Annotated in this window: 50 protein-coding genes and 1 tRNA gene (1 of these 51 only partly in view); 22 read left to right on the top strand and 29 right to left on the bottom strand. The window is 59.9% G+C overall.

The annotated features are described in order from the left end of the window. Positions 1–468: the 3' portion of a glutathione transferase gene (gene yfcF, locus BR71_RS11670; protein ID WP_043637320.1), read on the top strand. It extends 156 nt beyond the left edge of the window; only the last 468 of its 624 coding nucleotides appear in the window; the start codon falls outside the window, past its left edge; the stop codon is at positions 466–468. 173 nt (positions 469–641) lie between these two features. Here the strand turns inward: yfcF and BR71_RS11665 are convergent, their stop codons facing one another. The 3 genes from BR71_RS11665 to BR71_RS11655 form a co-directional block, all read right to left on the bottom strand. Further along, positions 642–1,829 carry a patatin-like phospholipase family protein gene (locus tag BR71_RS11665; RefSeq protein WP_043590079.1) on the bottom strand — a complete coding sequence of 396 codons (1,188 nt, stop codon included), beginning with the start codon at positions 1,827–1,829 and terminating at the stop codon, positions 642–644. After that, entirely contained in the window at positions 1,826–2,608 is a 783-nt protein-coding gene (locus BR71_RS11660) for a 3-hydroxybutyrate dehydrogenase (protein WP_043590077.1), read from the bottom strand. Before BR71_RS11660 ends, BR71_RS11665 begins: the two co-directional genes overlap by 4 nt. Before the next feature lie 330 nt (positions 2,609–2,938). Then, complete coding sequence (locus BR71_RS11655; protein WP_043637316.1) at positions 2,939–3,679, bottom strand: acetoacetate decarboxylase; 741 nt, start codon at positions 3,677–3,679, stop codon at positions 2,939–2,941. A gap of 543 nt (positions 3,680–4,222) precedes the next feature. Here BR71_RS11655 and BR71_RS11650 point away from each other — a divergent pair. Next, entirely contained in the window at positions 4,223–5,002 is a 780-nt protein-coding gene (locus tag BR71_RS11650; RefSeq protein ID WP_019101698.1) for an HAD-IIA family hydrolase, read from the top strand. A gap of 78 nt (positions 5,003–5,080) precedes the next feature. Here the strand turns inward: BR71_RS11650 and BR71_RS11645 are convergent, their stop codons facing one another. Continuing rightward, positions 5,081–6,340, bottom strand: coding sequence for a DEAD/DEAH box helicase (locus BR71_RS11645; RefSeq protein WP_200123106.1), 1,260 nt, complete (start codon positions 6,338–6,340; stop codon positions 5,081–5,083). A gap of 161 nt (positions 6,341–6,501) precedes the next feature. Here BR71_RS11645 and hflX point away from each other — a divergent pair, with 161 nt between their 5' ends. The 6 genes from hflX (at position 6,502) to BR71_RS11615 (ending at position 13,409) form a co-directional block, all read left to right on the top strand. Then, positions 6,502–7,890, top strand: coding sequence for a GTPase HflX (gene hflX / locus BR71_RS11640; RefSeq protein WP_043637312.1), 1,389 nt, complete (start codon positions 6,502–6,504; stop codon positions 7,888–7,890). Between the two features lie 367 nt (positions 7,891–8,257). After that, positions 8,258–9,925, top strand: coding sequence for an ABC-F family ATP-binding cassette domain-containing protein (locus BR71_RS11635; RefSeq protein WP_043637309.1), 1,668 nt, complete (start codon positions 8,258–8,260; stop codon positions 9,923–9,925). 383 nt (positions 9,926–10,308) lie between these two features. Next, complete coding sequence (locus BR71_RS11630) at positions 10,309–11,115, top strand: type 1 glutamine amidotransferase domain-containing protein (protein ID WP_156038963.1); 807 nt, start codon at positions 10,309–10,311, stop codon at positions 11,113–11,115. Next, complete coding sequence (locus BR71_RS11625; RefSeq protein ID WP_043637306.1) at positions 11,102–11,515, top strand: MerR family transcriptional regulator; 414 nt, start codon at positions 11,102–11,104, stop codon at positions 11,513–11,515. Before BR71_RS11630 ends, BR71_RS11625 begins: the two co-directional genes overlap by 14 nt. A gap of 61 nt (positions 11,516–11,576) precedes the next feature. Further along, complete coding sequence (locus tag BR71_RS11620; RefSeq protein ID WP_043637302.1) at positions 11,577–12,503, top strand: NAD-dependent epimerase/dehydratase family protein; 927 nt, start codon at positions 11,577–11,579, stop codon at positions 12,501–12,503. 63 nt (positions 12,504–12,566) lie between these two features. Next, complete coding sequence (locus tag BR71_RS11615) at positions 12,567–13,409, top strand: PhzF family phenazine biosynthesis protein (RefSeq protein WP_043637298.1); 843 nt, start codon at positions 12,567–12,569, stop codon at positions 13,407–13,409. 589 nt (positions 13,410–13,998) lie between these two features. On the opposite strand, the gene BR71_RS11610 is transcribed toward BR71_RS11615, so the two are convergent. Beyond that, positions 13,999–14,784: a DeoR/GlpR family DNA-binding transcription regulator gene (locus BR71_RS11610; RefSeq protein ID WP_208854866.1), complete on the bottom strand. Its 786-nt coding sequence runs from the start codon at positions 14,782–14,784 to the stop codon at positions 13,999–14,001. 49 nt (positions 14,785–14,833) lie between these two features. Between BR71_RS11610 and BR71_RS11605 the strand changes: the two genes are divergently transcribed. Further along, positions 14,834–15,433, top strand: coding sequence for an NUDIX hydrolase (locus BR71_RS11605; protein WP_043637292.1), 600 nt, complete (start codon positions 14,834–14,836; stop codon positions 15,431–15,433). A gap of 403 nt (positions 15,434–15,836) precedes the next feature. On the opposite strand, the gene BR71_RS11600 is transcribed toward BR71_RS11605, so the two are convergent. After that, a complete protein-coding gene (locus tag BR71_RS11600) occupies positions 15,837–18,080 on the bottom strand; it encodes a KAP family P-loop NTPase fold protein (RefSeq protein WP_052370519.1) in 2,244 nt (747 codons plus the stop codon). Between the two features lie 465 nt (positions 18,081–18,545). On the opposite strand from BR71_RS11600, the gene BR71_RS23565 reads away from it, so the two are divergent. Next, positions 18,546–20,645 carry an ATP-binding protein gene (locus BR71_RS23565; RefSeq protein ID WP_081862632.1) on the top strand — a complete coding sequence of 700 codons (2,100 nt, stop codon included), beginning with the start codon at positions 18,546–18,548 and terminating at the stop codon, positions 20,643–20,645. A gap of 85 nt (positions 20,646–20,730) precedes the next feature. Here BR71_RS23565 and BR71_RS23560 read toward each other — a convergent pair whose 3' ends face one another. From BR71_RS23560 to msrB, 7 genes are all read right to left on the bottom strand, one after another. Further along, a complete protein-coding gene (locus BR71_RS23560; protein WP_043637290.1) occupies positions 20,731–21,705 on the bottom strand; it encodes a DNA cytosine methyltransferase in 975 nt (324 codons plus the stop codon). Between the two features lie 627 nt (positions 21,706–22,332). After that, positions 22,333–22,614, bottom strand: a complete 282-nt coding sequence (locus BR71_RS23555; protein WP_081862631.1) for a CopG family ribbon-helix-helix protein — start codon at positions 22,612–22,614, stop codon at positions 22,333–22,335. 156 nt (positions 22,615–22,770) lie between these two features. Continuing rightward, a complete protein-coding gene (locus BR71_RS11590; protein ID WP_081862630.1) occupies positions 22,771–24,618 on the bottom strand; it encodes a helix-turn-helix domain-containing protein in 1,848 nt (615 codons plus the stop codon). Positions 24,619–24,663: 45 nt separating this feature from the next. Next, complete coding sequence (locus tag BR71_RS11585; protein WP_043637286.1) at positions 24,664–25,638, bottom strand: TniB family NTP-binding protein; 975 nt, start codon at positions 25,636–25,638, stop codon at positions 24,664–24,666. Next, complete coding sequence (locus BR71_RS11580) at positions 25,631–27,442, bottom strand: Mu transposase C-terminal domain-containing protein (protein ID WP_162179212.1); 1,812 nt, start codon at positions 27,440–27,442, stop codon at positions 25,631–25,633. The genes BR71_RS11585 and BR71_RS11580 overlap by 8 nt, the downstream gene beginning before the upstream one ends. Positions 27,443–27,444: 2 nt before the next feature. Next, positions 27,445–28,116 (bottom strand): TnsA endonuclease N-terminal domain-containing protein, encoded by a 672-nt coding sequence (locus BR71_RS11575; protein WP_043637279.1) that lies wholly within the window; start codon positions 28,114–28,116, stop codon positions 27,445–27,447. A 734-nt stretch (positions 28,117–28,850) separates the two neighbouring features. Beyond that, positions 28,851–29,243: a peptide-methionine (R)-S-oxide reductase MsrB gene (gene msrB, locus BR71_RS11570; protein ID WP_019101694.1), complete on the bottom strand. Its 393-nt coding sequence runs from the start codon at positions 29,241–29,243 to the stop codon at positions 28,851–28,853. A gap of 537 nt (positions 29,244–29,780) precedes the next feature. Between msrB and BR71_RS11565 the strand changes: the two genes are divergently transcribed. Next, positions 29,781–31,796 (top strand): RICIN domain-containing protein, encoded by a 2,016-nt coding sequence (locus BR71_RS11565; RefSeq protein ID WP_081862627.1) that lies wholly within the window; start codon positions 29,781–29,783, stop codon positions 31,794–31,796. 419 nt (positions 31,797–32,215) lie between these two features. Further along, a complete protein-coding gene (locus BR71_RS11555; protein WP_052370516.1) occupies positions 32,216–32,836 on the top strand; it encodes an SCO family protein in 621 nt (206 codons plus the stop codon). A gap of 45 nt (positions 32,837–32,881) precedes the next feature. Here the strand turns inward: BR71_RS11555 and BR71_RS11550 are convergent, their stop codons facing one another. The 3 genes from BR71_RS11550 to BR71_RS11540 all read right to left on the bottom strand — a co-directional run bounded on the left by BR71_RS11550 (position 32,882) and on the right by BR71_RS11540 (position 35,261). Then, on the bottom strand, positions 32,882–33,523 hold the full coding sequence (locus tag BR71_RS11550; RefSeq protein ID WP_043637277.1) for a histidine phosphatase family protein: 642 nt from the start codon (positions 33,521–33,523) through the stop codon (positions 32,882–32,884). 46 nt (positions 33,524–33,569) lie between these two features. Continuing rightward, positions 33,570–34,937: a deoxyguanosinetriphosphate triphosphohydrolase gene (locus tag BR71_RS11545; RefSeq protein ID WP_244269618.1), complete on the bottom strand. Its 1,368-nt coding sequence runs from the start codon at positions 34,935–34,937 to the stop codon at positions 33,570–33,572. A 96-nt stretch (positions 34,938–35,033) separates the two neighbouring features. Further along, on the bottom strand, positions 35,034–35,261 hold the full coding sequence (locus tag BR71_RS11540; protein WP_019101688.1) for a glycine zipper 2TM domain-containing protein: 228 nt from the start codon (positions 35,259–35,261) through the stop codon (positions 35,034–35,036). A gap of 172 nt (positions 35,262–35,433) precedes the next feature. On the opposite strand from BR71_RS11540, the gene BR71_RS11535 reads away from it, so the two are divergent. The 3 genes from BR71_RS11535 (at position 35,434) to BR71_RS11525 (ending at position 38,108) form a co-directional block, all read left to right on the top strand. Beyond that, the gene (locus BR71_RS11535; RefSeq protein ID WP_081555670.1) at positions 35,434–36,699 is read left to right on the top strand and encodes an MFS transporter; all 1,266 of its coding nucleotides are present in this window, start codon (positions 35,434–35,436) and stop codon (positions 36,697–36,699) included. A gap of 11 nt (positions 36,700–36,710) precedes the next feature. Next, positions 36,711–37,337, top strand: coding sequence for a helix-turn-helix transcriptional regulator (locus BR71_RS11530; RefSeq protein WP_043637451.1), 627 nt, complete (start codon positions 36,711–36,713; stop codon positions 37,335–37,337). Between the two features lie 195 nt (positions 37,338–37,532). Next, the gene (locus BR71_RS11525; RefSeq protein WP_019101685.1) at positions 37,533–38,108 is read left to right on the top strand and encodes a lysophospholipid acyltransferase family protein; all 576 of its coding nucleotides are present in this window, start codon (positions 37,533–37,535) and stop codon (positions 38,106–38,108) included. 52 nt (positions 38,109–38,160) lie between these two features. Here BR71_RS11525 and BR71_RS11520 read toward each other — a convergent pair whose 3' ends face one another. The 4 genes from BR71_RS11520 to BR71_RS11505 all read right to left on the bottom strand — a co-directional run bounded on the left by BR71_RS11520 (position 38,161) and on the right by BR71_RS11505 (position 40,659). Then, a complete protein-coding gene (locus tag BR71_RS11520; RefSeq protein WP_043637265.1) occupies positions 38,161–38,895 on the bottom strand; it encodes a hypothetical protein in 735 nt (244 codons plus the stop codon). Between the two features lie 80 nt (positions 38,896–38,975). After that, positions 38,976–39,536: a DUF1415 domain-containing protein gene (locus BR71_RS11515; RefSeq protein ID WP_019101683.1), complete on the bottom strand. Its 561-nt coding sequence runs from the start codon at positions 39,534–39,536 to the stop codon at positions 38,976–38,978. Between the two features lie 79 nt (positions 39,537–39,615). Continuing rightward, positions 39,616–39,819 carry a cold-shock protein gene (locus BR71_RS11510; protein WP_019101682.1) on the bottom strand — a complete coding sequence of 68 codons (204 nt, stop codon included), beginning with the start codon at positions 39,817–39,819 and terminating at the stop codon, positions 39,616–39,618. 240 nt (positions 39,820–40,059) lie between these two features. Continuing rightward, a complete protein-coding gene (locus BR71_RS11505; protein ID WP_043637262.1) occupies positions 40,060–40,659 on the bottom strand; it encodes an HD domain-containing protein in 600 nt (199 codons plus the stop codon). A 143-nt stretch (positions 40,660–40,802) separates the two neighbouring features. Here BR71_RS11505 and BR71_RS11500 point away from each other — a divergent pair, with 143 nt between their 5' ends. Next, on the top strand, positions 40,803–41,909 hold the full coding sequence (locus BR71_RS11500) for an HD-GYP domain-containing protein (RefSeq protein ID WP_043637259.1): 1,107 nt from the start codon (positions 40,803–40,805) through the stop codon (positions 41,907–41,909). Between the two features lie 6 nt (positions 41,910–41,915). Here the strand turns inward: BR71_RS11500 and BR71_RS11495 are convergent, their stop codons facing one another. Next, complete coding sequence (locus BR71_RS11495; protein WP_043637257.1) at positions 41,916–42,761, bottom strand: dienelactone hydrolase family protein; 846 nt, start codon at positions 42,759–42,761, stop codon at positions 41,916–41,918. Positions 42,762–42,928: 167 nt separating this feature from the next. Between BR71_RS11495 and BR71_RS11490 the strand changes: the two genes are divergently transcribed. Further along, complete coding sequence (locus BR71_RS11490; protein WP_043637254.1) at positions 42,929–44,080, top strand: HD-GYP domain-containing protein; 1,152 nt, start codon at positions 42,929–42,931, stop codon at positions 44,078–44,080. Between the two features lie 6 nt (positions 44,081–44,086). Here the strand turns inward: BR71_RS11490 and BR71_RS11485 are convergent, their stop codons facing one another. Genes BR71_RS11485 through yjgA form a run of 5 tightly spaced genes read right to left on the bottom strand, consistent with a single transcriptional unit; the run spans position 44,087 to position 48,119 of the window. Next, positions 44,087–44,656, bottom strand: coding sequence for a hypothetical protein (locus BR71_RS11485; protein ID WP_052370514.1), 570 nt, complete (start codon positions 44,654–44,656; stop codon positions 44,087–44,089). Positions 44,657–44,664: 8 nt separating this feature from the next. Further along, on the bottom strand, positions 44,665–45,981 hold the full coding sequence (locus BR71_RS11480; RefSeq protein WP_043637250.1) for an MFS transporter: 1,317 nt from the start codon (positions 45,979–45,981) through the stop codon (positions 44,665–44,667). A 57-nt stretch (positions 45,982–46,038) separates the two neighbouring features. Next, on the bottom strand, positions 46,039–46,986 hold the full coding sequence (locus tag BR71_RS11475; RefSeq protein WP_043637247.1) for a YheT family hydrolase: 948 nt from the start codon (positions 46,984–46,986) through the stop codon (positions 46,039–46,041). 3 nt (positions 46,987–46,989) lie between these two features. Continuing rightward, positions 46,990–47,568 carry a molybdopterin adenylyltransferase gene (gene mog / locus BR71_RS11470; protein ID WP_043637242.1) on the bottom strand — a complete coding sequence of 193 codons (579 nt, stop codon included), beginning with the start codon at positions 47,566–47,568 and terminating at the stop codon, positions 46,990–46,992. Further along, a complete protein-coding gene (gene yjgA / locus BR71_RS11465; protein WP_019101673.1) occupies positions 47,568–48,119 on the bottom strand; it encodes a ribosome biogenesis factor YjgA in 552 nt (183 codons plus the stop codon). The genes mog and yjgA overlap by 1 nt, the downstream gene beginning before the upstream one ends. Positions 48,120–48,206: 87 nt before the next feature. Between yjgA and pmbA the strand changes: the two genes are divergently transcribed. The 5 genes from pmbA (at position 48,207) to BR71_RS11440 (ending at position 53,255) form a co-directional block, all read left to right on the top strand. After that, positions 48,207–49,550, top strand: a complete 1,344-nt coding sequence (gene pmbA / locus BR71_RS11460) for a metalloprotease PmbA (protein WP_043637238.1) — start codon at positions 48,207–48,209, stop codon at positions 49,548–49,550. A gap of 151 nt (positions 49,551–49,701) precedes the next feature. Beyond that, positions 49,702–50,346 carry a DNA oxidative demethylase AlkB gene (gene alkB / locus BR71_RS11455; protein WP_043637235.1) on the top strand — a complete coding sequence of 215 codons (645 nt, stop codon included), beginning with the start codon at positions 49,702–49,704 and terminating at the stop codon, positions 50,344–50,346. Between the two features lie 3 nt (positions 50,347–50,349). After that, entirely contained in the window at positions 50,350–51,267 is a 918-nt protein-coding gene (locus BR71_RS11450; RefSeq protein ID WP_043637226.1) for a DNA-3-methyladenine glycosylase family protein, read from the top strand. Between the two features lie 274 nt (positions 51,268–51,541). Further along, positions 51,542–52,681: a patatin-like phospholipase family protein gene (locus tag BR71_RS11445; protein ID WP_039755076.1), complete on the top strand. Its 1,140-nt coding sequence runs from the start codon at positions 51,542–51,544 to the stop codon at positions 52,679–52,681. An 82-nt stretch (positions 52,682–52,763) separates the two neighbouring features. Beyond that, a complete protein-coding gene (locus BR71_RS11440) occupies positions 52,764–53,255 on the top strand; it encodes a disulfide bond formation protein B (RefSeq protein ID WP_043637222.1) in 492 nt (163 codons plus the stop codon). Positions 53,256–53,536: 281 nt separating this feature from the next. Here the strand turns inward: BR71_RS11440 and BR71_RS11435 are convergent, their stop codons facing one another. From BR71_RS11435 to BR71_RS11425, 3 genes are all read right to left on the bottom strand, one after another. Further along, the gene (locus tag BR71_RS11435) at positions 53,537–55,183 is read right to left on the bottom strand and encodes a CHASE2 domain-containing protein (RefSeq protein WP_043637218.1); all 1,647 of its coding nucleotides are present in this window, start codon (positions 55,181–55,183) and stop codon (positions 53,537–53,539) included. 9 nt (positions 55,184–55,192) lie between these two features. Further along, positions 55,193–56,755 carry a FecR domain-containing protein gene (locus tag BR71_RS11430; RefSeq protein ID WP_043637215.1) on the bottom strand — a complete coding sequence of 521 codons (1,563 nt, stop codon included), beginning with the start codon at positions 56,753–56,755 and terminating at the stop codon, positions 55,193–55,195. Positions 56,756–56,943: 188 nt separating this feature from the next. After that, positions 56,944–57,020: transfer RNA gene (locus BR71_RS11425), tRNA-Asp, on the bottom strand. Position 57,021: the final 1 nt, after the last annotated feature.

Raw genomic sequence — 57,021 nt, 5'->3', positions numbered from 1 at the left:
CGCGTGCCCATGCTGGAGGACGGCGAGTTTCAACTCAGCGAATCCTCTGCCATCGCCGAGTATCTTGAAGACGCTTACCCCGAGCGTCCCCGGCTTTATCCGCTGGACCTGCGTCAACGCGCCCGCGCGCGCCAATTGCAAGCCTGGCTGCGCAGCGACCTGATGGCCTTGCGGGAGGACCGCAACACCGAGGTCGTGTTTCTGCGGCCGGCGGCCGGCACCCTGGCGCCGGAAGCGCGCCAGGCGGCCAACAAGCTGATCGCGGCGGCGGAGCAATTGCTGCCGGCCGGCGACGGCGATTTGTTCGGCGCTTGGTGTCTGGCCGACACCGATCTGGCGTTGATGTTGAAGCGGCTGCAATACGACGACATCTTGCCGCCGCGCTTGGCCGCCTATGTCGAACGTCAGTGGCAACGGCCTGCGGTGCTGGACTGGCTGGAGTTGGGACGGCGGGCGGCATTGGTTTGAAAGGCCGGGCGCGCGCCGGCTTCCGCCGTCTCAGCACCTGTTGACGATCTGCCGCGCGTCGGCGGTAAGGCGTTGAAACCCGCTTCGAAATGCTCATGTACCACGCGTACATTCCGCTTTCTCAGCCGCTTTCGCCTTGTCTCACCCTTGCTCGCGAGATCGTAAACACGTTCTCAGCGATGCACGTCGTGGGTGACGAAGGGCCGGTCCGGCGACGGCATCTCCAGCCAATCCGGGTGGCCCAGCGTGCGGCAGATGTCCTGGTAGCCGCTGGCCCAGTGCGCGCGCATGGTCTGGGCGCCGAACTGATAATCCTTGTGGTGGTCCTCGTACTCCTTGTCCTGGTAGATCAGGTGGATCACCTTCAGCAGCCGGCCGCAGGCCAGCTCATGGGCGCGACGGTAAGCCGGGTGCTCGCGCTGCGCTTCCGGCACCAGCTCCATCAACTGCCGCAGCAAGCCGCGGTAGTTCTGCTCCCGCTTCATCGTATCGGTGATTTGGCGGGTGCGGCTGGAGTACTGGATGTCCTTCTGCCGCATGGCGATCGCCTTCATGTCCGTGGGCGGCTTTCCCTTGGCGCTCCACAGGTCCACCTGGAACACCAAGGAGTTCTTGCGGGGTTCGGTGCTCAGTATCTGCTTCAGCGGCGTATTGGACACCAGGCCGCCGTCCCAGTAGTACTCGCCGTCTATCTCCACCGCCGGGAAACCGGGGGGCAGCGCGCCGGAGGCCATGAAATGCTCGGGGCGCAGACGTTGACGGGTGTTGTCGAAATAGACGAAGTTGCCGCTGCGTAGATTGACCGCGCCCACCGATACCCGCATCTGATCGCTGTCGTTGATGCGGTCGAAATCAGCGAAGCGCTCCAGCGTGCTTTTCAGCGGCGCGGTGTCGTAGAAACTGCAGTTGGCGGGAGAGGGCGCGCCGGCCGGCCAGGGAGAGCGCGGCAGGAAGAAACCGTTCTGGCCCTCGGTCAGCGCGCGCCAGGCTTCCCAGCTTGCCATCAGCCCGTTGAGGCTCGCGGGCCAGTGGTGGGTGTCCAGTTGGCTGAACGGGCTGGGTGGCAGAAACGGCGGCCGGCAGATGGTGTCCCAGAAGGCGCGCAGTTGCTCCACCCGCCGTTCCGGCGGATTGCCGGCGATGATGGCGGCGTTGAGCGCGCCTATGGAGATGCCGGCCACCCAGTTAGGATGCAGGTCGGCTTCGGCCAGGCCTTGATAGACGCCGGGCTGGTAGGAGCCCAGCGCGCCGCCGCCCTGAAGCACCAGCGCCAGCACCTGGTAGCGATGGCCGGGCGGCAGGCTGCGGCTTTGGTACAGGCCGCCGGCCTGAGGGCAGGCCGGATTGTGCGGCGGCGTCATTGCATATACCAGCCGTGGCTGACGATGACGGATTGGCCGGTCAGCGCAGCGCTGGGGAAGGCGGCCAGAAACAGCGCGGTTTGGGCCACGTCGTCCACCGTGGTGAATACGCCGTCCACGGTATTGCCCAGCATTACGCGCTTGACCACTTCCTCCTCGCTGATGCCCAGTTCTTTGGCCTGCTCCGGAATCTGTTTCTCCACCAACGGCGTGCGCACGAAGCCGGGGCAGATCACGTGGGCGCGCACATTGTATTCCGCGCCTTCCTTGGCCAGCACCCGGCACAAGCCCAGCAAGGCATGCTTGGCGGTGACGTAGGCGGATTTGAGTTTGGACGCCTCGTGAGAGTGGACCGACCCCATATAGATCACCGTGCCGCCGCGCTTGTCTTTGTACATATGCGGCAGCGCGGCCTTGGTGGTGAGAAAAGCGCCGTCCACGTGGATGGCCTGCATTTTCTTCCAGTCGGAAAACTTGTAGTCCACCAGCGGGTTGACGATCTGGATGCCGGCGTTGGAAATCAGGATGTCCAGCCCGCCCAGCGCGTCCACCGCCGCTTGGGTGCCGGCGTTGACGGATTCCTCGTTGGTCACATCCATCGCCACGCCCACCGCCTTGCCGCCGGCGGCTTTGATCTCCTCCGCCGTTGCCTGCGCGGCGGCCAGATTGATGTCGGCGATAGCCACCGCCGCGCCGGCCCGGGCGTAGGTTTCCGCAATGGCTTTGCCTATGCCGCTGGCCGCGCCGGTGATCAAGGCCACTTTGCCGTTCAATTGCATGCTGCTCTCCTTGTTGTGGTGAGTTGTCGCGTGGGGACGGGCCGCGAAGCGGCTCTTAAACGTGTTTACGATCTCGCGAGTCAAGGCGAGAACGGCTGAAAAAGCGAAATGGTCAAGCGGTACATGACCCTTTCTAAGGGGTTTTCAACGCCGTGTCGCCGCCGCGCAGCAGATCGTAAATAGGTTCTTAGAGCCTGTTCAAAGTCTCGCGAGCAAGGGCGAGACAAGGCGAAAACGAGCGAAAAAGCGGAATGTACACGTGGTACATGAGCATTTTGAGCTTGTTTTTAACGCCGTATCGCCGATGCGCAGCAGATATTGGACAGGTTCTTAGTTGAGGTAATCGAATTCCACTTCACCTAGGCCCAGGGTCAGGTCGGCGATGATATGGCGCGCTTCCACGATCTCCAGCACCGGCAGTTCCGCCACCGGCGCCAGCGCGTGCGGGAACAGCGCCAGCGCCGCAGGCCCGCTCCAGGCGCCGTGCACGGTCACGTCCTTCAAGTAGAAGCGCACCAGTTCGCAAATGCGGGCGCTGCCGTCCACGTGCGGAATGATCTTCAGCAGGAAGTTGGGGGTGTTGACCATGGAGCGCTGCAGCGCGCTGGCGTCCAGCGTCTGGTGCTTATAGCCCATGGTGGCGGTGGCCACCCGAACCGGGCCGTAGTCCAGTTCGCCCACCAGGGTGTCGGTGCGCACTTGCAGCCGCGGGCAAGCTAGTTTTTTGGGAAAGCCCCACAGCTCGCGGCCGCCGGCGATGGGCGGGTGATCGTTCAGATACATCGCATGGGTGTAGTTGCCGGCCACGCCGCCCAGCCGCACGGGTATCACCTGGCCGCTTTCGGTGTAGTCGCCGAAGCCGGTGGAGTCCGGCATGCGGATGAATTCGAAATTCACCAGGTCCGAGGCCGGTTGCAGCGGCTCCGGCACCACCTCGCGCAGTTTGGCCGGATCGGTGCGGTAGGTGATGATGAAGAATTCGCGGTTGGTGAAGCGGTAGGGGCCGCGGGGGAAGGCGGGGTTGGTTAGCGGCATGGCGAAGGCCTGCTCGCGGATGGCGTCGATGTTCATACGTGCTGCGCTCCCTGGGTGGCAAAAGGTCGCACCTGTGGGGAGCGGCCGCTGCTGCGATAGGAGCCCGCCGGGAAAAATCGGCGCGGCGGGCAGGCGTGCATCTGGCGTCGATGGTACAGCTAAAGAGCCCGATAGCGGTAGCTTGGTTCCATGTCACCTGTCCGTTAGGATGGATTGGCGCGGGAGGCCGACCTAAGAACCTGTTCACGATCTGCTGCGCTGTGGCGATACGGCGTTAAAAACAAGCTCAAAATGCTCATGTACCACGTGTACATTCCGCTTTTTCGCTCGTTTTCGCCTTGTCTCGCTCTTGCTCGCGAGATCGTGAACAGGCTCTAAGAACCTGTTCAAAGCCCGCCGCGCGCTGCGAGATTGTGATTTCGTAGGCGAGGCCTTTTCTGCCGCAACGTCCGACCTTGCTCGCTAGACTTTCAACAAGCTCGATAGAGCCGCCGTGCTATGCTGTCGCGGTTGCGGCGAATGAAGCCGCGGCCCGCCTCCGTGCCGGCGGAATCGGCACCTGTGTTTTGGATATACCGTATGAGCAAAAGCATCATTTCCGACATGGATGGAGTGATCTATCGGGGCAAGCAACTGATTCCGGGCGCGCGTGATTTCGTCAACCGCCTGACGCAGGCCGGCACGCCTTTTCTGTTCCTGACCAATAACGCGGAACAGACACCGCTGGACCTGAGGCTGAAGCTGGAGAGCCTGGGCATCAACGGGGTGACGGAGGACAACTTCATCACCAGCGCGATGGCCACGGCGATGTTCCTGCGCAGCCAGACGCGCAAAGCGATGCCCACTGCCTACGTGGTGGGAGGCGCGGGTCTAATCAACGAGTTGTACAACGTTGGTTTTTCCATTTCCGAATCCCGCCCGGATTACGTGGTGGTGGCGAAGTCCCAGACCTTCAGCTTCGAGCAGATCAAGAAGGCGGTGCGCTTTATCGACCAGGGCGCCAAATTCATCGGCACCAACCCGGACATGATCGACCCGATAGAGGGCGGCGGCTACGAGCCGGCCGCCGGCACGCTGCTGGCCGCCATCGAGGCCGCCACCGGCAAGAAGCCTTACATCGTGGGCAAGCCCAATTCTCTGATGATGATGCTGGCCACCCGCAAGCTGGGCGTGCATCCCGAAGAGGCGGTGATGATAGGCGACCGCATGGACACCGATATCGTCGGCGGCATTGAAGCCGGCATGGGCACCGCGCTGGTGTTGTCCGGGGTGTCGTCTCGCGAGTCCATGGAGCAGTTCCCCTATCAGCCGGACTATGTGTTCGAGAGCGTGGCGGAGATTGATCCGCAAGCTTTGTAAAGTTAGGCCGCAGGCGAAAACAGGGCCGTTCCAGCTGGAACGGCCCTGTTGTTTGAGTTCTCCGTTGGGCTCGGCGCCTTAGCGTGGTTCGGCCTGCGCTTGGGCGGCGGCTTCCCGCAGCTTGTCTTTCTTGCTCTTTCGTTTGCCCTTGACGCCGCCGTTGTCGATTGCCGCGTTTGGGCTGGCGGCGGGGTTGACGGCAACGGGCTCGAAGCCGGCGATCCGCTCGCGCGGCAGCCGCAAGCGCTGGCGTTTTTCTATCAATTGGAAATGCGCGGCGCAGTCGGCGCTGATGAAGCTGACGGCTTCGCCGCTGGCGCCGGCGCGGCCGGTGCGGCCGATGCGGTGGGTGTAGTCCACCGGCGAGCGGGGCAGGTCGTAGTTGATCACCACCGGCAGGCGGGCGATGTCGATGCCGCGCGCGGCCACGTCGGTGGCCACCAGCACTTGCAGGCGGCCGGACTTGAGATCGGCCAGCACTTGGCCGCGTTGTCCCTGGCTGCAGTCCCCATGCAGCGCGGCGGCGCGGATGCCGGCGGCCTGCAGTTTGCCGGCCACCCGGTCGGCGCTGTGCCGGCTGGCCACGAAGACCAGCGCCCGTTCCCAGCCATGGGTTTGCAGCAGATGGCGCAGCAGCATGGTGCGCCGGCCGGCGTCCACTTCGATGGCGCGCTGGCGGATGTCCGGCGCGGCGGTGTCGTCGGGCGCGATGTCGATGCGCTGCGGCTGGTTTAGCAGTCGTTCCGCCAGCGCGCGCACGGCGGGCGGGAAGGTGGCGGAAAACAGCAGGTTCTGCCGGTAGGGCGGAAGTTGCTCCAGCACGCCGGCCAGCTCGTCGGCAAAGCCGAGATCGAGCAGGCGGTCGGCCTCGTCCAGCACCAGGGTGTCGACGGAGGAAAGCCGCAGCGCCTTATGCGCCAGCAAGTCCAGCAGCCGGCCGGGCGTGGCCGCCACGATGTCGGCGCCGCCGCGCAGGGCCATCATTTGCGGGTTGATGGAAACGCCGCCGAAGACCACGGCGATCTTGGGCCGGCGCGGCAGGCCCTGCGACAGTTGGCGCAGGACGTCGCCCACTTGCGCCGCCAGCTCTCGCGTGGGGAGCAGGATCAGCGTTTGCGCCTGGCGCGGCGAGGCCTGGCGGCCCGCCAGCCATTGCTGCAACAGCGGCAGGCAGTAAGCCGCGGTTTTGCCGGAGCCGGTTTGCGCGGTGGCCAGCACGTCGTGGCCTTGCAGAATGGTGGGGACGGCGGCGAGCTGAACGGCGGTGGGGGCCGGGTAGCCTTGATCGCTTGCAGCCTGGGCCAGGGCGGGCGACAGGCCCAGTGAGGTGAATGGCATGGGTGGCGTTGACGGCGATGGTGCTTGAAGCGGCAGGAGTATCGGCGCTGACCGCGGCCGGGTCAAGCGGGGCGTGGCGTCGCCGCAACGCGCGTGGCGCAGCGGGAAGTTCCGTTTGCGAGTACTATCTGGGCTCGCTATCAAGTTAAAGTCATACGCACATGCAAACAGAAGTCAAAGAGAAACCCCGCTACGCCCTGGTGGCCTCGGTCCAGTTGCCCGATGTCAGCGATGTCGAGTTCGAGGCCTCGCTCACCGAACTGAGCGAATTGGCCAAGACCCTGGGCTTCCAAGTGGTGCGGACCTTTGTGCAAAAGCGTAACAGCTTCGACCGCACCGCCTATATGGGGGTGGGCAAGCTGGAGGAAATCAGCCAGTTCGTCAACCGCGGCCTTCGCAACGACGAGCTGGAAGACGCGCCGCCGGTGCTGGATGCTAGCACGGTGGAGATCGATGCCTTGCTGGTGGACCACGAGATATCGCCGTCGCAGGCGCGCAATCTGGAGTTGGCGGTCGGTTGCGAAGTGATGGACCGCACCATGGTCATCCTGGAGATATTCCACCGCAACGCCCGCTCGCGCGCGGCGCGCGCCCAAGTGGAAATCGCCCGTCTTGGCTATATGGCGCCGCGCTTGCGCGAGGCGGCCAAGCTGGCCGGTCCGCAAGGCCGGCAGCGCAGCGGCATGGGCGGGCGCGGTGCCGGCGAATCGCATACCGAGCTGGACCGGCGCAAGGTGCGCGACCGCATCGCCGAACTGCAACGCGAAATCGTCGCGATGGAACTGGAACGCAAGACCCAGCGCGCGCGCCGGCTGGAGCGTCAGGGCCAGGGCCTGGGCGGGGTATCCTTGGTGGGTTATACCAACGCCGGCAAGTCCACGCTGATGCGCGCCTTGACCGGCAGCGAGGTGCTGGTGGCCAATAAATTGTTCGCCACCCTCGACACCACGGTGCGCGCGATCTACCCGGAAAGCGTGCCGCGGGTGCTGGTCAGCGATACCGTGGGTTTCATCAAGAACCTGCCTCACGGATTGGTGGCTTCGTTCAAATCCACCTTGGAAGAGGCGCTGGACGCCGCTTTGCTGTTGCATGTGATCGACGCCAGCGATCCAGGTTTCCAGCGTCAGCTGGAGGTCACCGACGAGGTGTTGGGAGAAATCGGCGCCGACGAGGTGCCGCGCATCCGGGTGTTCAACAAGATCGACCATGTCGGCGACGAGGCGGCGCAGGCCGCCTGGACGGCCGAGCTGCGGCAGCGCTACCCGGACTGCGTGGTGATGAGCGCGCGCCGGCCCGAGGAAGTGGCCCAATTGCGCGGCCTCATCGTCGCCTTCTTCCAGCGCGACCTGGAGGAAGGCGAGCTGCTGTTGCCGTGGTCGGCGCAGCAGTTGCGCGGCGACATCTACAGCCACTGCCAAGTGCTGGAAGAGCGCGCGGACGAAGAGGGCAGCTGGTTCCGCGTGCGCGGCGAGCCGGAAAAGCTGCGCAGCCTGCGCGAGCAGTTGAACCCGGGCTCGCAGGGGCGAGAGAAGGAATACTGGGAAGTCTGAACCTGCTCAAAGTCTGTTGTGTTTCGTGCGAAGCGGCGTATTGAGCAACGCTTTGAAACACTCATGCTTCAGGCCCGCGCTCCGCTTTCTCAGTGATTTTCACCTTGTTTTGCTTTAGTTCGCGGCACTTTGAGCAGGCTTTGAGAGCCAATGACTCCGTTGAGGCGGCGCTAGGCCGTTCGGCTGTTTTCGGAGAGCGCGTCCGTCGCCAGGCGTTTCGCTGACAGAGCGCATCTGTATAATCCCCCTCGTGCCGGCGGGCTTTGTCCGCCGGCATGGTTAATTCATGGCATTCCGCCGGGGCGCAAGTGGTCGCCGGGCTGCTGTTTTCTTGCTTCCTAAAAATTCTGCAACACTGCTATTCCCAATGATCATTCTGAAAAACGTGGCTTTGCGTCGCGGCACTAAAGTTTTGCTGGACGGCGCGACAGTCAATATCAATCCCGGTGAAAAGGTGGGCCTGGTAGGGCGCAACGGCGCGGGCAAGTCTTCTCTGTTTGCGGTATTGAACGGCAGCCTGCACGAAGACAGCGGCGATTTCTCCATCCCCAGCCAGTGGAGGATGGCGCAGGTGGCGCAGGACATGCCGGAAACCTCGCAGACCGCCACCGAGTTCGTGGTGGAGGGCGATACCGCGCTGCTGGCGGCACGGCGCGAAGTGGCCGAAGCTGAGGCGGGCGAAGACTACATGCGCATGGCGCATGCCTACACCGCGCTGAACGACGCCGGCGAGCACGACGCTCCCGCGCGGGCGCAGGCGCTGATTCTGGGCCTGGGCTTTAGCGTGGCCGAGCTGCAGCGGCCGGTGAACAGTTTTTCCGGCGGCTGGCGCATGCGCCTGCAACTGGCGCGCGCGCTGATGTGCCCGTCCGACCTGTTGCTGCTGGACGAACCCACCAACCACCTGGATTTGGACGCGCTGGTCTGGCTGGAGGCCTGGCTCAAGCAATACGCCGGCACCATGGTGGTGATCAGCCATGATCGTGAATTTCTGGACGCGGTGACCAATGTCACCCTGCACATCGATCACGGCAAGCTGGTGCGTTACGGCGGCAATTACAGCAAGTTCGAGGATATGCGCGCCGAGCAGCTGATTCTGCAACAGGCCGTGCTGGCCAAGCAGCAGGAGAAGATGGCGCATCTGCAGAAATTCATCGACCGCTTCAAGGCCAAGGCCAGCAAGGCCAAGCAGGCGCAAAGCCGCGTCAAGGCGTTGGAGCGGATGGAGAAGATCGCGCCGGTGCTGACCGAAGCCGACTTCCAGTTCGAGTTCAAAGAACCCAGCAGCCTGCCCAACCCGATGCTGACCATGTCGCAGGCTTCGTTCGGCTATCCGGCGGCTGAGGGCGCGGGGGACGGCGCGCCGCCCATCGTGATCGTCAAGGACGTCAACCGCTCGGTGCTGGCCGGCCAGCGCATCGGCATCCTGGGCGCCAACGGCCAGGGCAAGTCCACGCTGGTGAAAACAGTGGCCGAGGCGCTGGCGGCCACCGGCGGCGAGATCATCCGCGGCAAGGGTTTGAACATCGGCTATTTCTCGCAGCAGGAGTTGGACGTGCTGCGGCCGGAAGACGACCCGCTGCAGCACATGCTGCGATTGGCGCGCGAAACGCCGGCGCAGCTGCGTCCGCCGGCCAATGATTGCCGAGAACAGGGCCTGCGCAACTTCCTGGGCACCTTCAATTTCAGCGGCGACATGGTCAAGCAGGCGGTGGGCAGCATGAGCGGCGGAGAGAAGGCGCGGCTGGTGTTGTGCATGATTGTTTGGCTGCGTCCCAATCTATTGCTGCTGGACGAGCCGACCAACCATCTGGACCTGGCCACGCGCGAGGCCTTGAGCGTGGCGTTGAACGAGTTCGAGGGTTCGGTGATGCTGGTCAGCCATGACCGAGCCCTGCTGCGCGCGGTCTGCGACGAGTTCTGGATGGTGTCGCGCGGCGGCGTCAGCGATTTTGACGGTGATCTGGACGACTACCAAGTGTATTTGCTGGAAGAAGCGAAGCGCCGGCGCGAAGAAGCGGCGGGCAAGCGTTAAGCTGAAAGGGGCCTTGGAGCCTGTTCAAAGTCTGCTGCGCTTCGTGAGGCGTTGCACGGTGAGTACAGGCTCAAAATGCTCATGTACCCCTCGACCATTCCGCTTCTTCGCTAGTTTTAGCCTTGTCTCGCCCATGCTCGCGAGCCTTTGGACAGGCTGTTAGTGGCAATCATCAAAGGCAGTGTCGCCGGAACGGCGGCGCTGCCTTTTTGTTTGGCTGCCGCGCCGGCGTTGCGGCCGGAAAACCCGTGGTTGACATTAAAGCGAACTTCAAGCTTAGCATGGTCCTTGCCATCACCAGCCGAAGCGGAAGGCGTGGCGGAATGTTCTATTCTTCACAGGGTGTCCCCATGCTGACTTTCAAGAGGCTTGTCTGATTCGCCATGTCGCTATTGATGATGAAAACCGCTGCGGCCGAATCGGCGCCGGCGTCAGCCGCCCGCCTCGGCAGGGTGCTGCTGGTCATGACCAGCCACGACCGTTATCCGGGCAGAAACGATGGCACCGGGTTGTGGCTCGCCGAGTTGACCCATGTCTACGATGTGTTGACGGCCGCCGGCTACGCGGTGGATTTTGTCAGCCCCAAGGGCGGCGCCGTGCCGCTGGACCCTCGCAGCCTGGGGTGGCCCCATGCCGACGCCGCGGCGAAAGCCCGTCTGCGCGATCCGGCCTTCATGGCGCGGCTGCAATCGACAAGGGCGGCGGCGGACATTGATCCGGATGCCTATCTGGCCATCTTCTACACCGGAGGCCACGGCACGATGTGGGACTTCCGCGACAATCCGGCTCTCAAGCGAGCGGCGGAAAGCATCTACCGTCATGGCGGCATTGTGGCCTCGGTCTGCCATGGCGCTGCCGGGCTGCTGGAGCTTGAGGCGGACGACGGCCGGCCATTGATTGAAGGCCGCCGCGTGACCGGGTTTTCCAATCTCGAAGAAACGCTGTCCGGGGTCAAGGACCAAGTGCCCTATTGGCTGCAGAGCGAGCTGGAGGCCCGAGGCGCGCGCTACGAAAAGTCATGGGTGCCCTTCGGCAGCTTTGTGTTGATCGATGGCCGCATTGTCACCGGCCAGAACCCCGGCTCCAGCAAGGAAGTGGCGCGGGCCTTGCTGGCCGCCTTGCCGGCCGCTCACCCGCGGCAAGCTGAGGGCCTGCCAAGCCTGGGTCAGGACGCGCATGAAAATCGGTGAGTTGGCCAAGCGCGCCGGTATGGCGGCGTCGGCGATCCGCTTCTACGAAGCCAAGGGCTTGCTGAAGATCGCCAGCCGGCAGGCAAACGGCTACCGAGATTACCCGCCGGAAGCGCTGACGCTGCTGACCATCATCAATGATGCCCAGCAGGCCGGTTTCTCGCTGGAGGAAATCAAGCGTCTGCTGCCGGTGGATGTTTCGTCCTGGCGGCATGATGAGCTGATCGGCACGCTCAAGCGCAAAGTGGCGGATATTGATGCGGTGGAGGCGCGCTTGGCGCAAAGCAAGGCGCAGATCCAATCCCTGGTTCAGCTGATCGAATCCAAGCCGGAAGGCATGGACTGCAAGGTCAATGCCGCCCAGGTGATGGCCGGCCTGGGCTTTGCCGTCGACAAATAGCGTGCGGCCTGGCCGCTGAATCCACGCATCTCATTTCCCACTCAAGATTCCACGAAGCACTATGCAAACCATACTTGGAGCCAATGGCCAGATCGCGGTGGAACTCGCCCGCGAGCTTCACGATAACTATCACAGCGATTTGCGGCTGGTCAGCCGCAAGCCGCGTAAAGTCAACGCCAGCGATGCGCTGCTGCCCGCAAACTTGCTGGATGCCGGGCAGACGCGCGAGGCGGTCAGGGGCAGCGAACTGGTCTACTTCACCGCAGGGCTGCCGCCGGACAGTACGCTGTGGGAGACGCAGTTCCCATTGATGTTGAAAAACGCGCTGGACGCGTGTCGGGCGGAGGGCGCCAAGTTCGCCTATTTCGACAACACTTATATGTATCCGCAGGATGGCAGGATACTGACGGAGGAGACGCCTTTCGCGCCGGTGGGCCGCAAAGGCCGGGTCAGGGCGACCATGGCCGCCATGGTCTTGCAGGAGATGGCCCGTGGCGAGATACCCGTGCTGATCGGACGGGCCCCCGAGTTCTACGGGCCGGCTAATACGCAAAGCATCACCAATGCGCTGGTCTTCGACCCGCTCAAACAGGGCCGCAAGCCGCGCGTGCCGGTGCGCGATGACACAAGAAGAACCCTGATCTGGACGCCGGACGCGAGCCGGGCGCTGGCGGCGCTGGGCAACACGCCGGACGCGTTTGGCCAGACTTGGCACTTGCCCTGCTGCGAAGACCGGCCGACCTACAAGCAATTCGCCGCCATGGCGTGCGAGGCGTTCGGCAGAGAGGCCTCGTACGCGCTGGTCGGCAAATGGATGTTGACCGCCTTGGGTCTGTTTTCCAAGCCGGCGCGGGAAATCCGGGAACTGCTGCCCCGCTATGAAAGCGACAATCTGTTCGATTCCAGCAAATTCAAACGCCGCTTCCCCGATTTCGCGGTGACCCGCTACCAAGACGGCATTCGTTTGATTCGGGCCGAGTTGGCTTGATGGGTCACGAGGCGGGTTTGGAGGTAGACTAGCCGGCCCAGCAAAATACCAATAGGACATTTCATGAGCTCCCTGGGCTTCAAGCAGGTCGATGTCTTCAGTTCCATACCCCTCAAGGGTAATCCAGTGGCCGTGGTGTTCGACGCCGACGGGCTCGATGACCGGCAGATGGCGACCTTCGCCAACTGGACCAACCTCAGTGAGACCACTTTCATCCTCCAGCCCAGCGACCCGCGGGCGGACTATCGTCTGCGGATCTTCACCACCCTGAACGAACTGCCGTTTGCCGGTCATCCGACCCTGGGCAGCTGCCACGCCTGGCTGGAGTCCGGAGGTGCGCCCCAGGGGGAGGAGATCATTCAGGAATGCGCGGTGGGGCTGGTGCGGATCCGCCGCCAGGGGCGGCAGTTGGCGTTTCTGGCGCCGCCCTTGCTGCGTTTCGGGCCGGTGGAAGACGAAATGCTGGAGCGGGTGCGCCTGGGCTTGCGCCTGGCGCCCGGGGAGATCGTCGCGGCCCAGTGGGTGGACAACGGCGCGGGCTGGCTGGCGGTGATGCTGGCCAAGCGCCAGCGGGTGCTGGACCTGCAACCGGACTATCCGGCGCTGAGCGGGCTGGCGGTGGGAGTGATCGCACCCTGCGACCCGCGGCACGACGATACCGACGCGCAGTTCGAAGTGAGAGCTTTCATCTCCGGCGACGGCATGCCCGAAGACCCGGCCACTGGCAGCCTGAACGCCGGTATTGCCCAGTGGTTGCTGGGGGCTGGACTGGCTCCGGCGCGCTACCGCGTCAGCCAGGGTCTGAGCATGGGGCGCGCCGGGTGCATTGAAGTGGAGCAGGTGGGCGATGAGGTGTGGATAGGGGGGCATGCCGTGACCTGCATCGAAGGCCGGCTAGCGCTGTAGTTCAAGCCTGCCGGCATTTGTTGCGTTCGTCTAAGAACCTGTTCACGATCTGCTACGCGTCGGCGATACGGCGTTGAAAGCGGCATTCAAAATGCTCATATACCGTGTGTACACTCCGCTTTTTCAGCCGTTTTCGCCTCGTCTCGCCGACGCGTAGCAGATCGTGATCAGGTTCTAAGTGATGCAAAGCCTACGGCGCTTCAGCAACGCGGCGTTGAAAACAGCTTTGAAATGCACGTGCGATGTCCTTGTATTCTGCATGCCGATGGATGCGGAAGACATCAAAGAAACCGATGCCTGGCAACCCGGTTGCGAGATGGCATCCTCACTGCACACTAGTTGCGTGTTGCTTGCGCATCGGCCTTGCGCACGGGGCCGGATAGGCTTGGGTTGGGTCAGTCCGATAGCGGCAGTCGGCCAGTTTGAGACAGTCGCTGTTACCTGCCAGATCGTTGGTCATCACTCGATGGACGGCCTTGTGCCGGCATGAGGCTCAATCGGCATTTGGGCGTTTGGGAGCAGGGATGTGCCGACGCACAGATGCCGTCCGGGTTGCCGCAACCTTGGCTGCAAGCTTTGATTGGCAGCACTACGCACGCACAACCGACACTCCCGCTGCTTCGATCTGTTTCATCAATTCCCGGTCGGCGGCCTTCTCGGCGACGATGGTTTGTGCGAGCGTGATCTCACCGATGATGAACGGCGACGCCGCATTGAGTTTCGACGACGACGCCAGAACAACCGTCTCCGCCGCGCGCGCAGCGAGCGCGCGCTTGATAGCGGCCTCCTCAAAATCTCCGGTACTCAGGCCCGCCGTTGGGTGAACACCGGTCACGCCCATGAAGTACCAATCCGCATGGATGCGCGAGATGCCCTCTATCGCAGCGGCGCCGACGGCGACGATCGAATGCTTGTACAGCCGTCCTCCTATCAGAATGACTTCGACCGAAGGGTGCTCGGCGAGCGCCGTGGCGACGCTTGGGCTATGCGTGACGATCGTCGCCCGCAGATCAGCGGGCAGTGCCTTGACCAACAATGCCGACGTGGTGCCGCCATCAATGATTGCTGTCTGCCCGGGGGCGATCATCGTGGCCGCTTGCCGTGCAATCCTCTGCTTGGCAGCCGATTCAATGTCCCGGCGCAGCTCGAACGGCGCGAGCGCAGGAGAAACGGGCAACGCGCCGCCGTGAACGCGTTGCAATAACCCCTCCGAAGCGAGTTCACGCAAGTCCCGGCGAATCGTGTCTTCCGATACGCCGAACTCCACGCTCAACTCGCCGGCGAGCACTTGGCCATCGCGAGCGAGCGCGTCCAGGATGGCTTTCTTTCTGCGTGACGTTAGCATATGTTTGCACGAAATATCTTGATATTGCACGAATGTGCACGATACCATTATCTATATTTAGCTGTCGACTGGAGGCGCCATGGCTGCAACGAAAGACCGGGTTCGCATCGTCGAGTCCACCGTACTCTCCGACAATTGGTACACGCTGAAGAAGGTGACGTTCGATTTTCTGCGCCGAGACGGCAGGTGGCAGCGTCAAAGCAGGGAAACATACGATCGCGGCAACGGCGCAACCATCCTGTTGCATTGCCGGCACACGGGAAATGTCGTGCTCACGCGCCAGTTTCGGATGCCCGTGTTCGTCAATGGACACGACGGCATGTTGATCGAGGCGGCCGCGGGCTTGCTCGACAACGCCACACCGGAAGAGCGCATACGCCTAGAGGCGGAAGAGGAGACTGGGTACCGCGTAAGCAATATCCGCAAGGTATTTGAGGCTTACATGAGTCCGGGGTCAGTGACCGAGAAGCTCTATTTCTATTTGGGGGACTACGACGCGTCCATGCGCGTAAATGATGGCGGTGGCCTCGAAGACGAGGGAGAGGATCTTGAGGTGCTCGAAATGCCGCTGCGGACCGCTTTACAGTTGGTCAAAAGCGGCGAAATCGTCGACGGCAAGACAATCATGCTCTTGCAGCACCTAGCATTAAGCGAAATCACGGAAGGACGCCAAGCATGAACCCGCAACGGATTTTGATTGCGGGTCCATATCGCAGTGGAACCGACGGCGATCCGGCTCGCTAGCCAGCCTCTCTTGATACGCCCCTCCCTGCAGGTGTAGGGACGCAGAGTTAGTGAAAACATCCTGCCTTGCCTTGCAAGGCTTTTTCATTTTTGTGTGCTTGCAACGAAGCCGAACAGACGCAGAATTTCTGAAAAAATCTGACTTTTCTGCAAAGTTGTTGAAAAAATCTGCGGTAGTGGCTACATCTGGCGGGTTCGTTCGTTGCCCTTGCCTGTTGCAGGTGCGTCGTCACTGTGCTTCGGCAGTTCTTGCACGTAGGTTGCCACTTGTACTGAATTGGTTGACCGTACTGCCTTTAGTCTGGAGAGGCTGCGCCAGCTTCTTGTGCGGCGGCCGGCTATGACTGCCGGACATGTCGATAGATCAGGACGAATTGGTGTGCAACTTTTCGAGCGAACGGCCACTCCTGTGGAGGGTACTCCTGGGGGCTGTCGAGATCGTCGCCATAACGTCTGGCCAAGTTCTCCATCACGTATTCCGCTCCGACAATCCGGTCAACTTCATCGAAGTGTCGTCGTTCGAACCTACCTCGAACCGGCAGGCCACTTTCGATTTCCCAGCCTTCGCCGACATAGCAATCTAGGTAGGCATCAACCTCTTCCTGATGCAGATCGAAGCGGTGTCGCAGCGCGACTCGCGAGCCCTCCGCGTCATTCCTGTTCCACAACCATAGCAACGACGGCGCATCACGTCCGAACTGAACGTATACGGGCTGCTCATCGTGCGCCCGTGCAATCCGCTGCCCAATGATGCTCTCCATGCGAGGGTTGTCATCCGCTTCTACGACGTTCCGGTCGTCTTCGCCCTCAGCGTCGTGACGCAGCCAGCGGATGCACTCAGCAGCGAAGGGGAGAGGAGTAGCGTCCTCGAGAACGCTTTTAATTTCTGCCCAACGGACTGGCCCTGCAGGAAGCCTCTTCATGAGCTGTTTTACAAGGATACCTGCCTGCATCCGAGTCGTTAGCATGGACATGCCGCGCTCCTGAGGGAAAAGGCCTCCGCTGAGTACAATAGCTCGCGCAAGTGGACCAGCACACTCTGGCGGCAGCTGCTCCGACCGCTGTCGCAACACGCTAACAAGCCTGTCAATCGACCGTCTCCTGCCGAACGTTTCGATCAGCGCGCGCTTTCCCTCGTCATCGGCATCGACCACCCCTTCCATGAGCGCAATCACGCTGGCGTCCGAGACATCCCCGTCTGGAACGCAGTATGAGAAGTACCTCTTGAAGTACCCCGCTGCACAGATACGTTGCTCTTGGGCCCAAATGTTGTCCCATTCGTGACCGTACTGCATGTTGCCGGTCCTCGGGAACAGCGGGCGAAGCAGGCGGTCCTTGATCGTTTCGCGTTCAGTAGTTGTGAAACTGGGCAGAGCCCCATCCACTAACTGATCAAACGGGGTAGGTGCTTGATTAAAGCCGTTACTGCGGTTCTCGCGATGAGACTCAAGAAACATCGAAGGGTTGTCTCGGATCGCTGCGTAGAGACCTGGATAAAGAACCCGAATGCCTTCAACCAGCATCAAGTTCATAATGTTGACCTCGCCCTTTAGTAAGGGCAACGCGAACATCAGCGCATTGGTATACAGTTTTGCGACGCGCGGGGTGCTTAGTCTCGGTTCCAGGCCGTCAACAAAATGGCGGATGAAGGCGTCGACCTGTGTCTGCTTGAGCTCGATGCCCGCCATGGACAACGCTGCCTCCACTCCTTCGAAGGCCACCAAACGAAGACTAACGGTATCAACCGGTGGCAGATGCAGAGGTACCTGTATGATTTTTTCCAAGAATGCGCGACCGGCTTGCTGGCCGCCCGCGCCGTAGCGCTCGCCGAGCGCGGCAGCGACCACCTCATCATCGAAAGCCAGTACATAAGACGTGTGATTGAAGCCGGCGGATAGCTTTACTAGTTTGAACATCGAGTGGGTCTCGGTCCTGTCGAGGCGGTCGATATCGTCGACAAGAACAACGACACGCTTTCCACTCTCCGCAAGGAATGTCTCGATGCGAGATCTGAGTTCGTCCAAACCGACGTTGGACATGGCTTCTCCAACACCCTTTGCGGCGTCCCCTGGTCGAAGGGTAACCGCTCCTCCCAAGACGACAGAACCGATTGATAGGAGCGAGCCGTAGTCCTTCAGGACCTTGCCAATTTTCTCTTTGGCATTGTTCAGCTTTCTGTCGAGGCCATCTGCCAGAGTAGCAAAGAAGCCACGGATCAACTGCTCCTCAGACTGGAAATGCCATGGATTGAAATGCAGGACTACTACATAGTCATGGCGTTGAAGTTCTTCTTCCATCATCTTCAGGACTGAGGTTTTGCCATCACCCCATGGCCCGAAAACGCCGACCACCAAGCTTGATGGGTCGGGTCTGAGAGCAATAGTGTGGGCAATTCGTGAGGCGAATGGTGCCCGATTAAAGCGATCCTGGTCTGCGCCGGAAATCGGCTCGTCAGATACAAACTGCTTCGATGGAGGAGTGATCGTGGCGTTGGCAGTTCCGGTGGAAGGGGGCTGCTTGGAGGCAGTCGTCGCCTGTCGTGGCTCCGTCGTTTTTCTTCTTGATTTAAAACAGCGAAACATTCGTGATAACTCCCGTTGCTGTCGATGCCGCACACTTGCTATGGATGTGGCTCCGTGCTGCAGGCTCATCCACTACAAACGGCTCTAGATTATCTGATTTCATTTGATTTTCTGCTTAATTCTATGAAAACAGGTTCGATTCACTCTTTCCTCGTTTGACGTTAATAATAGAAAATTCAGTTGCTTTAGGTAAAATGATTTTATACTAAATTTCTTGTTTTGCAATCGAAATATTATTGTGGCATAATTGTGGTTATTTGGCATGTTATAATTCAGTCTATTTTATGGGGTGCCAGTAGGAATAGTAATTAGAATTGGTGGAATATAAGTATTTATCGAGCAGGTATTTACCTTCTGATTAAGTTAATAATCCCGTGAGAGGTTAATGTAGTGGGCAATTTATATTCTGTTTCTCAAAGTGATGGTGAGAGTCAATCAGTCATAGAAAAGCCAGAAGATTTTTATATGAAAATACACTCTGGTATGTTGGAAACTATGGGACATAATATGTACTCATCGGTAGCAAAGTGTTTGGCCGAGTTTGTGGCGAATGCTTATGATGCAGATGCAAAAAATGTCTCGATACACATGGATTTTGACAGAATTGATAGCGCAAAAAAGATAGTTAGAGAAAATGCAAAAAAAGAGAAAAAAGAGGGGAGGAGACAGGATATATCTGCAGTGTATGATCCACTTCCGTCTGATATAACGATAGAGATATTTGATGATGGACATGGTATGACTGCGAGGGAGATTCAAGATTATTTTCTTTCGATTACCAGAAATAGAAGAGATGATGAGAATGGTAGGCCAACCAAAATATATACAGAGTCGGGTAGGCGCCGTGTTATGGGAAGAAAAGGTGTCGGAAAGCTTGCAGGATTTGGTGCGGCAGAGCATATCAAAGTAACAAGTAAAAGAGCTGGAGAGAGTTATTCGACAACCTTTGAAATGGATTATATTAATATTAAGAAGTACAATGACCTTGCAAATGCCAGGTTTAAGGCAGAGTACAGGGATGGATTAAGTTTAGAAGATCATTTTACAATAATATCATTGAGTCAGCTTCGCTGCGATTCAATGAAAGCTAGTAAAAAGAGAATAAATGACGTTCTCTCAAGGACTTTTTGCATACTCGATGAAGATTTCTCTATAAATCTTAATGGTGCTAAGGTGGAAGAGGAGGAGATGGATTGGGAATACAACTATCCAGCTGGACATTCTATTGATAATTTAGCTTCTGCCAATGTCAAAGTGGATGAGGATAGTACTTTTAGCATAGATTATATTATAAGATTTAGAGCCAGGCCTAATGACCATGGCGCGACTGAAGAAGAAAAGAAAAGAAGATCAAGTCTTCCTGCGGAGAGGAGAGGTGCAAGAATATATTCTCATGGCCGTATAACTCATGGGCCAAGTCTTCTAAAGCTTCACTCGGGGGTTCATAATTTTCACGGTCAAGATTATATGGAGTGTATTGTAATTGCAGATGCGATAGATGAGTTTGATAATGATTTTGTGGTTACAAGTCGAGAGGGGCTTAATAAAGATAATCCAGTTGTGGATTCTCTGTTTGATGTTGTGACTGAGTTAATGAAAAAGGGGTTGGCTGAACATTATAAATATAGAGATAAAGAGATAGACATTGCGATTGATAATGATGATTATAGCAGGGGTATTTTGAGCCCGCTTAGCCATGTCAATAAAAAATCACAGCGTGCTGCAAAGCAAATTTTGAATGTGATCGGCCGTGAGCATGGAATTAGTAGTGAAACATATAGGGAGATGGCGCCTATAATTTTACAAGCGGTAAATGCTAGTGAGGTTTTAACTAAATTAATTGAGTTGGAAATTGATCCTCAGAGTATTCCAGTTCTTGCGCATTCAATGGTTGAATTGACTAGGATGGAAACAAGTGATTTGTTAAAGCTATACAGAGGAAGATCTAAAGCGATTGGGGCGCTGCATAAATTACATCTTGATTCTATGTCAAATAGAAAGGGCAAGGGTTATGAAAACGAACTTCATGGTCTTTTTAAGGAATCTCCGTGGTTAATTCAGCCGGAATTTGCTTCATATTTGACAAGTGACAAACCTATGGGTGAGTTGTGCCGGACTCTAAATGCAGTTTTAGAAATTGATAGTGAGGTAAGTAATGCTATTTCAGATGATGATAGAACACGGCCGGATCTAGTTTTCTTGGCAGCAAATCAACCCAGTCCTGATGATGTTGTTATTGTAGAACTAAAATCGCCAGGGATTGAGCTGGAATTTGATCATCTGACTCAGTTGGAAGAGTATATTTTTAAAACTGAAGAGTATTTAAACGCTAAATTAGGCAGGGCCGTAAGAGTTCGAGGATTTTTAATAGGAACAAAGCCGGCGCAAGATACAAAGAGTACGGGGAAACGACATCTTTTGAAGAAGATTTCAGAGATGGGACCAAATTCACCAATACATATATTTGATGTGTTAGATTTAATAACTAGAGCTCAGCAAGTACACAAAAATGGGATTGAAATATTTGAGGCTGAGGAGAAAAGATTGAATGAAGAGTTAAGCTAGGGTTGTGCTGTTTTTAAATAGCTACCTAGTTTTTTGTGGCTAGGTAGCTATATGGGAATTTTTATTTTTATTTCAATCGACAGAGTCACGATGAAATAAGTAAATGCATTATTGATTTGGCAACTGCGCTGGCAAGGGGTACGGGAACGCCATTTCCGATTTGCCTAGCAATGGCAGTTCTATCTCCACTAAATATCCATGTGTCTGGAATGCCTTGTATTCTGGCACCCTCTCGTAAAGAAATTACTCTATTTTCACGAGGATGGATATATCTACCTTTAGATGCGGACTGAAAAGAGCATCTTAACGTATTTGCGGGTCGCTCCCAGTCCATTCGCCCCCATACATCAACAGCTTGATTACCCATTTTAAACCAACTTGGAGGGCAAAGCTCAGGAGCTTTGCTTAGTATATCTCTCTTGTCACCTAGGGGAGGTATTAATTTCATTCTGGCAAGGGCAATGTCGGTTGGTTCTGGAGAAATATGATAGTCACTGCCTGTGGTTTTATCGCTTAGTCCATGGAACGCATCTCGTAGGGTTAGACGAACTTCACTCGCTTCAGGTTTTTTTGGTAAACCAATAGTGGAAAAAATTGTGAAACTTCGAATTCTCTTTTGGGCAACACCATAGTGCTCTGAGTTTAAAATCCAAGTTACGCAAGCGTACCCTAATTTTGAGAATTTCTTCTTCAGCAGTGTGAAGTATTTCGAATCTAAAAATTGAGGTACATTCTCTATGAGAACTACTTTCGGCGCATGCTTTTCAGCCCACTTATATACGCAAAGGGATAGAGAATTTCTTTTGTCCTTGGGGTCTCTTCTTCCCAAGGTGCTAAACCCTTGACAAGGCGGACCTGCAACTAAGACGTCATATTCTAAATTTTCTTTTACAATGTTCACATCCCAAACTTCTGCTACCGGTTCAATATTGTAATTGTAAGTTGAGACAGCTCTGGGGTCTAGTTCTGCTGCAAATATACTTTGAAACCCAGTTTCTTTAAATCCCCCCCCCATTAAACCAGCTCCTGAAAATAGCTCAACTATTTTATAGCTACGCATTTCTATTTACCCCTCGCGCAAGTCGCTAGGTCTGCTATGCTATTCAGCATAGCGCTAAGCTGCCTTTCTAGATGTGGCTGTCCTTTTAGTAGGGCTTCAACTCTATCAAACTCTTCTCGTAATGGTGAAGAATTATTAGGTGCTTGCTCTAAGTCAATGCCTAAGAAAATGCAAAGTTTGACGATGCGCTCGTTCATTACGTCAAACTTATTGTTTTTTACTCTAAGTAGGAAGTCTTTGTTTAAATTGGGGAGGCTTGTGTAAGAAGAGTCTAGCTTCCTTTTGGCATTGTAAAATGAAACGCAGTTGCGAATGCTCCAGTGTCTTTTTTTGAGCTCCAATGTAACTAAATTACTAATTTCTTTATTGCTCACGCAGAATTTATTCACAATAAATGTCTCGCAATAATGATACAATAATTATTATTGTATCATATAAATGATACAATTTAAATAAAATTTTGCTATGCTACGGCATGTTAAACGAATTTTCTCTCTTGTAATGCCACGGAGACCGGAAGGTCAGGTGCAGCTTTCATAAAGAGTAAAGGTCAGTTCGGCTCAAGTGACAGACTTTCCATGTACCTGTGCACACAGCTTGTATTGCCCAATAAATTTGGAAGGGGTTCTACTGCCCCACTTTCCTTGGTAATGGAATTGAACTTTCTGTTCCTAGGCTTTCCGCCCAGGTATTTATAGCTTGGTCGCTGACTACCTGACCAAGATCGACATCGGTAAGTGCTTCTTGAGTAAGACGTTCGCGTTCTTCCTCTCGTTCTATCCAGGCAGATAGCGCCTGTTGCATGATCCAGTCTTGAGAGCGTCCCAGGTGACTTGCCATTTGGGCGATTCTATCCGCCATTTGAGCCGGAACATGAACAGAGATTTCTATTACCGGGTAGTCAGGCATCATGATTTCCTTAGCAAAATCGGATTTTTAACAAAAGCTATTGATAAAAAAACATCATAGTTGATCGGTACGGTAAAAACTCTGTGTCAAACAAGGGGGTAAGACTCTAGACACTGTACCAATTGGAAATATTGCAATCCGACGAAAGGCTGGCGATCAAGTCACTTTTGCTGCGACATCGGTACGCCTGAACACATACTCTTTCCCGTCGTCTACCGTTGGCCCGCAGAGGGGGTGTAGTCCTTGTTTGATCAAGTGCCCGGCGGCCTTGTGTACAGGTTTAACGATCTGTTCCGCCAAGCGTTCGCCCCAGATGTAGTCGTTGGTCAGCCGTTCCAGCTCTTTGGCTTCCAGCCCCAGGAGCATCCGCTTCTCATAACCATATTGTTGCCGGCTGGCGTGGGCATGCCCAGTCCCAATCAGGTGATAGAGCAGGTTGACGTCCATCCGGATGGATGTTGCCGCCTCCCTGACCGTGAAGAAACCGTGGGAGCGGCGGTATTGCTTATGCCAGAGCGTGAATTGCTGTCGGGAAACCAGCAACGCGCGGAGGCCATGGTCGGCCGGGTTGCGGCCTACCACTTCCAGCGAGCCATCCTGCAGGGCGTGGATGACCGCCAAGAAGGGCTCGCTGCCTTGCATCCACCGTTTGGTGATTTCCCACACCGATAGCAGTTCTGGATTGTCCGGTTCTGGGCTGATCAGGCCATGGTTCAGCTGCTTCAGAAAAGTGTTAATGGTTTCTAGCTGAAAGCACCACCGGGTGCGTTTCTTATCGTGAGGCAGTGGCTGCAGCAGACCACTTTCGATCAGCAAACGGATCCGTTTGGGGGTGATGCGCAGCATGCGTTCCACCTCCGAAATAGTCAGCGTGCCATGCTCACTGCGGGCGTAGGCATCCAGCGAACTGCGTTCTACCATCCAAGTCGTTTTCCCTTTCGCCGATGAGGATTGGCAGCCTTTGATTGTGCCGCTTTCTATCAGCTTGTGTACCGCGCCTCTTGAGAGATTGAGCTGTTCCGCGGCCTTGGCCAAGCTAATGATGGGATGGGCCTGACGCAGATCCTGCTGCAGGATCAGTTTATCCGGCCATCGCTCATGGACATAACGCTCGAATTCTTCCCGTACAAATAGCAACTCTGGATGGATCAGCAGCCGATAGAGGGCCTGATGTATTTCTCGCAAGTACACCCGCAGCGATGCCGTGTTGCCGGATATGGGCAGTGTGTACTCCTCCAACAGTTGATGGAAGCGTTGCGGCCAGTGCTGGGCGATCTGCATGGCCAACTGCAAATAGGGCTGAATGATTTCGATCCGGCCATGATCGGCTATTTTCTGTGGCCGGGTGTTGGGACGGTGCGATGCATAGGCGCCAAAGAACCAAAGCAGGTCGCATAGTTGCGCCGGGTGTAGATGATCTAATTCCGGCGGGGTGGGGATGTTGCTGACAGCGAGGTCGGGCAGGCCGACCAGCGGCCGTATGGTCTGAGTAATCAGTTTGGCGAGTGCCAGCTCGGCAGCGGTGCCTGGGCGTGTGGCTGCATGGCGCAAGTCGGCGCCGCAGCTGCAAGTAAACATGGTGCCTTGATGCCAGCGGATGAGTTTGTCGCAGCCGGGGCATTTTTCTCGTAGCAGCAGGCGGTGGGTGGGGCAGGCTATTTGCAGGGTTAGCAGCCATTCCGTTTGCCAGATGCCGTGCTCGGCCAAGCAGACGGGGCACCAGCGTCGGTGATGGTGATTCCAGTACGTCACCTTGAGACCGAGCCGATGGTAGCTGTGACGGCCCAGGCTGGCCGGCGCCGGGCCTGTCAGGCATGCTAGGCTAGTCTGATCATGGCCTGTCAGCCGGGTTAGATTCTGCCAGGCGGCATCGTGTTTTTTGACAAATAGTGGTAGCCAGGTCTGACCTGGGTAGCCGTTGGCGTGCCCGAGGCGCAGGCAATAACCCAGCAGACTTTCGCCCGCCTGCGGCTTGGGGCGGATCTGCAGTAATGGGGAGGTCATGATGTGTTCCGTTGGAGGATCGCCATAAAGGCGATCCTCATGGGGTTACAACGCGGGGATGGCGGCTTTGGGCGCGTTCCGGCGGGAGAACCGGGTGGGCTCGAATGGCTCGTCAGGCTGGTTCAGGCGTCGGAATACAAAGTTGGTATCGAAGGGATTCAGCTCAGGCGGGCTGTCTCGCCAGACATAGTTGGAGAAAGCCATGGCCAAAATACTTTGGTTGAGATTGTGCTGATCCTGTTCAATTAAGCATTCCAATCCCCCCAGAATCACCTTGGAGAGATAGCCGAGCAGGCCATTGCTGGCATAGTGCAGGCGCTTGACGCACTCCCACTCGGCGAGTCCCCAGGTTGGGCGTCCTTGGTTGATCTGCGTGTCCCAGGCATGGACGACGTCGCGGAACAAGGACTTGTCCTCGTTGCAGGAGAAACCGATCGGCGTCAGCGCCACGCGGGCGGCGAAGCGACGGCGCAACTGCTCGTTGGAGCGCAGGATCCACTCGCACTCTGGCAGGCCGGACAGTACCGTGGGAATGGCGATCTGATCGATCAGGGTCTTCAGCCACTCGGTGACCTCCTCGAAGGTTCTACGGCCGGCGTCGACGAAGTGATGGAACTCATCCAGCAGCAAGGCCTCGGTTTTACCGCCGCGGATCAGCTGCACGATCTGGTTGGTCTTCTCCGCGGTGCTGCCCCGGACCTGAACGCCGGCCCCTAGCGCGATCAGAATGGCCTCCGCCAGGCCTCGGATGGTCGGGTGGGCAGGCACTTGGACATACACCACCGGGCGTATCGTTGCTTCCTCCGTTTCGTAGCTGGGGTGCTGTTTGGCAAAGCTGTGCAGCACCGAGGTCTTGCCGGTGCCGGATGCGCCAATCAGCAGCAGATGCCTGGCAGCGGCGCCTTGGCGCGACAGGGCATGGCTGTGCGACAGCCTTTCCAGCGCGGTGCTGAATTGTGGATGCAGGATCTGGATCCGCTCCGCCCGTCGAAGGTCTGCCAGCGTATAACGCTCACTCATGGTCATCTCCTTCCGGATCGTGCGTGAGCACGGGCAACGTACTGGGAGGTGACCAGCTGTCTGTCGGGGGGAGTTCCGCGTCCTCTGAAATCGTAGGAGGCAGCTTGCCGGTGGTCATCACCTTGCTTGAGTGCGCACCTTTGGCCCGAGCAGCGCGTTTGCGATCGGCCAGCTTACGGCTTTGCAGCAATTGGCCGACCACCTCCTGCATGTGCACCTTGGCCCGAGCCAGCGATAGCGGATCGGCGGATGCCAGGCCTTCCTTGCGCATCGCGGCCAGAATCAGCTTGTGCTGGTGCAGTTGCAGTCCCTCGGCGTAGTCTGGGGTGAGGCAGGGAACGAGCATGGCCTCTTTGGTCTGCGGGTGGAGGGCGAATATCGAGCCCAGGTTGTCTGGATCGAAACGGACCTGCACTTTGATGCGGTCGCCGAGTTGTTTGCGCCAAGGGAGCAGATCTTTGCTGTTGTAGCGCAGTCCGTGCAGCTCAATGCCGGCATGACCTAGTACCCGTTCAGCCTGCTTGGAGAGTATCAGTCGTAAGCGATCTGGATCGATGGTGCGAGGCGTGACGATTTCCGCCGCGCGTTGCCAGGCGGCATACGGCGTCTGCTTCAGACCTCGATGGTAGGTCTGGGAGTAGATGTCGATGATCCAGATGTGCAGAGCGTGGACCATCTCTGACAAGGTGACGATGGACTCCTTCAATGGGTCATAGCCGTAGCGGTCGAACCAGTTGGCAAAGCTGGTGCCAGGCAACTGATGGGCGAACTGTTCCGCCAGCGTCCGTAGCGATCGCTCTACCATGGGCTTGAACCAGGGTGTGCGGGGCGGGCAGAACTGATAGTTGATGCCCAGTTCGAAAGTGGCGCGCAGCAGGTCCTGGGAGTGAAACTCCAATCCGTTGTCGACGACAGCGGTGGTGGGTATACCATGGCATGGCCAGTCATGCTGGATGTCGGGATACCGCTCCTTCACATAGTCTTTGCTGCCGATGGCGTGCTGCAAGCAACGCAGCACCGCCTCGATGCTGGGCGGTGAGAACGACAAGTAGAAGCCCAGGATCATACGAGTGTGGCAATCGATGATCACCGTGATGTACGGGCGCCCCAGTACCAGCATCGACTCCTCATCGATGACGAAGATGTTGAACGGCGTATGGTCAATTTCGACGCGTTCCAGCAGATACATCGTGGCAGGTGTGATGCTGCTATGCCGGTACTTTTTGCGGGCGTACTCGCGTCCGTAGCGGGCAAGATCGACCTCATACTGGGGTTGATTGCGAATCAGCCGTCGGAAGGTATCGTAGCAGGGGGCCTTGAGTTGTCTATCCGCAGGCGCTTGATCGTTGTGAGCAGCAATCTGGATAAGCAGCTTTTCATAGGTGATGCGGATGGATGGGCGCTTCAACGTCAAATAGGCTGTTTGAATTACGGCCTCTGCCAAGAGGAGTAACTCGCCTTCCATTCGTGGGCCTTTTCCTCCGCGGCGGTCAAAGTTAGGCACGAGCGCCAAGGGGTTGCCTCCGCTGCTCTGCAGGCGCGTATGCCATCGATATAGCGTGCTGCTAGAGGGTGGGTTGCGATCCCCGATGTGTTGGGCAATGTCTTGTATGAATGCTTCCAGCTTATGTTTGGTGTAGCAAGGGTTATGCTGGGCATTGAAGGCATCAGTATAGGCCTGCCGCCGTAAAGCTGAGGTTTGGGCGAGAGGGGAATGGCTGTCGAATGGGCGCTGTTGAGCACTGACCGGTGGTTCTTGGTCGGAAAGCCCTTTCGGGCTTTTCAGAATGATCTGGAGTGACATGATCATATCCCCCGGATCAAGGTGCTGGGACGCAGCGGTTTGCTGAGATTAACTGCAAGCCATTCCTGAGCAATGGCGGCATAGACCAGTTGGACATCTGCCGCTGCGCTACTGAGGGCTTCCAGTGAGGCGGGGCCCTCTCTGAGGATTTGAAGCATTGCGGCCTTGGCTGTTAGTGGGATATGTCGATGACGCTGGCTTTCAACCAACCCAAGGTTGTGCAGCAAGACCTTGTCTCGCAGCGTTTTTTCGGACAAGACTGCGAAAAGTCCACCTGCGGATTCGATCAGTGACGCGATCACTTGGAAACGGCGTTGGTTCTCAGGGGTGTTGGCTTCCGCTTGATACTTGATCTCTACAACAGCGCGTCTACCGTCGCGTAGGTGCAACAAAAAATCTGGTGTATAGCTACGGGCCTCACCATCGAGCTCGTAGTCCAGAACGAACGGCTCCGGAATGATGAGCATGACCTCGGGCGCTAAGTTGTAAAGCCTGATCGCGTCGCGGGCTAGCCCGGACTCATAGGGTATGCAGCCATCAATCCCTTTGTTTGACGGGCACATACCGCGATAGGAGCCATTTCCGTGCTTGTGGAATGCATCACGGACAGGGTGAGTGGAATTAAGTAGTTTGCAAACAGCGGCAACTAAAACTTCATAGATTTGACTGGCCATGTCGATCTCCTAAGATTTTTAGGGCGCACGTTTCCATCTCGAGGCTCGAGACAGGGAAAAAAGACGTGCGGGGAGCTTGACCAGTGGGGGGGCGTTCAACGATACTGAAACCAGCGACGGTTTATATATAAGCATCGTGTGGGTCACCCTACACTGGCTAAGAGGGGCACTTCTTTCTTAAGGGGTGTCCTTTTTGCTATCTAGACGCAAGTTCTCCTTTCATGTTTTTTCTGCATGTCCTCTAAATTCTAGCCTCCGACCTAGCGAGGTGATAGTAATTTTTTAGTTTAAATCCTTCCTAAGCTTCTGTTTTTCCGTAGAAACTATATTCTACGAAAAATTATGATTATGGAATTTTGGTGAGTGGATGAAAAAGATGGCTCCAGGATGAGCTTGAGCCAATTTTTGCCATGGATGCTTTTCTAGATTTCGGAATTTTTATCTGAAAGTGATTCCGGATTTGCGAAAGGATAATAGGTAATTTTCAATGGGTTACTGAGGAGTAAATCGGAGATCGGATATCGGGGTAGTCGGCAGGCTTTGCTTTTTATTCTGCTGTTGAGTTGAAATGAAAAACACAGAACAGATGAAATCTATTCTGTGTTGTATTTTTGATACGGCATGCCATTGAATTTGCCGTTGGGGTTTTGATGGAATGCTTTTTTATCGACTTGGAGCGAGTTGCAATTTATTTGCCTTGAGTTGTCAATAATTTTGCCTCCCTACAGCAGGGCTCACGCCTTGGGCGTGAACGCCAGCGCCACCGAGTTGATGCAGTAGCGCTCGCCGCTGGGTTCGGGGCCGTCCGGGAAGACGTGGCCCAGGTGGGCGTCGCATTCCGAGCAGCGCACTTCGATGCGGGTCATGCCGTGGGAGTGGTCGACGATGCGGGCGATGCGCGCGCCGGCGGCTTCGGCCCAAAAACTGGGCCAGCCGCAGCCGGGGTCGTACTTGGCGTCGCTATGGAATAGCAAGGTGCCGCAGCAGACGCAGTGATAGTCGCCGTTCTCTGTGCGGGTATAGTGTTCACCGCTGAACGGACGCTCGGTGCCGGCCTGACGGGTGACGCGGTATTGTTCCGGCGTCAGCTGCCGTTGCCATTCTTGATCGGTTTTTTGCATGGTCATGGTGCGCTCCTGTGCAGTGGGTTAGCCCTATTTTAGGGCGAGTCCTGGTTGCCGGTATATCTGGCGTTAAGGTTTTACCGGGGACAGGGTTGACGGGGGAAGGGTGCGGGCTCTTATCTCAATATTTGACCTGCTAACAAAACCCCTGATGCTGTGTTGGCCTTCTTGTCACCCAACTTGGCCTCAGATTCATTAGTCGTGCCGGCCGCCCGTGGATGACGGATTCGGAGCGGGAGTTTGTAACGATGTGGAGTACGTTGCCTGAATTAATTAATATATTTATTAAAAATAAAAAAATACTTCCAAATAGCCTTTCTATTTTCAACATTATGCCGACCCCAGGGTTTTCCCACAGCACTGTGTGCTGCATTTGATACAAAATAAATTATCAGTTGTAAATTTTTGTTGTGTTTGTTCGAAGCGGGCATCAGAGTGGCGGCAGTGCCTGTTGCTGCCGTTCATGCCGTGGGAAAGGCGGGAGGGCCGTCGGGTGAATCGGGAGAGTTTTGATCGCGTGACTGACTCCAAAGGGGACATATGTTGAGGCTTCGAATCAATTTGCTGACGTTGGCGAGCGGCGTGCTCGGGCTGCTAGGGCTGGTTTGCTCTGAGGCGGGCGCTGCCGCCACCACCGGCATCGTGGCGGTCAATAGCGGCCAGTGCTTGAATGTCGGGGGCGGTTCGACCCAGTCCGGGGCCGGCATCATTCAGTGGCCCTGCTCGGCGGGGAGCAATGAGCAATGGACGTTCGTGCCCTTGGCCAACGGTTTCTATCACATCGTCTCGCAGAAATCGCAGATGTGCCTGAATGTGCCGGCTTCCAGTCGCAATCAGGGTGTCCAGCTGATTCAGTGGCCATGCCAAGGCGCTGCGGCGACCAATGACCAGTGGAAAATCCAGCCGGTGGATGTCGGCACTTACCATATCGTGTCCGCATCCAGCGGCCAGTGCGTGAACATCTTTTCCGGCGTCGCGACTCAGGGAACCAAAGTGGTGCAATGGCCCTGCCAGGGCAAGGCGCAGGTGAACGACCAGTTCATGTTCGATTACCCTGGTTCCAAAAGTACGGTTCTTCCCTCCGCCTGGAGCGGAGTGATTCCCTTGCCGGTAACTCCCGTGGGCGTCGCCAATCTGCCGGACAACAAGCTGATGATGTGGTCCGCGGATTTCCCCGACGCTTTCAGCGGAGACAGCGGCAATGGCAACAGCAAGACCTATACCGCGCTGTTCGACGCGGCGAAGAACGCGCCGCTCCCGCTGACGGTGGTTACCACCGGCTCGAATTTGTTCTGCCCGGGCACGTCGATGCTGTCCAACGGCAATCTGTTGATCAACGGCGGCTCCAGCAGCCCTAAAACACAGATATACGATTGGGCTGCCAAGCGTTGGAGCGCCAGCGGCAATATGAATATCCCGCGGGGCTATGAGGCCAATACCGTGCTGTCGGATGGACGGGTGCTGACTTTGGGCGGTTCCTGGAGCGGCGGCTACAACAGCAAGAGCCGGCCCAATCGTACCGGAGAGGTGTGGGAAGGCGGCCATTGGAAAGTTCTTGCCGGTGTGCCTGAAAATAATGTGATCGGCCCCGATCCGCAGGACACCAATGGCAGCGTGTACCGCGGCGATAATCATTTATGGCTGTTCGCCAGCAGCGGCGGGATGGTATTTCATGCCGGACCCAGCGCGCAGATGAACTGGATTGGCACCAGCGGTTCCGGGAGCATCGTCTCGGCGGGAACGCGCGGCAACGACCCCTACAGCATCAACGGCAATGCGGTGATGGTGGACGCCGGCCAGATCCTGAAGCTGGGCGGCGCGCCGGCTTATCAGCAGAACACAGGCACGACTTACGCGAGCAACTCGGCTTATCTGATCGATATCCGTGGCGGCCCCAAGGCTCCAGTGAAGGTCAAGCCACTGCCGGGGATGAGCTATCGCCGCGCATTCGCCAATTCGGTGGTTTTGCCGGACGGCGATGTCGTGGTGGTGGGCGGGCAGACGATACCGCAGCCGTTCACGGATTCCTACGCGGTGTTGACGCCTGAGTTATGGAGCGCGGCGAAGCAGACATTTTCGCCCTTGAAACCGATGCAGGTGCCGCGCACCTACCATAGCACGGCGATCTTGCTGCAGGATGGGCGCGTGTTTGTCGGAGGCGGCGGCTTGTGCGGTGCGAATTGCCCGCAAAACCACTTGAACGCGGAAATATTGACGCCTCCGTATCTGCTGAACGCCGACGGCAGCCTGGCTGCCCGGCCGGTGATCAGCGCCGCGCCAGCGCAGGCGAGGCCGGGGAGCGTGATCGAAGTCAAAACGCAGCAGGCGGCGAGCCATTTTTCCTTGGTGCGCTTGTCCGCGGTAACTCACTCTGTCAACAATGATCAGCGCCGCATTGCGCTGTCGGTGTCGAAGCTTGCGCCGACTGGGGGGGAAACTAGTTATTCCCTGCAGATTCCGGCGGATAGCGGCGTGGTTTTGCCCGGCAACTACATGCTGTTTGCCATGAGCCCGCAGGGGGTGCCCAGTGTGGCCCGGATCATCACCATCAATTAAACAGCGCTTGGGAGGGCTCGCCTGCGCGCTTGCCCTGTTGGGGATCCCGTGCGCGGCCGGCGGCGAGGAGGCGCCGGCCGGCGGCCGGCTGTTCTACGGTCAGGTCGCTTTGATCGGCCAGCTATATGTCCATAACCGTCCCTTGGGCGCCGAGTACGTGCGTTGCGCCAACTGCCATCGCCTACAGGATCAGGCGCGGGCGGAAGGCCGCTTCGGTCCTGATTTGGGCGCGAAATTTTTGACGGAGCCCAGCGCCAGGCGCGGAGGACCGGAGCGGGCTTATACCGAGCAGAGTTTTTGCGAGATGTTGCGAACCGGAAAAGACCCGACCGCGATCTTGATCAGCACGGATATGCCGCGCTACCGCTTGAGCGCGGTGGAGTGCCGGGCTTTATGGCTTTTTTTGCAGGAGCATTAGCATGCAGCGGAAAGATGTCGAGCCGTTGGATCAAGGGCGGAGGCGGTTTGCGATGGGTTTGGCGGGGCTGGCGCCCTTATGGCTGGCGGGGCCGGCCGCGTTTGCCGACGCCGTGTCGCCGAGGGACCTGGCCTTGGCGCATGGGGAGATTTCCCCGCCGTTGCCGCTGCCGGATTTCCTGCTGAGGGACAGCGATGGTCAGCGACGTTCGTTTTACGCTTTATTGCAGCGTCGCTTGACGGCTATCCAGCTGATTTTTACCCGCTGTTCCAATGTTTGCCCGATTCAGGGCGCGACATTCAGGCAGGTGCAGGATTTGATTCCGGAGTCGAAGCGCGCGAGGACGCAGCTATTGTCGCTAAGTCTTGACCCATTGAACGATACGCCCGAGCAGCTGCGGCGATGGCTGGCGCCGTTTCGTCCCAAGCCAGGCTGGCGGGCTGCCAGCCCCGAGCTGGCCTCCCTGGACTTGGTGCTGGCTACGTTCAATCAGCGCCGGACGGATTTGGGCGCGCACCATACGGAAGTCTTGCTGGTGGATGCCAAGCACCGGCTGGCGTGGCGATCGACGGAGCTGCCGTCGGCGGAAACCATCGCGCGCACCCTGTCGGCCTTGGCTTAGCTTGTCGCTGGCCGCGGCGGATTGTGCCGGCCGCGGCCGGTTTTGCTATTGGATTTCGTCCAGCGCGGCGGGCAAGTGGGATTCGTCGGCCCATTGTTCGACCTGCCAGCGGCCGTCGCAATAGCTCAGCCAGTTCAGCGCCGCGTTGGGGATGGGGAAATCGCGGGCTTCGGACATCGGTTTGCCGGTGGCCAGTCGGTACATCATTTCCAGCACGCCGCCATGAGTGACTACCAGCAGGGTTTGGCCCAGATGGCTGCGGGCGATGCTGGTGAAGCCATCGCGGATGCGTCGCATGAAGACATTGAGGCTTTCCCCGCCCTTGAGGTCGTAGTCCGGATCGCGGGATTTCAGTTGCAGATAGTCGTCGCGAATGGTTTGCTCCGCCTCGGCGTAGGTCAGGCCCTGGAACACGCCCATGTGGCGCTCGCGCAATTCGGCGCTGTAGGTGGGGGTCAGGCTTAGCCGCGCTTGCAACGGCGCGGCGGTTTGGCGGGTGCGGGTCAGGTCGCTGACGTAGAGCGCGTCAAAGGCGTAGCGCCCCGGCCATAGCGCGCGGCTGAGGCTTGCCGCCTGCTCCTGGCCGGTGGGGTTGAGGGGGATGTCGGTATGGCCTTGCAATCGATATTCGCGGTTCCAGTCGGTTTCGCCATGGCGGACGACGCAAAAACGGGTGGTGTGCTGCATTCCTGTCTTTCTGATTTTTAACTGCCGAAAATGCGGCGAGGCGGCCTTACAAAATGCCCACGCCGGAGATGTCGCGCGCCAGGTTGGCGGCGTAGTTGTCGGTCATGCCGCCGACGAAATCCAATACTTTCATATAGGCCTGATACAGGCTGTCGTCACTGCGGATATGCTGTTCCAGCAGGCCCATGGCCAGGTGTTCTCGCGGGCTCAGGCACTCGGCGCCCTTGTTGACGTAGGCGTGAGCGGCGGGGATCAGCGCGTCCAGAATGCCCGCCATGCACGGGTAGGAGGCCAGTTCGGTCACCAGCTTGGTTCGGTGGCGGTAGACGCGGGTGCTGGCCAGTTCCTTGGCGTGGATCAAAGCGTCCTGTACCTGGGCGCCGCACAGATTGATCAGGTCCTTGGCCGGGAATTCGCCGCGTAGCAGGCCGTCGTGGTGCAGCATGAATTTCTCCGCCACTTCGCTGACGCAGCGGCCGATGGCGATGCCGCGCAAGGTGCCGCATTTCTGCCGCACGTCTTGCATGTCCCAGATGCGTTCGTATTCGGTAAAGCCGGAGAACAGGGTTTCGAACTCCTTGAAGTCAAGGATGCCGATCTCCACCGCGTCTTCCAGGTCCAGAATCGCGTAGCAGATGTCGTCGGCGGCTTCCATCAGGTAGGACAGCGGGTGGCGGCTCCATTGCTGGATGCCCTTGGGCAGCAGGCCCAGCTCCGCGGCCACGCGCTGGAAATAGGGCAGCTCGGTGCGGTAGATGTTGAATTTGTCGCGGGCCTGGGCGGCTTCGGCGTCCGAGGTCCACGGGTATTTGATCAAGGCGCCCAAGGCGGCGGCGGTGAGGCGCATGCCGCCTTCGCCGGTGTACATTTCCAGCGTGGCCAGCATACGCAGGCCATGGGCGTTGCCTTCGTAGGTCTGCACATCGCGGATTTCCTCGGGCGCCAGGCCGTGCAGCCAGTGCGCGTTGCGTTCGGCGCGAAACCAGTTGCGCAGCGCGTATTCACCGGTGTGGCCGAAGGGCGGGTTGCCGATGTCGTGGGCCAAGCAGGCCACTTGCACCACGGCGCCGATGTCGTGTGGAGTGTAGTTGTCCGGCAGCAGATGAGCGTGCTGCATCATCATGCCGACGCGGTTGCCCAGGCTGCGGCCGACGCTGGCCACCTCCACGCTGTGGGTGAGCCGGTTGTGAGTGTGGTCGTGGCGCGCTAGCGGGTGCACTTGGGTCTTGCGTCCCAGCCGGCGGAAGGCGCTGGAAAACACCACGCGGTCGTGGTCGATGTGGAAGTCCGTGCGCAAGCCCGGGCTGCCTTCTTCGGTGGCCGGGGTGCGGGTTTCCTTGACGTGGCCCTGAATGACCTTGAAGCGTTTGGTGGAGAGGAGTCGTTCCCAATTCATGCGTGCGGAGGAGGTCATGGCATAGCCCGTGGTGCTGTTGTCTTGATGATATGGGCGCGGCGGGCAAAACAAAAGAGCCAGCGCGGGGCTGGCTCTTGGAATGGGGTCGCGGGTTTAGCGTTTACCGGTCTGATTGCCGACCACGCCGCCCACCGCCGCGCCGCCGACAGTGCCGATGGCGTCGCCGCCGGTGAGCACGGAGCCGAGCACGGCGCCGGCGGCCGCGCCGATGGCGGTGTTTTGCTGGCGCTTGGACATGTTGGCGCAACCGGACAGCAGGCTCACGGCGAGCAGGCTGGCGGCAATGACTTTAACGGCGGGTTTGCTGGTAATCGAGGTCATCGAAGTCTCCAAAAACATGAAGTAGGTCTTGTGTAGTCTGAGACGCTTTGAATGCTATCTGGTTCCTATTTTTACACGCCTTTTCGTAACCATACGTACAGCATTCTATATGCTGAATTGATGATTTCCAGTACGCGGCGCGCCATTAAGTAAACTAATTTGTTTACTTATTATGGGGGCAGGATTAGTATGGGCCATTGTTCCGTTGGTATGCGTCATGAATGTTTCCCATCCAAAATTAATTCTGCTAACCGTCTGTCTGGTGGCGCTGATGAGCACGGCCGGGGTAGCCATGCCTTATCCCATCCTGGCGCCCATCTTCGTGAACTCCGCGCCGGATGCGTTCAACCACTTCCTGGGGCTGCCGCCCAAGCTGTTGCTGGGCCTGGCCTTGGCCGCCAACCCGCTGGGCATTTTGTTGGGCAGCACCTTGATTGGAGCGTTGTCGGACCGGCTGGGGCGGCGGCGGGTGTTGACAGGCACCTTGTTGCTTACCTTCGCCGGCTATCTGTTGACGGCGTACGCTTTATGGAGCCGCTGGTATCTGCTGTTCGTGCTGGCGCGTTTTGTCACCGGCCTGACCGAGGGCAATGTGGCGGTGGCGCGCGCCATCGTCGCGGATCTGCATCCGCAGCTGGATCGCACGCGCTCCTTCGCCATTCTCAATGCGGTGCTGTATACCGGCTGGCTGGTGGGGCCGCTGATCGGCGGGTTGACCTTGCCATTGGGAGAGGCAGTGCCTTTCCTGCTGGCCGCCGGCGCCATCTTGCTGTGCTTGGCGGTGCTGCTGGTCTTCCTGCCGGAAACCGGCGAGCGCATGCATCAGGATCAGACCTTGCTGCAGGTGATGCGCGGCCAGCACTCCTTCCGGCTGTTGTCGGCGGACCCCTTGTTGGCCCGGTTGTTCTGGATGCAACTGGCGTTCGCTATCGGGGTCAACGCTTTTTACGAGTTCTACCCTTTGTGGCTGGTGGAGTACGCGCGGCTGGACAGCCGCGGCATCGCGGTGGTGACGGCGTTGATGTGCGTGTTGATGACATCGGCCAGCGTTTTGCTGGGCAAGCTTGGGCATAAGCGGGCGCCGCTGGAACTGGCGCGCATCAATGCGGCCTGGGTGGCTCTGGGCCTGCTGGGGCTGAGCCTGCTGGCGGATCTGCCCTGGCCGGGCATAGGCTTGATCGTGTTGTTGGGCGTGCCGCTGGCGATTTACAACGCCATTCTGCCCAGTTGGTGTTCGGAGCGTTTCGCCAGCCTGGGGCAGGGCAGCGTGATGGGTTTGTTGACCACGATCTTCTGCGTGGCCAATGTGTTGGTGGCTTTGCTGGGCAGCGTGTTGACCATTCTGGACACCCGGCTGGTGCTGGTCCTGGGCGCTTTGACGTGCGGCCTGGCCGCCGTCTGGCTGCAAGGGGTGATCCGCGAAGCGGAGGACGTCTGATGGCGGCGACGATGAATAGCGCGGATCGGTTGCTGTATCTGCTGAAAACGCGGGGGCCCTTGACGGCGCAGGCGCTGGCGGCGGAGTTGGGTCTGACCAGCATGGGCGCGCGCAAGCATTTGCTGGTTCTGGAGGAAAAAGGGCTGGCAAGGATGGAAACCTTGGCCCAGGGCGTTGGCCGGCCGGCTCAGCTCTGGAGTTTGACCGAACGCGGCCATGGCCGTTTTCCGGATCGGCACGCGGATTTGACGCTGCAGTTGTTGGCGCAAGTGCGAGAGCTGTTTGGCGAGGCTGGCCTGGAGACTTTGATTCAACGGCGAGAAGCACAGTCGGAGGAGGAATACAGGCAGGCTATGTCCGGCGCCAGCGCGCTGGCGGACCGGGTGGCCGCGCTGGCGCGAATACGCAGCCAGGAAGGTTATATGGCGGAGGCGCGTCAAGACGGGGACGGTTGGCTGTTGCTGGAAAATCATTGCCCGATCTGCGCGGCGGCGCGTCAATGCCAGGGCTTGTGCCGATCCGAGCTGGCGTTGTTTGCGCGGGTGTTGGGGCAGAGGGCGGAGGTGCGGCGGCTGGAGCACGCGCTGGCCGAGGGCGGGCGGCGCTGCGTATATCGCATCGTGCCCTTGACGGAGTGAGACGACGCGGCGCTTGCTTTTTGAATTCATGGACTTGCGTGAGCTGATTGTATTTCGCAATCCGGATTTACCGGGATGGTTTTATCAGGTACATTCCGGCGTTTTTCCACGTGGTTGGCGCTTGCTCCGACGCTGGGCAGCGCCTCCTTGGTTGTTGTTCTCCGTTCTGCGGCAAGGCCCTTGCTCAGGACAGTCATGCATTTCACCATTTTCGACACGCCCGTGATCCGGCCTTTGTTCCGCTGCTTGTCCATCGTCATGCTCAAACTGAGCGGCTGGAAGCTGCGAGGGGAGTTTCCCAAGCTGGATAAATACGTGCTGATCGGCGCGCCGCATACCAGCAACTGGGATTTTCCGTTGACGCTGGCGGTGTGTTTCGCCGCGCGGGCCAAGATTTACTGGATGGGCAAGCACACACTGTTTGCCGGGCCGATCGGACCGGTGATGCGTTGGTTGGGCGGTATTCCGGTCAAGCGGCATCAGAATAATTCGCTGGTGCAACAAATGGTGGAGGTGTACCGGCGTTCGGACCGGCTAGTGGTGGCGATTCCGCCGGAGGGCACGCGCAAGGCGGTGTCCGAATGGAAGACGGGCTTTTATCACATTGCCTGCGGCGCGGAGGTGCCGGTGGCTTTGGCGTATCTGGACTACAGCCGCAAGGAGGCCGGTTTCGGTCCCATCTTCACGCCCAGCGGCGATATCGACGCCGATATGCCTCGCATTCGCGCCTTTTACCGCGACAAGGTGGGTAAGCGCCCGAATCAAGGCTAAGTCAGCCCTCTCCATGCCTCTCGCTGACGCGCAGCAGACATTTAACAGGTTTTCAGGGGGCCGCGGCCTGGGCGGCGGCACTCACCGGCAGGAACTGGAGGAAAGGGCCGGCAATCAGGGATTGGCCGAAGTCGATGGCGCTGCGGCGCAGTTTCTCGTCCGACAATTCCGCCAGCAGGTCCAGCCTGGCCATCATCTTGCCGAATTCCCGCTCGAAGGACAGATTGCGCACGTTGCCGATCTCGTTGGACAGCAAGGCCGGCGCGCCGCTGATCTGGCGGTTGTTCAGCATCCAGGCCGCCACTTCCAGATTGTGCGAGGCGTTGGCCAGTTGCTGCGCGTCCAGTCCGTGCACCAGAAACAGCTCGGTGCGGCCGCCGTAGGCGTCCACCAGCATCGAGCCCATGCCGTAGATCAGCGCGCCTGCGCGGTCGCCGCCAAAACCCGGGTCGAAAGCCGCGCTCATCGCCGCGATGGAGCGCTGCCCGGCCAAGGCCGGCAGCGGGGCGTTATTGCGGATTGCGCCCATGACTTGTCGCATTGCGGCCGGGTAGTCCGCCGCGCCGGTCTTTCGCCATTCCTTGGGGTTGCGCTTATACAGCTTTTCCAGCAGGGTTTGCAAGCTGGCCAGATTGTCGCGCATGGCCAGATTGGCCGTGCGGTTGGCGCTGCTCTGTCCCAGCTCGTTGCCGCGGAAGTCGTCGCCGGCGACGGGTTTTTGCACTGGAGTGTAAGCGCAGGCGCTCAGAAGTAAAGCGGCGAGCGGCAGCAAGGGCCTGGGCGACATGGAAATGGAGCTCCAGAAGTGGAATGCCCGTTGGTGTACCATGCCCGCGCCGTGCTTGGCAATGCGCGGCGCGTATCCGCTTACGGTGTTTTGCCGGCGAACAGCGCCTTCCAGCCGTCCAGCCCCAGCTGTTTCAGCGTTTCGATATTTTTCTCATAGATGGCTTCCGCTTGCGGGAAGGCTTCCACCGCCCGGCCGATGCTGGCTTCGCGCAGCAGGTGCAAGGTCGGATAGGGCGCGCGGTTGGTGAAATTCTCTATATCGTTGACGCCGGTGCCTTCAAACTGGAACTTGGGGTGGAAACTGGCCACTTGCAGTTCGCCGTCCAGCCCCATGTCTTCCACGATGGCGTCGGCGATGTCGAGAAAGTCGTTGAAATCCAGGAAGCGCTGCAGCGCGCGCGGGTGGATCAGCAAGGTGGTGTCGATCTCGTCCGGGCTGCTGTCGGCCAGCAGACGCAGTTCGGAGGCGAGCTCTTGCGCCAACTGATCCGGCTGGGCTGCGTCGCTGACCACGTAGCGCACCTGGTTTTTCACGTAGACGCTCTTGGCGAACGGGCACAGATTGAGCCCGATCACCGCTTTTTCCAGCCAGTCGCGGGTGGCGGCGATGATGTGTTCGTGATCGTCGGAGGCGGGCATGGGATTCCTTGCGTTGAAGCGTGAATGCAAAAAACCCGGCACGAGGCCGGGTTTTCATCAAGCTGACTAATCGCGTGGATTAGATGGGCTGGATGTTGGAGGCTTGTTTGCCTTTCGGGCCGTCTACGACGTCAAAGCTAACGCGCTGGTTTTCAGCCAGGGTGCGGAAGCCTTTGGCATTGATCTGGGAGAAGTGAGCGAACACGTCGTCGCCGCCTTCATCCGGGGTGATAAAGCCAAAACCTTTGGAGTCGTTGAACCACTTAACGGTACCGGTTGCCATTTTGTTAATTCCTCAAAACGAGCAGTTGAAATAAAAGGCACGAAGTTCAAGGGAAATGGCGACTGAGGTACGGACTTAATGCCACTACGACAACAACACATCCACAACTTGAGCATCCTGCGGCAGGAATAGTGCCTATAGTTCCGGGACATGGCAAGCGTTTTCTGCATGGCCGAAAGGGTTTTTATCCTGTTTTTTCAGGATACCCTGGTATTTCTGCCGGTTTTTAATGGTTTGGAGTCAGGCTCCGAAGCAACCGGCTTGCTCCGCGCGGTCCAATTCCGCGCGCAACCAGTCCGCCGCCAGCGGACAGCCGTCCTCCACTTTGCCCACCGCCATGCTTAGCACTTGTTGCTTGCTGACCCCGTTTTCACGCCAACTCTGGCCACCGGATTGCAGATTGAGCAAGATGGGCATCAAACGGTCTATCGCGCGGGCGAAGCGCGCTTCAGGGGTTTTGCGAGCCTCGAACTCTTGCCACAAGGCCAGCAAGTCCGTTGCGATGGGCTGGGGCAATAGGCCCAGGATGCGGCGCATCGCGGCCAGTTCTTCCGCTTCGCGTTCCGCGGCGCCGTCCGCGGCGTAGACGAGGGTGTCTCCGGTGTCGATCTCGCCCAAGTCGTGAATCAACAACATGCGCACGACTTTGTCGATGTCCACCGGCTCTGCGGCGAAGTCGCGCAGATTGAGAGCGAAGAGGGCGATCTGCCAGCTGTGTTCCGCCGAATTCTCGTAGCGGTCCACATATGCGGCCTTGGTTTTGCGCAGCACCGTTTTGAGTTTGTCCACTTCAATAATGAAGGCGATGTGCTGTTGCAGCGTTTGCAGTTGGTTTTGCATGGGAATATTAAGGCGGATAGGCGGGCGATGCGCCGAGGGCGCAAATTATGCGCGGCGTGTGATGGTTTGGAAAGGGCGCTGTCGCACGCTTTGCCACATGCTGCATATACTGGAATGAAGGGTCATTGAAAATGGGAGAGGGCATGGGCAAGCAGGAGCTGAAGCTGGAGATTGTGGAGCCGGAGGCGTTCCACGATTTCATGGAGGTGATGAGCGATTACGCGCCGCAGGTTGAGCATCTGGTTTGCCAACTGGGTTTTGGCGATACCGACGCCGCGCAGATCGATCAGCTGTTTCGCTTGCTGCATAGCATCAAGGGCGACGCCAGCATGTGCCAGGTGCGCTTTGTGGTGCCTTTCGTCCATTCGCTGGAAAGCCTGCTGGAGAGGCTGCGCAGCGGCGAGGTGAACTATGAGGATTCGATCGGCGATGTGATGCTGTTGGTGATGGACCGTTTGGGCCTGGCGCTTGAGGCCCTGGAAAACCACGAATTGCTGGATGATTTGCAGTTGCCCCTGCTGATGCGGGCGCTGAATCAGGTGGCGGAATGCCCGGTTGGCGAGCTGTTGCAGCGTTGTCAGCAACTGGTGGAGCAGATTACCGGGATTCCCTTGCATGTGATTGAATCGGATGCGCCGACGGATGCCGCCGCGCAGCTCAGCCAGGGCGATTTGGCGTTTTTCCGGATATTGGCCCTGCAGTTTGAACATCGCTTGCCGCAGTTCCAAGGCCGTACCGAGCGCAATCTGGAACTGGCGCTGGAGACTAGTCGCCAAGCGCCGGGGCTGGTGGACGACAGGCAGCTGGAGGCGGCGGTGTATATGCACGATATCGGCATGATGCTGCTGCCTGAGTCGTTCTGGTTGAAAGTGGGGCGGATGAGCGAGTCCGAGCGCCATCAGATGGCGGAACACCCGGGCTGGGCGGCGGGCCTGTTGGAACGGATGCCGGCCTGGGCCGACGCGGCGCGCATGGTGGCCCAGCATCACGAGATGCCGGACGGCAGGGGCTATCCGCATGGCCTGCACGGTGATGAGATTTGCAGCGGCGCGCTTATTCTGGCTCTGGTTGATGCCTTCGAGGCGGTGACTTTGAAGCACTCGCATCGCGGTTTGCGGCATTCGATGATGCGCGCCATCGCAGAGATCAACGCCTCGGAGCGTCAGTTCGATCCCTTTTGGCTGGCGCGTTTCAATCAGGTGATCCGCGTGCGTCTGGCGGCTTGCGCCAGACGGCCGCCGGGAGATTAGCCGGTGTCAGACGCCGTGTTGTTTGAACCATTGCAGCATGCGGCGCCAGCCGTCGTTGGCGGCGGCCGCGTTGTAAGTTGGACGGTAGTCGGCGTTGAAACCGTGGTCGGCGTCAGGGTAAACCACGATTTCAGAGGGCTTGCCGGCGGCGCGCAGCGCGGCTTTCATCTTGTCCACCGACTCCAGAGGAATACCCTTGTCCAGCCCGCCGTAAAGCCCGAGCACCGGCGCATGCAACTGCGCGACGATGTCCAGCGGCTGGCGCGGTGTATTCGTTCCGGCCTCTCCTTGCAGCCGTCCGTACCAGGCGGCGCCGGCTTTGAGCGCGGGATTATGCGCGGCGTACAGCCATACCTGGCGTCCGCCCCAGCAAAAGCCGGTGATGGCCGCGCGTTTGACGTCGCCGCCGTGGCCGCTTGCCCAGGTCAGGGTGGCGTCCAGGTCCGCCATTACCTGGTTGTCCGGCACCTTGCTGACCAGGCCGCTGACCAACTCGCTGATGCTGGCCACCTTGCTGGGGTCGCCCTGTCGGAAATAGAGCTCGGGGGCCACGGCCAGGTAGCCGGATTTGGCCAGTCGTCGGCACAAGTCGCGGATGTGTTCGTGCACGCCGAAGATTTCCTGCACCACCAGCACCACCGGCAGAGGGCCGCCGGCCGTGGAGGGCTTTGCCATGTAGCCTGGCATGATGGCGGGCCCCGTCGGGATTTCCACCGCCCCGGCGTTGAGGCCGTCGCCATCGGTGAGAATGGCGCTGGCGGCTATGGGCTGCACTGCCAGCGCGAAGCCCACGCCCACCGCGCTGTTCAGAAAGTCCCGGCGCGAGGCGTCGATATATCGATTGCTTGTCATAAGGGCATTCTCCAACGAGGTGATTGGATTGGGTTAATCAGATTAATGCCGATGACATCGTCTGGCAAGCCGGTGCGCGCGCCGGTTTGCGGGGGCTTCCTTAGGACGAGGGAATGCGGCATTATTCACAGCCATTGAAGCATGACTTAACGAAACGTATATAGATTATGTCGGACTCCTCCAAAGTGAAGCTGCCCACCAGCTTCTTGCGCATCGGCCAGCAACTGCCGGTTGACGTGTATGCCAAGAACGGCTTGCTGCTGCTGAAAAAAGGCCATTACGTGCTGACGCCCGAGCAGCGCGAGCGGCTGGTGACGCTGGCGCACGGCGACAGCGAGGAGGTGGCGGCGCGCTTGGAGCGCGAGCAGCTGGAGCGCGCGGCGCAGCGCGAGAAGGAAGCCGCGGCGCAAGTGCAGCCCAATCCCATCATGGAGCTGGGTTTCCTGACTCGTCGCGCCGAGGGCCTGCTTTTGCATGGCCTGGCGGTGCCGGGCCTGGCCGGTAGGCTGGCGGACATGGCGGACGCGTTGATCCGGTTGGCTTGCAAACAGCCGGACGGGGTGCTGGCCAGCGTGCTGCTGACGCCCTACCGCGACATCGGCAGCGCCCATAGCGTGCACGTAGCAGCGATCATGGCGGTGCTGGGACGGCGCCTGGGCATGGCGGAGGCGCGTTTGCGCGCGGTGGTGGGCGCGGCTTTGAGCATGAATTTGGCGATCACCGGCTTGTTGAATCAACTATCGCGGCAGCAAACGCCCCCGGATGCCGCCCAGCGCGACGAACTCTATGCTCATCCCATTGTTGGTTCCGCCATTTTGCGCGAAGCCGGCGTGGTGGACGAACATTGGCATCTACTGGTGCAGACCCATCAGGAACAGCGCGGCGGCGACGGCTACCCGCAGGGGCTGCGCGGCGAGGATATCCATCCGGATGCGGCCTTGCTGCACATGGTGGACGTGTTGTGTTCCTGTATACATCAGCCGCAGCCGGCTCTGCCGGCTTTGGTGATCGGCAGCTTGTATCGCGGCGAGCTGGGCGATTTCGATCCGCAGCACGCCGCCTTGTTGGTCAAGGAGCTGGGCGTGTACCCGCCCGGCAGTTTCGTCAAGCTGGCCAGCAACGAGATCGGCGTGGTGACCCACCGCAGCGACAAAGCCAACGCGCCGCGAGTGGCGGCCTTGCGCAAGCTAGACGGCGCGCCCTACGCCGACGCGTTGCTCCGTGACACCCGGCAGAACGCTTACCGGGTGCTGGAAGCTGCGCCGTTGTCGGCGGCGGTGGTGAAGCCGGCTTATCTGTCCAAGCTGTGGCAGAAGTGAGCGGGTTCAGGGTAGAGCCTCGCCCAGCGGTCGCAGTTGAATGCCGGATACATCCTTGATTTTCCAGATGCGACGGATATGCGCGAGATCGCGTTCGGACTCGTCGCGCAGCCGCGCTTCCGGCAAAAAACTCATTTCCACGTCCACATTGCCCAAATAGACCGCCTCGCCGCGCTTCACTTCAAACGGAGCGGCCAGGCGGAAGCTGCGCATTTTGCGGCTCATGCCCCAAGCGCCGTCCTCCAGCCAGTTGGCCCAGACCTGTTCCACCCGGTACCGGCCCGGCTCCAGCGTGAACAGCATCAATTTGCCCTCCGCCATGGATTTGCCCGGCTCGCCGAATACGGTGTCGGTCAGCAGGCTGGCGCGGTCGACGGCCACGACGCGACCAGCGGCGTTGGCGACATCCAGGCCCAGCGTCGCGCTGTCCGGGTTGGAGGATTTGCCGGTCAGCGACAGAATGGCGTAGCCGCGTTCGGCCGGCGGCTCCAGCGAGCCGTTCAGACGCTCGGCTATGCCGGCGCAGCCGGTGAGCAGCAGAGAGCAGAAGGCGAGAGTGAAGAGTCGAGTCAACATGGTGCGTCCTATCGTCCGCCGGAAGCGGCGGCTTGGCTTGCATTGTCCGCTGTTTGCGCTTGCGGCTTCAAGCCCAGCACCAGCAGGGCGCTGAGCAGCAATGAAGCGCTGAGCCAGAGGTAAGCCAGGGTGTGGCTGCCGGTGGCGGCCTCAATCAAACCCAGCGCATAGGGGCCGATGAAGCCGCCGATATTGCCCACCGAATTGATCAGGCCGATGGCGCCCGCGGCCAGCGTGCCGGTGAGAAAAGTAGTGGGAATGGACCACCACACGCCCATCGGACTGTAGACGCCGATGGCGACGACGGTGACGGAGAGCAGCGCCACGGCGAGATGGTCGCTGAGCGCGCCAATCAGGAAACCGGCTGCGGCGAGCAAGAGCGGCAGCGCCACGTGCCAGCATTTCTCCGCCCGGCGCGACGAGGAATGACCCAGCCACAGCATGGCGGCCAGCGCCGCCAGCATGGGCACGGCGGAGGCCAGGCCGATGGCCAGCGGCGACCAACCGGAGGCGTTCTTGATCACCGTGGGCATCCAGAAGCTGAAGCCCCAGAAACCGGTGATCCATAGAAAATAGATCAGACATAGCCGCAGCACCGCCGGCTGCGCCAGGGCCTGACGCAGCGTGGCCGGCTGTTGTTGACGGGTGGCGGCTTTTTCCGCTTGCAGCGTGTCGATCAAATAGCGCTTTTCCTCCACATTCAGCCAGGCGGCCTTGGCTGGATCGTCCTGCAGCCACAGCAAGACAGCGCCGCCGTAGAGCATGGTGACGCCGCCCTCCAGCAGGAACAGGCTTTGCCAACCTTTCAGGCCGAAGGGCTGAAGACCCACCAACCAGCCGGCAAGCGGCGCGCCGACGATGGCGGATACCAGCAGGGAGCTCAAGGTGATGGAAATGGCGCGGGCGCGGGTTTCCGCGACGAACCAGCGCGGGATCACCGAGGCGTAGATCACCGGGTAGAAGCTGGCTTCGCACACGCCCAGCATAAAGCGCAGCAGGTAGAACTGCCATTCGTTCTGCACCAGGCTCAGCAATATGCTGACCGCTCCCCAGGAGAACAGGATGCGCGCGATCCAGCGGCTAGGGCTCCAGCGCTCAGCCAGAATCGCTCCGGGTACTTCGAACAGCACGTAGCCGGCGAAGAAAATGCCGGAGGCCAGGCCGTATACCTTGGCGTCGAAGCCGAGGTCGGCGTTCATGGTCAGGGCCGCGTAGCTGACGTTGACCCGATCCAGAAAGGCCAGCACGGAGGCGATGAACAGCGGAGCGAGAATGCGCAAATAGGTTTTGCGCAGAACGGAAGTTTTGACGGAATCTGGGCTCATGCGGCGCCCTCGCTTAAGGGGTGGATGCCGTCAAGATGCGCAGAAAGCGCCGCGCAGTCAATCCAGATGCGGCTCGAAGAATTCCAGCAAGCGGGACGGCAGCCAATCCAGCGTGCCGGGGAAAGCGCCGGAGGCGAAGCCCACGTGGCCGCCGTGGAGAGGGAATTCCAGCGTGACGCTGTCGGCCACGTCGGCCTGACGCGGCAGCGCCTGTTCCGGCAGGAAGGGATCGTTGCGCGCGTTCAACACCAGAGTGGGGCGGGCGATCTGACCCAGCCGAGGCTTGGCGCTGGCGCTGCGCCAGTAGTTGAGGGCGGTGCCGAAGCCGTGAATCGGCGCGGTGACCAGGTCGTCGAATTCAATGAAGGTGCGTGCGCGGCGGAGTTTGCCCCCGTCGAACAGGCCGGGGTGGCGCTGTAGCGATTCCAGCGCTTTGGGCTTGAGCGTGCCCATGAACATGCGGGTGTACAGCAGTTTGCCCAAGCCCCTGTCCAGCTGAGTGCTGGCCGCCACCAGATCCAGCGGCGCGGACACTGCCGCCGCCGCGCGCGGCAGCGCCAGCGCGCCTTCATCCGCCAGGTAGTTGAGCAGCATGCTGCCGCCAAGCGATACCGCGGCGGCGGCCAAGGTCGGGAAGCGTTGAGCCAGCCGGCTCAGAATCCAGCGCACTTCGGCACTGTCGCCGGCGTGATAGGCGCGCGGCAGAGGATTGTCCACGCCGCCGCAGCCGCGAAAATGCGGCACCACGCCATGCCAGCCGCGCCGCTGAACCGCCAGCATGAGCGCGCGCGCGTAGTGGCTGTCGCTGCTGCCTTCCAGTCCGTGAAACAACACGACCAGCGGCGCGCCGGGCCGCCCGGCGATAAAGTCCAGCGCGATACGGGCGCCATCCGGCGTGTCCCACAGCTCGCGGCGGTAGTCGGGGCGCGGGGTCTTGATCGCCAGCGCCGGCCAGATGGTTTGGGCATGGCCGCCGCGCAGCCAGGCGGGAGACTGGTAAGCCATGGCTCAGGCCGGCTTTTTCTGAGCCGATTTGGGGCGGAAGGCTTTGACCACCGCCTCATGGGTTTCGATATAGGGACCGTCCAGCAGGTCGATGCAGTAGGGGACGGCGGCGAAGATGCCGGGAGTGTCCACTTGGCCGTCGGCGCCGCGCAGGCCTTCCAGCGTTTCCTTGATCGCCTTGGGCTGGCCGGGCAGGTTGAGAATCAGCGCTTGCTTGCGGATCACGCCCACCTGGCGGGAGAGGATGGCGGTGGGCACGAAGCGCAGGCTGATCTGACGCATCTGCTCGCCGAAGCCGGGCATCTCGCGGTCCGCCACCGCCAGCGTGGCCTCGGGGGTGACGTCGCGGGCGGCCGGGCCGGTGCCGCCGGTGGTCAGCACCAGTTGGCAGCCTTCCTCGTCCACCAGCGTCTTGAGCGCGGCTTCGATTTGCGGCTGCTCGTCCGGGATCAGGCGGGCGACGACGACGAAGGGGCTGGCCAGCGCGGCGGTCAGCCAGTCCTGCAGCGCCGGAATGCCCTTGTCTTCGTACACGCCGCTGCTGGCGCGGTCGGAGATCGAGACCAGGCCTACTTTCAGCATCACTCGTCGTCCTCTTGGTCCTGCTGATGCAGGCGCGGCTTGCCCGGTTCCGGAATCACGTCCTTGACGGCCTGATAGAGCAGGCGGAAGGACTTGGGCGGTTTGTTGTCCTGTTTTTCCTTGCGCGCGTTGCGGATCAGCGTGCGCAGCTGCTGCGGATCCGCGGCGGGGAAGTCGGTGACAAAGCTGGCCAGCATCTTGTCGTCTTCCATCAAGCGCTCGCGCCAGCGTTCCAGCAGGTGCTGCCAGGCGATGTGCTCGGACGATTCGCCTTTGAGAATTTGCAGGTATTGCTGGATCGGTTCCGGGTCCACGTCGCGCATCAGCTTGCCGATGTATTGCAGTTGGCGGCGCAGCGCGCCGTGCGCGGTAAAGCGTTTATAGTCCAGAATAGCGGTGAGGAGGTCTTCCGGCAGCTGCATTTTCTTCAGCGTGTCCTTGGACAGCTCCACCAGTTCGCGGCCCAGGTCTTGCAGCGCATCCATGTCGCGCTTGCGCTGGGATTTGCTGACGTAGCCGTCGTCCGGGCTGTCGTTCTGGTAATGGGTCATCGTTGGCAATTCTCAATCGGTTTTCTCAAGGCTGGTATGATACCGGAAAAGGCCTCCGGCCGTTTCGACCATTGCGAAAGACACTAGATGGAAGACAAGACATTCAGTTTCAGCCAGGCCGCGCTGGAGGACATCGCCTCCCGCGTCATCGAACTGGCAAAGGCCGAAGGCGCCAGCGCCGCCGAAGCCGATGTTTCCGAAGGACTGGGCCAGACCGTGAGCGTGCGCCTGTCCGAGGTGGAAACCATCGAATACAACCAGGACAAGGGCGTGGGCGTAACCGTCTACCTGGGCCAGAAGAAAGGCCACGCCAGCACTTCCGATTTTTCCGAAGAGGCCTTGGCCGACACCGTGCGCGCCGCGTTGGACATCGCGCGCTACACCGCCGAGGATCCGTGCGCCGGCTTGGCGGATTCCCAGTTGATGGCCACGGAGTTTCCGGACCTCAGCCTGTACCATCCGTGGTCGCTGCCGGTGGAGGAGGCCATCGAACTGGCCAAGTCCTGCGAGGCCGCGGCGCTGGCCGCCGATCCGCGCATCCGCAACTCCGAGGGCGGCACCGTCTCGTCGCAGTCCAGCCACTTCGCTTACGCCAACAGCCATGGATTCATCGCCGGCTACGCCAGCAGCCGCCACAGCATTTCCGCTGCGGTGGTGGCCGAGGACGGCGGCGCGATGCAGCGCGATTACTGGTATTCGTCGGCGCGCCGGCGCGAGGATCTGGACGCGCCGGAAGCCATCGGCGCCAAGGCCGGTCAGCGAGCGGCGCGGCGACTGGGCGCGCGCAAGGTGAAGACCGGGCAGTATCCGGTGGTATTCGAGGCGCCGATAGCCGCCTCGTTGCTCAGTCATCTGGTGGCCGCCATCAGCGGCGGCAGTCTGTACCGCAAATCGTCCTTCCTGCTGGACTCGCTGGGCAAGCCGGTGATGTCGGCCAATGTCACCATAGACGAAGACCCCTTCTTGCTGCGCGGCATGGCCAGCGGCGCCTTCGACAACGAGGGCGTGGCCACGGTGGCGCGCCGGCTGGTGGACAAGGGCGTGCTGCAGGGTTATATGCTGGGGAGCTATTCGGCGCGCAAGCTGGGCATGCAGACCACCGGCAACGCCGGCGGCGCGCATAATCTGGTTGTGCATTCCACCGGCGAAAGCCTGGAGGAGTTGCTGCGGACTATGGGCACCGGCCTGTTGGTGACCGAACTACTGGGCCAAGGCGTCAACACGGTAACCGGCGATTACTCGCGCGGCGCGGCCGGCTTCTGGGTGGAGCGCGGCGTGATCATGCATCCGGTGGAGGAAATCACCATTGCGGGAAATCTGCGAGAGATGTTCATGCAGATAGACGCGGTGGGCAACGACGTGCTGGAGCGCGGCGGCCGACAGATGGGCTCGGTGCTGTTGCGCAGCATGATGGTGGCCGGCGAGGCCTGAGAACCTGCTCAATGTCTGCTGCGCATCGGCGATACGGCGTTAATAACCGCTTCGAAACGCTCATGTCCCCCTTGACCATTCCGCTTTCTCAGCGGTTTTCGCCTTGTCTCGCTCTTGCCCGCGAGACTTTGGACAGGCTCTAAGGCAGGCGATGGCGGATTTGTTCGCGCCCGAAGAGGGCGGCTGGCTGGAGCGCCTATCGCCTGGCGCGGCCTTATTGCATCGCCGCGTCTGCGAGATCGACGCGGCCTTGCTGGCGGAAGTGGAGACGGTGCTGCGGCAAGCGCCTCCGCGCGGCATGCAGACGCCGGGCGGACGGGCGATGTCGGTCGCCACAACCAGCTGCGGCGCTTACGGCTGGGTGTCCGATGCGCGCGGCTACCGCTACGCCGAGCGCGATCCCGGCAGCGGGCAGCCTTGGCCGGCGATGCCGGCCTTGTTGCGCGTTCTGGCCGAGGAGGCCGCGGCCGAAGCCGGCTTCCCCGGCTTCGCGCCGGATGCCTGTTTGATCAATTGCTATGCGCCGGGCGCCAAGATGTCCTTGCATCAGGACAAGGACGAGCGCGATTTTGGCGCGCCCATCGTGTCCGTGTCGCTGGGCTTGCCGGCTACCTTCCTGTTCGGCGGGCTTAGCCGCTCCGAGCGTCCCGGCCGCGTCGAGCTGCGCCACGGCGACGTGCTGGTGTGGGGCGGGCCGGACCGCATGCGTTTCCACGGGGTGTTGCCGGTGGCGGAGGGCGAGCACCCTTTGCTGGGGCGCCGCCGCATCAATCTGACTTTTCGCAAGGCGCGCTGATCCATGGCTGAACCGGCCGATTCCACTTCGCTGTCTTTATCCCTATCCTTGCCCGCGGATTTCCGCCGGGAGGATTTCATGGCTTTCCATCGTCGCGACGCGCAGGAGCTTTCCGAGCGGGTGACGGCCCAGAGCTTGCGCAAGGGTTTGTTGTGGCGCGGCGCGCCGGCCTGCCTCAGCATGGATTTCGATGCGGATGCGGTTCGGGTGGGCCTGGATGCGGATGCGCCGCCGCGGGACGGCGACGAGGCCGTGTTGATAGGCATGGCGCGCCGCATGTTGGGACTGGAGCAGCCGGTGGCGGATTTCGAACGCGCGCATCGCGGCCATCCCCAACTGGCGGCGCTGCTCGCCGCTCGCCCCGGTTTGCGCGTGCCGCAGACGGCCACCCCGTTTGAGGCGCTGGTCTGGGCGGTCACGGGCCAGCAGATTAGCGTGCATGCCGCGATCTCGCTGCGGCGCCGGCTGATGCAGTTGGTCGGCAACCGCCACAGCGGCGGTCTGCTATGTCATCCGTCGCCGTATCAGGTGGCGGCGCTGGAGCCGGATCAACTGGGCCTGGCCGGCTTCTCGCGCGCCAAAACCCGGACCTTGCTGGAGCTGAGCCGGCAGACGGCCGACGGGAGCTTGCCGTTGCAGGGTTGGCTGGACGGCGGCGCGCCAGAGGAGATCGCCGCGCGGCTGCTGGCCATGCCCGGCATCGGTCCGTGGACGGTCAGCTATGCGCTGCTACGCGGCTATGGCTGGCTGGACGGCTCTCTGCACGGGGACGTGGCGGTGCGGCGAGGCCTGCAGCGTCTGCTGGGGAAGGCCGAGGCGGTGTCGCCGCGCGAAACCGAACAGTGGCTGCAAGGCTTCGCGCCGTGGCGCGCGCTGGTGGGGGCGCATCTGTGGGCGATGCAGACGGCGGCCGGCTATTAATGGCTTGTAAAAGTCCGCTGCGCTTCGTGGGACGTGGCGCGACGGGTGCCCCTTCGAAACGCCCATGAGCCTCTAGTTCATGCCGCTTTCTCGGCGATTTGCGTCTGGCCTCGCTCTGGCTCGTTAGGCTTTGAGCCGCTTCCGGGCGCGTCCAAGGGCTTTCCTCCGCGCGAAGTTGGCGCTGGCCGCGGCGTTTGACTACCCTAAATAGTACAAGAAGCCGTGCGGCGTCCGGCGACCGGTCCGCCGCCAACATAGCCACGCGAGGTGCGGGATGGGGAGGCAATCCGATATCGGACTGGTGTTGTCGGGGGGGGGCGCGCGCGCGGCTTACCAAGTGGGGGTGTTGCTGGGGATCTCCCGGCTGCTGCCGGATGCGCGCGTCAACCCCTTTCCCATCATCTGCGGCACGTCGGCCGGGGCAATCAACGCGGTGGCGCTGGCCTCCGGCGCCGGCAACTTCCACCTGGCGGTATCCACGCTGGCGCAGATGTGGAAGCAACTGCACATTCAGGATGTCTACGACGCCAGTTCCGGCTATTTCCTGAAGACCTTTTTGCACTTTGGCCTGTCCGTGATGTCCGGCGGCCGGCTGTGGCGCAACCCCAAAAGCTTTCTAGACAACGCCCCGCTGCGCGAGCTGCTGACCAAGGTCATGGTGTTCGAGGGCATAGACCATTCCGTTCGCCACGGCGCGCTCAAGGCGCTGGCGCTGACGGCCTCGTGTTACACCACGGGGATGTCGGTCACCTTTTTCCAGGGCGCGGACAGCCTGGAGGAGTGGGAGCGCTATCAGCGGCTGGGCATGCGCGAGCGCATCGGTATCGAGCACATGATGGCCACCTCGGCCATCCCCTTGATTTTTCCCTCGGTGTGCATAGGGGAGAAGTTTTACTGCGACGGCGCGGTGCGTCAGTTGTCGCCCTTGTCGCCGGCATTGCACCTGGGGGCGGAAAAGCTGTTTGTGGTTGGTCTGGCCAGTAAGCGGCCGGACACCATAGAACGCCGCCATAGCGGTTTTTATCCGTCGCCGGCGCAGATATTCGGGCATCTGCTCAACAGCGTGTTCATCGACAGCATGTCGGTGGACATGGAGCGGCTGACCCGGGTCAACCATACCGTGTCGCTATTGCAAAGCCACGAGGAACTGGCGCGCCAGACCCAGTTGCGCAAGGTGGACATCTTCATGCTCAACCCCAGCAAATCGCTGGAGGGCATCGCCTACAAGCACACTCGCCTGTTTCCGCCCTTGCTGCGCTTCCTGATGAAGGGCACCGGCGCCACCCGCCACCGGGGCACGGCCTTGGCCACGTATCTACTGTTTGAGCCAGGCTATACCCGCGAGTTGATCGCCTTGGGCTATAAGGACGCCTTGCACCAGAAAGAGGCTATCCGCCGCTTCCTGGAACTTTAAGGCGCGGCGCGGTTCTGAATCCTCCATGTTGTATGGCACAATCATGCGCCATGACGTTTTACCGCCAAACATTGAGGAAGATATGGGCTTGAGCAACCGACAAGGTTTTCTGCTGATCGCCGCCGCCTGCGCCGGCGCGATGGGCTTTGCACTATTCGCGCAGTACCAACTGGGTCTGGAGCCTTGCCCGTTGTGCATTTTCCAGCGCATCGGCGTGATCGCCACCGGCGTGGTCGCCTTGTTGGCGGCCATGGTCAACCCCGGCCGTTGCGGCGTCAGAGCCTGGGGCGGTTTGACGATTCTAGCGGCTTTGGGCGGCCTGTCGGTGTCGCTGCGCCAACTGTGGCTGCAACACCTGCCGGCGGATCAGGTGCCGGCCTGCGGTCCGGGCCTGGAGTTTCTGATGGAATCCTCTCCGTTGATGGAGGTGATCTCCAAAGTGCTGAAGGGCAGCGGCGAGTGCGCCGCCGTGGACTGGACCTTCCTGGGGATGGCAATGCCGTTCTGGGTAGCCGTGTTCTTTGTCGGCGTGATCGGCTTTGCCGGCTGGCTGCTGGCGCGCAAATCGGCGTGACGTCTAGACCCGAGCATTGACAAGGCCGCCTTGAGCGGCCTTTTTCATTGGGCGGTGCGGTTGGGGCGGGTGACCGGCCGGGCAGCCTTTCCCTTTGTGGTAGATAAGCTTGCTATGCGAGCGCCGCTTGAAACCTGTTCAAAGCCGGTTGCGGCGGCTGCTCGTTGCCGCGCCCGTGCTCGTTAAGCTCTGAACGGCTTCTTGGGAGTGCCGGACGAGCGGCCTGCTTTTCGCTGCATTGTGTTTGGCGAGGGGCCGCGCCGTCCGGAGCAAGGTCCGCGCTAGTGCTGCGGCGTCAAGGTGTCGGGAGCGGGGCTGACCGCGTTGCGGCCGGAGCGCTTGGCGATGTAGAGCGCGCTGTCGGCGTCTTCATAGAAAGTGCGGCCATTGTCGTCCGTTTCCGGCACCCGTGCGGCGACGCCAATGCTGCAGGTGACTTTGCGTAGAGGGCTTTTCAAATGAGGCAGCTCCAGCTCTTCCAGTCGTGCGCGAAAGCCTTCCGCGGCGGCCACAGCCTGGTCCTGGCCGCATTCTTCCAGTAGCACGCCGAACTCTTCCCCGCCCAAGCGCGCCACGATGTGGCGACGGGGGCTGAAGTAGGCGTTCAGCTCCTGCGCCAGCCGTTGCAGGATCAGATCGCCGGCGTAATGCCCGTAGTGGTCGTTGTAACCTTTGAAGTTGTCCACGTCCAGGATCAAAAGCGCCAGAGTTTTCCCGGCTGCGCGGTGCTTGTCCAGCGTCGGCGCCAGGATCTCGTCGAAGTGCCGGCGGTTGTAAAGTCCGGTGAGGCCGTCGGTGTTGGCCTGCAACAAAAGCTTGGATTGCCGCGATACGAAGCGGACGCTGCCGGCCAGAAACAGCAGTATGGCGGTGGTGACGCCGCTCCAGAACACCGAGGCCAGCGTCAGCAGCAAGACGCTGAGCACCAGCACGCCACAGGAGGCCAGCAGATAAGCCGGCAAAATGCCTTGGCGGTGCTTGTAGCGGCAGAGCAGCAGGTCCAGCAGCAGGATGGCCAGCGCGTTGATAAGGGCCTTCCATCCCAGAGGCAGCGGCACAGGAGTGTTGTCTTGTTGTAAACCGTAGAGCAGGAAGGCGTTGATCTCCACGCCGGGCATGCCGCGATTGTTGGCCGACAGCGGCGTGGCGTGGATGTCGCCCAGGCCGGTGGCGGTGGCGCCCACCAAGACGATTTTGCCGGCAAAGAAGGACGGAGGCAGTTGATTGAGCGCGTCGATATAAGATACCTGCTGGAATGGCGGGGAGCCTGTCAGATAGGGCACCATTACCGGGTCTTCGCGCAGCCAGCTGTCAGGATTGCCGTGAGGCATCCCCAGCTTTTGCTGGTCGGATTGGCGCCGGCCATTAGCCAGGTCCAGTACGGCCTGCGCGAAATTGGGGTGATGGGGCGAGCCCAGTCCCGCTTTCAGGTAGACGCGGCGTATCACGCCATCGCTGTCCAGCTCGTAGTCTGTATGACCCAGGCCGGCGCTTGCGGCGGCGATGCCGGGCAAGGGACGGGTTTCGGTCAGACGGTTGCCCTGCATTTCGGGAAACACCGGACTGATGACTTTCCCGTTGCGGCGAATGGCGTCGGCCAGCGCTTGATCCGACTCCGGCATATTGTGCGAGGGCTCGGCCAAGACGATGTCCAGGCCCACGGCTTTAGCCTGCGCCAGCTTGTCCACTAGCTGGGCGTGATACTCGCGCGGCCAAGGCCAGCGCCCCAGTTCAGACAGGCTGCGCTCGTCCACCGCGACGACAACGATGTCGCTGGTCTGGTTATGGTTGGACTTGAGCCGGATCAGCCCGTCGTACAGCCAGAAGTCCAGCCGAAGCAAAAGGCCGGAGAGAGTCAGCAGGGCCGCCAGCAGGGCCAGCAAAAACGGCAACAAGCGCAAAATCTTGTCGCGATAGTGAGTTAGCATTTTGTCATTCTAGGGAAGTTTTCCGGGGAGAGTGAGCATTTCTTGCTCCTCAGTCGCCAAGTAGCCGTGTTCTCCTTCTACCTTGACTGTCGCTTTGTATTGCCCGGCAGGCAAGGCTTCCAGCGCTTTCAGCTCCCATTGCGGGCGATCGCTGCTCAGCGAGAACGGGGACGTGTTTGCGTTGGCGGCCTGAACCGCGGTCAGCGTTAGCGTGTAGCGCGCGCGCGCGATGGGATAGGGGCGGGCCGCCAGCACCGGCGTGGTGTTGTCCAGGCGGCTAAGCCACCCTTTGGATTCCACTTTTTGCGCGGCGGAGAAAGGTCCCGGCTGGCCTTGCGCGTCCAGCCGCGCAAGCCTCCAGTACCAGATGCCGGATTCAGGCAACTCGGCTTTAAACTCGGCCTCGGTCAAGGTCTGTTCCAGTAGCGGCTGGGCGAAATCCGGTTGACGCGAAATCTGCAGCCGCAGCGGCCGTTCCGGGCTGGCGTCCACCCGCAGGGGCAGGGATTTGCCCCGCAACTGGGTGCCGTCCGCGCGCGTGAACAGCAGCGGCGGCAGCGGGTAGGCTTGCAGCTTGAAGCTGCGCGTGCTGTCGTAGCCTTCCAGTCCAGAGCGGTTCTTGGCGCGGACTTTCAGCACGTAATCGCCGTTGCCCGGCAGGCGCGGATAGTAGCGCGGGGTTTGCAACTGGCGCTCAGCCAAGCGTTTCTTGCCGCTCAGCGTGACGCGATAGGATGCTGCGCGTTCGTCGCGCTGCCATTCCAAAGGCGGAGGGTTGAATTGGCTGTTGTCCGCCACGGTGGAGAGGTCGGGCGGCGAAGGCAGCTCCTCGGGTTTGCTGGGGCCGCTTTTGCGGTTGGACAGGGTGCCGAAACCGGCGGGCACGTCCACCTTGCTGCGGCGGCCTTTGACTTCCACGCTGCCTTTGAGCACTTCCGCCAAGGTCTCCTCTCCGCCGGCGGCGTTGACGCGGAATTCGGTGCCGCGCACGGTGGTCACCGCCGACGGGGTGCGGATCTCGTAGCGGCTGGGCATCAGGATGTTGGGAATCACAGAATTGCCGGTGCTGCCGTTGTTCAGCTTGATCTGAGACTGGATTGCCCCGGTGCTGGGATAGTAGACCTGGGTTTGCAGGCTTAGGTCCGTGTTGGCGTTGACGATCAGGGAAGAGCCGTCGACGAAGCGCAGTTTGATCATGGCGTCGTTTCCGGTCGTGAAACGAGTGCCTTTGGGATATTTTTTGCCCACCGCCAGTTCCAACGGCTTGCCTTTGGCGTCGGCCGCGGCCGACTCCCCGGACATTTCTTCCAGTGTGGCGTCGGATTGGGTCTGCTTGATCCAGGGGTAGGGGACCCGCAAGATGCTGCCGGGAATCAGCCGATAAGGGTTGGCGATGCGATTTCTGGTTTGCAGCTTCGGCACATAAGCAGGAGACGACAAATGCTCGGCCGCCAGCGACCACAGGTTGTCGCCGTTTTTGACCGTATATTCCCAGATGGCTTTGTCGGCGGGGTCGCCTGCCAAGGCCAGCGTGCTAGCAAAGCAGCCAGTCGCCAGGATTAAATTGCGCATAGTTGAATCTCTTTATATGGAATACCGAAAGTCAACCAAAAGTATCACCGTAGCCTAGACGCATTGCAAGCTGATAAGCAATAGAATGGTAGCTGTTTGTCTTAAATTGGGAGATAAGCGAATGATTGCTTGAAATCTGCGACGCAAAATGCAAAAAAGCAGCCTAAAGGCTGCTTCTTCGCAATGCTTGGCGGAGTGGACGGGACTCGAACCCGCGACCCCCGGCGTGACAGGCCGGTATTCTAACCAACTGAACTACCACTCCA

The organism is Chromobacterium haemolyticum DSM 19808, assembly GCF_000711885.1.
Taxonomy (GTDB): Bacteria; Pseudomonadota; Gammaproteobacteria; order Burkholderiales; family Chromobacteriaceae; genus Chromobacterium; species Chromobacterium haemolyticum.
Note: the sequence above shows the minus strand (reverse complement) of the source record. Positions and strands in the feature narration are given on the sequence as shown.

Coding starts and splice junctions, on each gene's coding strand:
- BR71_RS11545 (WP_244269618.1), bottom strand. CDS start 34,937: ATGACCTCCTCCGCACGCATGAATTGGGAACGACTCCTCTCCACCAAA.
- BR71_RS11530 (WP_043637451.1), top strand. CDS start 36,711: ATGAATAGCGCGGATCGGTTGCTGTATCTGCTGAAAACGCGGGGGCCC.
- BR71_RS11475 (WP_043637247.1), bottom strand. CDS start 46,986: ATGGCTTACCAGTCTCCCGCCTGGCTGCGCGGCGGCCATGCCCAAACC.
- BR71_RS11605 (WP_043637292.1), top strand. CDS start 14,834: ATGGCTGCAACGAAAGACCGGGTTCGCATCGTCGAGTCCACCGTACTC.
- hflX (WP_043637312.1), top strand. CDS start 6,502: ATGCAAACAGAAGTCAAAGAGAAACCCCGCTACGCCCTGGTGGCCTCG.
- BR71_RS11665 (WP_043590079.1), bottom strand. CDS start 1,829: ATGACGCCGCCGCACAATCCGGCCTGCCCTCAGGCCGGCGGCCTGTAC.
- BR71_RS11555 (WP_052370516.1), top strand. CDS start 32,216: ATGCAGCGGAAAGATGTCGAGCCGTTGGATCAAGGGCGGAGGCGGTTT.
- BR71_RS11485 (WP_052370514.1), bottom strand. CDS start 44,656: ATGTTGACTCGACTCTTCACTCTCGCCTTCTGCTCTCTGCTGCTCACC.
- BR71_RS11550 (WP_043637277.1), bottom strand. CDS start 33,523: ATGCAGCACACCACCCGTTTTTGCGTCGTCCGCCATGGCGAAACCGAC.
- BR71_RS11430 (WP_043637215.1), bottom strand. CDS start 56,755: ATGCGCAATTTAATCCTGGCGACTGGCTGCTTTGCTAGCACGCTGGCC.
- BR71_RS11445 (WP_039755076.1), top strand. CDS start 51,542: ATGGGGAGGCAATCCGATATCGGACTGGTGTTGTCGGGGGGGGGCGCG.
- BR71_RS11535 (WP_081555670.1), top strand. CDS start 35,434: ATGGGGGCAGGATTAGTATGGGCCATTGTTCCGTTGGTATGCGTCATG.
- BR71_RS11580 (WP_162179212.1), bottom strand. CDS start 27,442: ATGTCACTCCAGATCATTCTGAAAAGCCCGAAAGGGCTTTCCGACCAA.
- BR71_RS11590 (WP_081862630.1), bottom strand. CDS start 24,618: ATGACCTCCCCATTACTGCAGATCCGCCCCAAGCCGCAGGCGGGCGAA.
- BR71_RS11630 (WP_156038963.1), top strand. CDS start 10,309: ATGTCGCTATTGATGATGAAAACCGCTGCGGCCGAATCGGCGCCGGCG.
- BR71_RS11525 (WP_019101685.1), top strand. CDS start 37,533: ATGCATTTCACCATTTTCGACACGCCCGTGATCCGGCCTTTGTTCCGC.
- BR71_RS11480 (WP_043637250.1), bottom strand. CDS start 45,981: ATGAGCCCAGATTCCGTCAAAACTTCCGTTCTGCGCAAAACCTATTTG.
- BR71_RS11575 (WP_043637279.1), bottom strand. CDS start 28,116: ATGGCCAGTCAAATCTATGAAGTTTTAGTTGCCGCTGTTTGCAAACTA.
- alkB (WP_043637235.1), top strand. CDS start 49,702: ATGGCGGATTTGTTCGCGCCCGAAGAGGGCGGCTGGCTGGAGCGCCTA.
- BR71_RS11440 (WP_043637222.1), top strand. CDS start 52,764: ATGGGCTTGAGCAACCGACAAGGTTTTCTGCTGATCGCCGCCGCCTGC.
- BR71_RS23565 (WP_081862632.1), top strand. CDS start 18,546: ATGAAAATACACTCTGGTATGTTGGAAACTATGGGACATAATATGTAC.
- BR71_RS11505 (WP_043637262.1), bottom strand. CDS start 40,659: ATGCAAAACCAACTGCAAACGCTGCAACAGCACATCGCCTTCATTATT.
- BR71_RS11600 (WP_052370519.1), bottom strand. CDS start 18,080: ATGTTTCGCTGTTTTAAATCAAGAAGAAAAACGACGGAGCCACGACAG.
- BR71_RS11515 (WP_019101683.1), bottom strand. CDS start 39,536: ATGCCCGCCTCCGACGATCACGAACACATCATCGCCGCCACCCGCGAC.
- BR71_RS11435 (WP_043637218.1), bottom strand. CDS start 55,183: ATGCTAACTCACTATCGCGACAAGATTTTGCGCTTGTTGCCGTTTTTG.
- BR71_RS11490 (WP_043637254.1), top strand. CDS start 42,929: ATGTCGGACTCCTCCAAAGTGAAGCTGCCCACCAGCTTCTTGCGCATC.
- BR71_RS11450 (WP_043637226.1), top strand. CDS start 50,350: ATGGCTGAACCGGCCGATTCCACTTCGCTGTCTTTATCCCTATCCTTG.
- BR71_RS11625 (WP_043637306.1), top strand. CDS start 11,102: ATGAAAATCGGTGAGTTGGCCAAGCGCGCCGGTATGGCGGCGTCGGCG.
- BR71_RS11510 (WP_019101682.1), bottom strand. CDS start 39,819: ATGGCAACCGGTACCGTTAAGTGGTTCAACGACTCCAAAGGTTTTGGC.
- BR71_RS11660 (WP_043590077.1), bottom strand. CDS start 2,608: ATGCAATTGAACGGCAAAGTGGCCTTGATCACCGGCGCGGCCAGCGGC.
- BR71_RS11585 (WP_043637286.1), bottom strand. CDS start 25,638: ATGAGTGAGCGTTATACGCTGGCAGACCTTCGACGGGCGGAGCGGATC.
- BR71_RS23560 (WP_043637290.1), bottom strand. CDS start 21,705: ATGCGTAGCTATAAAATAGTTGAGCTATTTTCAGGAGCTGGTTTAATG.
- msrB (WP_019101694.1), bottom strand. CDS start 29,243: ATGACCATGCAAAAAACCGATCAAGAATGGCAACGGCAGCTGACGCCG.
- mog (WP_043637242.1), bottom strand. CDS start 47,568: ATGCTGAAAGTAGGCCTGGTCTCGATCTCCGACCGCGCCAGCAGCGGC.
- pmbA (WP_043637238.1), top strand. CDS start 48,207: ATGGAAGACAAGACATTCAGTTTCAGCCAGGCCGCGCTGGAGGACATC.
- yjgA (WP_019101673.1), bottom strand. CDS start 48,119: ATGACCCATTACCAGAACGACAGCCCGGACGACGGCTACGTCAGCAAA.
- BR71_RS11495 (WP_043637257.1), bottom strand. CDS start 42,761: ATGACAAGCAATCGATATATCGACGCCTCGCGCCGGGACTTTCTGAAC.
- BR71_RS11635 (WP_043637309.1), top strand. CDS start 8,258: ATGATCATTCTGAAAAACGTGGCTTTGCGTCGCGGCACTAAAGTTTTG.
- BR71_RS11620 (WP_043637302.1), top strand. CDS start 11,577: ATGCAAACCATACTTGGAGCCAATGGCCAGATCGCGGTGGAACTCGCC.
- BR71_RS11645 (WP_200123106.1), bottom strand. CDS start 6,340: ATGCCATTCACCTCACTGGGCCTGTCGCCCGCCCTGGCCCAGGCTGCA.
- BR71_RS11540 (WP_019101688.1), bottom strand. CDS start 35,261: ATGACCTCGATTACCAGCAAACCCGCCGTTAAAGTCATTGCCGCCAGC.
- BR71_RS11655 (WP_043637316.1), bottom strand. CDS start 3,679: ATGAACATCGACGCCATCCGCGAGCAGGCCTTCGCCATGCCGCTAACC.
- BR71_RS11565 (WP_081862627.1), top strand. CDS start 29,781: ATGTTGAGGCTTCGAATCAATTTGCTGACGTTGGCGAGCGGCGTGCTC.
- BR71_RS11615 (WP_043637298.1), top strand. CDS start 12,567: ATGAGCTCCCTGGGCTTCAAGCAGGTCGATGTCTTCAGTTCCATACCC.
- BR71_RS23555 (WP_081862631.1), bottom strand. CDS start 22,614: ATGCCTGACTACCCGGTAATAGAAATCTCTGTTCATGTTCCGGCTCAA.
- BR71_RS11500 (WP_043637259.1), top strand. CDS start 40,803: ATGGGCAAGCAGGAGCTGAAGCTGGAGATTGTGGAGCCGGAGGCGTTC.
- BR71_RS11650 (WP_019101698.1), top strand. CDS start 4,223: ATGAGCAAAAGCATCATTTCCGACATGGATGGAGTGATCTATCGGGGC.
- BR71_RS11520 (WP_043637265.1), bottom strand. CDS start 38,895: ATGTCGCCCAGGCCCTTGCTGCCGCTCGCCGCTTTACTTCTGAGCGCC.